The 57671-nt window shown below is 45.2% G+C and carries 48 protein-coding genes (2 of these 48 cut by a window edge); 38 read left to right on the top strand and 10 right to left on the bottom strand.

The annotated features are described in order from the left end of the window. The 7 genes from AB1598_03885 to AB1598_03855 form a co-directional block, all read left to right on the top strand. Positions 1–607 carry the 3' portion of a hypothetical protein gene (locus AB1598_03885; protein MEW6144143.1) on the top strand. It extends 512 nt beyond the left edge of the window, so the window shows 607 of its 1119 coding nt (coding positions 513–1119); the start codon falls outside the window, past its left edge; it ends in the stop codon at positions 605–607. 86 nt (positions 608–693) lie between these two features. Continuing rightward, positions 694–1191: a hypothetical protein gene (locus tag AB1598_03880; protein MEW6144142.1), complete on the top strand. Its 498-nt coding sequence runs from the start codon at positions 694–696 to the stop codon at positions 1189–1191. A gap of 11 nt (positions 1192–1202) precedes the next feature. After that, on the top strand, positions 1203–1646 hold the full coding sequence (locus tag AB1598_03875; GenBank protein ID MEW6144141.1) for a hypothetical protein: 444 nt from the start codon (positions 1203–1205) through the stop codon (positions 1644–1646). 28 nt (positions 1647–1674) lie between these two features. Beyond that, complete coding sequence (locus tag AB1598_03870; GenBank protein MEW6144140.1) at positions 1675–1917, top strand: SWIM zinc finger family protein; 243 nt, start codon at positions 1675–1677, stop codon at positions 1915–1917. 272 nt (positions 1918–2189) lie between these two features. Continuing rightward, positions 2190–2828 (top strand): hypothetical protein, encoded by a 639-nt coding sequence (locus AB1598_03865; protein ID MEW6144139.1) that lies wholly within the window; start codon positions 2190–2192, stop codon positions 2826–2828. 155 nt (positions 2829–2983) lie between these two features. After that, on the top strand, positions 2984–5071 hold the full coding sequence (locus tag AB1598_03860) for a sigma 54-interacting transcriptional regulator (GenBank protein ID MEW6144138.1): 2088 nt from the start codon (positions 2984–2986) through the stop codon (positions 5069–5071). A gap of 469 nt (positions 5072–5540) precedes the next feature. Beyond that, positions 5541–8201, top strand: coding sequence for an AAA family ATPase (locus AB1598_03855; protein MEW6144137.1), 2661 nt, complete (start codon positions 5541–5543; stop codon positions 8199–8201). Between the two features lie 76 nt (positions 8202–8277). Here the strand turns inward: AB1598_03855 and AB1598_03850 are convergent, their stop codons facing one another. Then, positions 8278–8523: a hypothetical protein gene (locus AB1598_03850; protein ID MEW6144136.1), complete on the bottom strand. Its 246-nt coding sequence runs from the start codon at positions 8521–8523 to the stop codon at positions 8278–8280. A gap of 108 nt (positions 8524–8631) precedes the next feature. Here AB1598_03850 and AB1598_03845 point away from each other — a divergent pair, with 108 nt between their 5' ends. Beyond that, a complete protein-coding gene (locus AB1598_03845; GenBank protein ID MEW6144135.1) occupies positions 8632–9456 on the top strand; it encodes a TIGR02391 family protein in 825 nt (274 codons plus the stop codon). Positions 9457–9502: 46 nt separating this feature from the next. Here AB1598_03845 and AB1598_03840 read toward each other — a convergent pair whose 3' ends face one another. The 3 genes from AB1598_03840 to AB1598_03830 all read right to left on the bottom strand — a co-directional run bounded on the left by AB1598_03840 (position 9503) and on the right by AB1598_03830 (position 13707). Next, positions 9503–11299 carry a UvrD-helicase domain-containing protein gene (locus tag AB1598_03840; protein ID MEW6144134.1) on the bottom strand — a complete coding sequence of 599 codons (1797 nt, stop codon included), beginning with the start codon at positions 11297–11299 and terminating at the stop codon, positions 9503–9505. A 184-nt stretch (positions 11300–11483) separates the two neighbouring features. Continuing rightward, entirely contained in the window at positions 11484–13322 is a 1839-nt protein-coding gene (locus AB1598_03835; protein MEW6144133.1) for a recombinase family protein, read from the bottom strand. A gap of 211 nt (positions 13323–13533) precedes the next feature. Beyond that, a complete protein-coding gene (locus AB1598_03830; protein ID MEW6144132.1) occupies positions 13534–13707 on the bottom strand; it encodes a hypothetical protein in 174 nt (57 codons plus the stop codon). 370 nt (positions 13708–14077) lie between these two features. Between AB1598_03830 and AB1598_03825 the strand changes: the two genes are divergently transcribed. The 4 genes from AB1598_03825 to AB1598_03810 are packed head-to-tail and all read left to right on the top strand — an operon-like array spanning position 14078 to position 17571. After that, the gene (locus tag AB1598_03825; GenBank protein MEW6144131.1) at positions 14078–14350 is read left to right on the top strand and encodes a helix-turn-helix transcriptional regulator; all 273 of its coding nucleotides are present in this window, start codon (positions 14078–14080) and stop codon (positions 14348–14350) included. Between the two features lie 22 nt (positions 14351–14372). Then, positions 14373–14930, top strand: coding sequence for a hypothetical protein (locus AB1598_03820; GenBank protein ID MEW6144130.1), 558 nt, complete (start codon positions 14373–14375; stop codon positions 14928–14930). Then, positions 14927–15238 (top strand): CHC2 zinc finger domain-containing protein, encoded by a 312-nt coding sequence (locus tag AB1598_03815; protein ID MEW6144129.1) that lies wholly within the window; start codon positions 14927–14929, stop codon positions 15236–15238. Before AB1598_03820 ends, AB1598_03815 begins: the two co-directional genes overlap by 4 nt. Continuing rightward, positions 15235–17571: a hypothetical protein gene (locus tag AB1598_03810; GenBank protein ID MEW6144128.1), complete on the top strand. Its 2337-nt coding sequence runs from the start codon at positions 15235–15237 to the stop codon at positions 17569–17571. The genes AB1598_03815 and AB1598_03810 overlap by 4 nt, the downstream gene beginning before the upstream one ends. A 459-nt stretch (positions 17572–18030) precedes the next feature. Here AB1598_03810 and AB1598_03805 read toward each other — a convergent pair whose 3' ends face one another. Beyond that, complete coding sequence (locus AB1598_03805; GenBank protein MEW6144127.1) at positions 18031–18354, bottom strand: helix-turn-helix transcriptional regulator; 324 nt, start codon at positions 18352–18354, stop codon at positions 18031–18033. 100 nt (positions 18355–18454) lie between these two features. Here AB1598_03805 and AB1598_03800 point away from each other — a divergent pair, with 100 nt between their 5' ends. The 19 genes from AB1598_03800 to AB1598_03710 all read left to right on the top strand — a co-directional run bounded on the left by AB1598_03800 (position 18455) and on the right by AB1598_03710 (position 39466). Next, a complete protein-coding gene (locus AB1598_03800) occupies positions 18455–18673 on the top strand; it encodes a hypothetical protein (GenBank protein MEW6144126.1) in 219 nt (72 codons plus the stop codon). Further along, positions 18660–19904, top strand: a complete 1245-nt coding sequence (locus tag AB1598_03795; GenBank protein ID MEW6144125.1) for a VCBS repeat-containing protein — start codon at positions 18660–18662, stop codon at positions 19902–19904. Before AB1598_03800 ends, AB1598_03795 begins: the two co-directional genes overlap by 14 nt. A 346-nt stretch (positions 19905–20250) precedes the next feature. Further along, positions 20251–20529, top strand: coding sequence for a hypothetical protein (locus AB1598_03790; protein MEW6144124.1), 279 nt, complete (start codon positions 20251–20253; stop codon positions 20527–20529). Between the two features lie 376 nt (positions 20530–20905). Continuing rightward, complete coding sequence (locus AB1598_03785; GenBank protein MEW6144123.1) at positions 20906–23443, top strand: type IV secretion system DNA-binding domain-containing protein; 2538 nt, start codon at positions 20906–20908, stop codon at positions 23441–23443. Positions 23444–23447: 4 nt separating this feature from the next. Further along, on the top strand, positions 23448–24311 hold the full coding sequence (locus AB1598_03780; GenBank protein ID MEW6144122.1) for a replication-relaxation family protein: 864 nt from the start codon (positions 23448–23450) through the stop codon (positions 24309–24311). 116 nt (positions 24312–24427) lie between these two features. Continuing rightward, positions 24428–25846, top strand: coding sequence for a metallophosphoesterase (locus AB1598_03775; GenBank protein MEW6144121.1), 1419 nt, complete (start codon positions 24428–24430; stop codon positions 25844–25846). 422 nt (positions 25847–26268) lie between these two features. After that, positions 26269–26478, top strand: a complete 210-nt coding sequence (locus AB1598_03770) for a helix-turn-helix domain-containing protein (protein MEW6144120.1) — start codon at positions 26269–26271, stop codon at positions 26476–26478. A gap of 309 nt (positions 26479–26787) precedes the next feature. Next, a complete protein-coding gene (locus AB1598_03765) occupies positions 26788–27237 on the top strand; it encodes a hypothetical protein (protein MEW6144119.1) in 450 nt (149 codons plus the stop codon). 114 nt (positions 27238–27351) lie between these two features. Next, positions 27352–28659 (top strand): TolC family protein, encoded by a 1308-nt coding sequence (locus AB1598_03760; GenBank protein MEW6144118.1) that lies wholly within the window; start codon positions 27352–27354, stop codon positions 28657–28659. After that, the gene (locus AB1598_03755) at positions 28659–29849 is read left to right on the top strand and encodes an efflux RND transporter periplasmic adaptor subunit (GenBank protein ID MEW6144117.1); all 1191 of its coding nucleotides are present in this window, start codon (positions 28659–28661) and stop codon (positions 29847–29849) included. The genes AB1598_03760 and AB1598_03755 overlap by 1 nt, the downstream gene beginning before the upstream one ends. Before the next feature lies 1 nt (position 29850). Next, positions 29851–33003, top strand: coding sequence for an efflux RND transporter permease subunit (locus AB1598_03750; GenBank protein MEW6144116.1), 3153 nt, complete (start codon positions 29851–29853; stop codon positions 33001–33003). Positions 33004–33020: 17 nt separating this feature from the next. Further along, positions 33021–33362: a P-II family nitrogen regulator gene (locus AB1598_03745; protein MEW6144115.1), complete on the top strand. Its 342-nt coding sequence runs from the start codon at positions 33021–33023 to the stop codon at positions 33360–33362. Positions 33363–33425: 63 nt separating this feature from the next. Further along, positions 33426–33914, top strand: coding sequence for a hypothetical protein (locus AB1598_03740; protein ID MEW6144114.1), 489 nt, complete (start codon positions 33426–33428; stop codon positions 33912–33914). Positions 33915–33999: 85 nt separating this feature from the next. After that, positions 34000–35898 (top strand): cation-translocating P-type ATPase, encoded by a 1899-nt coding sequence (locus AB1598_03735; protein ID MEW6144113.1) that lies wholly within the window; start codon positions 34000–34002, stop codon positions 35896–35898. A gap of 769 nt (positions 35899–36667) precedes the next feature. Further along, positions 36668–37033, top strand: coding sequence for a hypothetical protein (locus AB1598_03730; protein MEW6144112.1), 366 nt, complete (start codon positions 36668–36670; stop codon positions 37031–37033). Positions 37034–37197: 164 nt separating this feature from the next. Beyond that, positions 37198–37659: a DNA-binding protein gene (locus tag AB1598_03725; protein MEW6144111.1), complete on the top strand. Its 462-nt coding sequence runs from the start codon at positions 37198–37200 to the stop codon at positions 37657–37659. A gap of 69 nt (positions 37660–37728) precedes the next feature. Continuing rightward, positions 37729–38484: a prolipoprotein diacylglyceryl transferase gene (locus AB1598_03720; protein ID MEW6144110.1), complete on the top strand. Its 756-nt coding sequence runs from the start codon at positions 37729–37731 to the stop codon at positions 38482–38484. Positions 38485–38555: 71 nt separating this feature from the next. Beyond that, positions 38556–38792 (top strand): SHOCT domain-containing protein, encoded by a 237-nt coding sequence (locus AB1598_03715; protein MEW6144109.1) that lies wholly within the window; start codon positions 38556–38558, stop codon positions 38790–38792. Positions 38793–39142: 350 nt separating this feature from the next. Next, on the top strand, positions 39143–39466 hold the full coding sequence (locus tag AB1598_03710) for a hypothetical protein (GenBank protein ID MEW6144108.1): 324 nt from the start codon (positions 39143–39145) through the stop codon (positions 39464–39466). Between the two features lie 190 nt (positions 39467–39656). Here AB1598_03710 and AB1598_03705 read toward each other — a convergent pair whose 3' ends face one another. Beyond that, entirely contained in the window at positions 39657–40820 is a 1164-nt protein-coding gene (locus AB1598_03705) for a hypothetical protein (protein MEW6144107.1), read from the bottom strand. Between the two features lie 176 nt (positions 40821–40996). Beyond that, complete coding sequence (locus AB1598_03700) at positions 40997–42232, bottom strand: AAA family ATPase (protein ID MEW6144106.1); 1236 nt, start codon at positions 42230–42232, stop codon at positions 40997–40999. A 908-nt stretch (positions 42233–43140) separates the two neighbouring features. On the opposite strand from AB1598_03700, the gene AB1598_03695 reads away from it, so the two are divergent. Next, positions 43141–43539, top strand: coding sequence for a hypothetical protein (locus AB1598_03695; GenBank protein ID MEW6144105.1), 399 nt, complete (start codon positions 43141–43143; stop codon positions 43537–43539). A 230-nt stretch (positions 43540–43769) separates the two neighbouring features. Further along, entirely contained in the window at positions 43770–45542 is a 1773-nt protein-coding gene (locus AB1598_03690) for a S53 family peptidase (protein MEW6144104.1), read from the top strand. Positions 45543–45740: 198 nt separating this feature from the next. Here the strand turns inward: AB1598_03690 and AB1598_03685 are convergent, their stop codons facing one another. Further along, complete coding sequence (locus AB1598_03685; protein MEW6144103.1) at positions 45741–47300, bottom strand: hypothetical protein; 1560 nt, start codon at positions 47298–47300, stop codon at positions 45741–45743. A 340-nt stretch (positions 47301–47640) separates the two neighbouring features. On the opposite strand from AB1598_03685, the gene AB1598_03680 reads away from it, so the two are divergent. The 3 genes from AB1598_03680 to AB1598_03670 are packed head-to-tail and all read left to right on the top strand — an operon-like array spanning position 47641 to position 52491. Next, positions 47641–48642, top strand: a complete 1002-nt coding sequence (locus AB1598_03680) for an HlyD family efflux transporter periplasmic adaptor subunit (protein ID MEW6144102.1) — start codon at positions 47641–47643, stop codon at positions 48640–48642. After that, on the top strand, positions 48626–51367 hold the full coding sequence (gene rbbA / locus AB1598_03675; protein ID MEW6144101.1) for a ribosome-associated ATPase/putative transporter RbbA: 2742 nt from the start codon (positions 48626–48628) through the stop codon (positions 51365–51367). The genes AB1598_03680 and rbbA overlap by 17 nt, the downstream gene beginning before the upstream one ends. Then, positions 51367–52491: an ABC transporter permease gene (locus AB1598_03670; GenBank protein ID MEW6144100.1), complete on the top strand. Its 1125-nt coding sequence runs from the start codon at positions 51367–51369 to the stop codon at positions 52489–52491. Before rbbA ends, AB1598_03670 begins: the two co-directional genes overlap by 1 nt. 68 nt (positions 52492–52559) lie before the next feature. On the opposite strand, the gene AB1598_03665 is transcribed toward AB1598_03670, so the two are convergent. Together AB1598_03665 and AB1598_03660 are read right to left on the bottom strand one after the other, a co-directional pair. Further along, on the bottom strand, positions 52560–55043 hold the full coding sequence (locus AB1598_03665) for a PAS domain S-box protein (protein ID MEW6144099.1): 2484 nt from the start codon (positions 55041–55043) through the stop codon (positions 52560–52562). Positions 55044–55435: 392 nt separating this feature from the next. Continuing rightward, positions 55436–55918 carry a hypothetical protein gene (locus AB1598_03660; GenBank protein MEW6144098.1) on the bottom strand — a complete coding sequence of 161 codons (483 nt, stop codon included), beginning with the start codon at positions 55916–55918 and terminating at the stop codon, positions 55436–55438. A 436-nt stretch (positions 55919–56354) separates the two neighbouring features. Here AB1598_03660 and AB1598_03655 point away from each other — a divergent pair, with 436 nt between their 5' ends. Continuing rightward, positions 56355–56576: a DUF2934 domain-containing protein gene (locus AB1598_03655; protein MEW6144097.1), complete on the top strand. Its 222-nt coding sequence runs from the start codon at positions 56355–56357 to the stop codon at positions 56574–56576. A gap of 375 nt (positions 56577–56951) precedes the next feature. Then, positions 56952–57671: the start of a glucosidase gene (locus tag AB1598_03650; GenBank protein MEW6144096.1), read on the top strand. The gene runs 1959 nt beyond the window's last position; only the first 720 of its 2679 coding nucleotides appear in the window; its start codon is at positions 56952–56954; its stop codon lies beyond the right edge, outside the window.

The raw sequence follows: 57671 nt of genomic DNA, 5'->3' as shown, positions 1-57671 counted from the left end.
AATAGGATTCTCGGCTTCGAGTCTTGAGATGTATTCTCCTTCAATATCTGAGTCGCTTTTACGGCTTATCTGTACGAACATGACCTATGCCCCGGCTCACGGAGGCATGAGCTTCAAGAGCAGGAATTTGGAAAGGATTTTAAACGCGGTTGGATTGCTGTTGGACGATCCTGACCGCATCTCTCGCTATCCGGAAGCTCTATCTCTGTTGACCCAAAAGAAGCTTTCGTATTGGGAGCTTGAGAATTCATATTCCTATATAGCCCGCCTTAAAGACGAAGGCGGCGAAATGCTTGTTGCCGATCTTGAAAGAAGGATTCCGCTTGCGCTGGTTGCAAGGGCATACGGCTATGAGAATACTGATGCCATACCTTCCTCGCTTTCCTGGAAATCGTCCGCGAGGACTCCTGTGACTGCTTATCAGGTGTTCAATCACCTTACAGAAATCGGGTCCCATTACACCCATATCCCGGAAAAGGAAAGGCTTAATGTCCTGATTCATGCAGGCGAACTCATGTTCAAGAAGCACTGGGATCTGGATAACCTTGCTCCTCAGATTGACTTTTCGAACTGGGAAGCGTCTCAATTCCAGTACGCAATCCACTGACACCTTCCTGTTTTCTCCTGCCAGAGTTCTGGTCCTAGCGGGCCCACTGCGCTCTCGCCGGAATGAGTCCAGTCCATAGGGGATAGATGGCAGGGGTGTCTCCGGTAAGCAGGGAAGGAAGCGTACTCTCAGGGCGGGAGGTTCACCCCCCCCTCCCGCCTATAAATTTCATAAATAAGGAGGTCTGCATGAAGACAAAGACAGTTAGGGGTATTGTAGAAACAGTTAACGAAAAGGGAATCAATATAGGAGGTAATTGGTTCAATTTTTCCCAATATGATCCTGTAGAAGAACCCAAAGAAGGAGACGCGGTAGAAATCAAAGTAGACGGAAAGAACGGGAAGTGGATTAAGGAGTTGAGGTTCATAAGCCCGGAGGAAGCGGTCAAGGAAAACATTACTGCTAAGGATGTCCGAATCACGAGGCTATCCCTTATAAGCTCGGCAGTTGAGATGTTAAAGACCAACGGGAATATGATTAGCACAGCTGAAGTAGAAGCTGCGGCCAGGAAACTGGAGAAGTATGTGTATGAACCAATTCCCAAATCTGAAGATGAAGACATACAACAGGATATTCCCTTCTAACGGAGGATGCTATGTATAGAGAGCATATCATTTCTGAAGCGGTTGGGTTAAAGAATGAGCTGAAGGAGTTTATTGAATCTTTTCAGAGAAAGAAAATGGACTTCGTAATTCTCTTTGAAGAGAAACTGTTGATCATGGAGAAGATGAAGGAAATTGAATCTGACGTTGCATACGACGTTTCAACCGAATCCGACGGCAATGGAAAGAAAGCATATTCAAACGAAACTTTGAGAAATGCTGAACTGCAAAAAAGACTGAAAATTAATTCTGAATATTGGACACTCAAGGTGCAGTACAATCATCTTGAGAAACAGGAAAGATTTATGAGGGTTGAGGTCGAGCTCCTGGAAAAGAAACTTAGAGTTCTTGAGCAGATCGTAACGCTCGTGAGAATTGAGAGTTGTTTAGTCAACTCATCCGATGGCGAGGTGATACACCTTGAAAACAGAATGTGAGCTTATTCTCAAAGCGGAGGAAGCTCGTGTGGGAAGGGCACTGCAGGCCGTGATGGAAGGAAGGTATAAGATAAATATCCTTAAACGAGAGGCACACGAGACAAGGGCGTATGTTTTAAATGAGACGAAAGAGTATGCAGTAGGGATCAACGGCTCAGGGAAATATTTTTGCTCCTGCCCTGACAGGTTTGTGCACGAAAATATCTGCAAGCACATCCTGATGGTCATCTTGGCTGAGCTTTTGGGAATGTGGAAGAAGAGTACAGCTTAAGAAAGGATCTTTAACAACTAAATATACCTAAAAATAAAACTAAAGGACGGTAATTAATACCGTCCTGTTTTATACCTTAATTCTAAGATCCATATTCAGAAGATCGTATCCCTCTGTTATTATTGCATATATATGGTATATATGCTATATATAGGTAAGACGTTAAAAATCAATTTTATGAGGAGTCTGATGCCTACAGCATTTATGAGGGCATCGGATTCGTGCTCTCAAAATAGCTGTATTACAGCTTCCTCTTCATTAGAGGGCACAACATGACACAAAGAGAAGCCAGAGAAATAATGGGTAAAAATTTCATTGCAATAGACGATGTTGCCAGAATTTTATCGGTATCTATCTCTAGAAAAGCCCGATATGCACTTCAGCATATCCCTTACTCTGATGGTACGCTTCAAACATGTAAAAAGAGCCACATTCTTTTTCCTGGAGTACCCGAAGATAATTCTGGAAACCTTATTACTATTGCAAGTATACGGGAAACATTTGGTGTTGATTTTGATGAACAACCGTGCTTTTCCTATGTTGATTATTGGTATATTGATGAGAACTTCGCAAGTAAAAAGACTTGCTCGCTTCGTTGGTACTTGATTAGAAAATCTATATTACCGAATTCACGCACTAAATCTTATCATGAGCAGATACGCCTACTTAGAGGTGATGAAGAGCTACCTAGTGCAGTTGAAATTGTATATATGACTTTTCTCTATTACTTTGTAAGTGATGGGAAGCGACTTTTTGAATCTTCGGAAGTCCTTTGTAAGGATGCGGGCTGGGACGGAAGAATAGTGACGGCCGGTAGCTTTAACAATGTAGGCTTAGTCATCTCTCAAGTTAAACTGAACGATCGCAGTAAAGACTTAGGATTAGCACCGGTGTTAAGGAATGATTTTTGAAATCTGATAATACAACCCATTATACTTTACCCGAGTTGTTAACGCTATATTACCCCCTTGATTTGATAACCAATTCATGATTAAATATACAATTATATTGTTGTACCAACAATAAATTTACCCCTGATATGTTCAATCAGGGGATTATTTTTGTTATGGAACCCGGGGATAAAGAATTAGAGAAAGATAAAGACTTTCTAACGTTACTTGAACGGACAAGTAAACTTATAGATGATCCCGATTTCCAGAAAGAAGCTCAAGAATATTTGTACAAGAAGGATAGATATGCATATGAGAATTTGGTTAGAGAACGGATATACATGTTATTATCGCATAATAACTCTATTCAGATCATTCTAAAAGAAACAAAGCACCTTGCTTCGTCCTTTCAATACATAAGCCCAAATTTCGGGGACTATATGAGATGTAGATATCCAGAGGAAAACAACCCCTTTAAAGCTGGTCACCCTGATTTTAATTTGTCGGGAGTCGAAGAAGCAAATATAGAGAACTTGCGGACTGACCGCGTTGCCTTGCGTGAATTAAGCCTATTATATTGCGATGATCTTAGGGGTTCCCTCCAAGTTCATTTTGGCTCTGACAAAGGTAATAATAATTCTAAATCGATTTTCAATATTAGTCACAGCATCTGGAAAGGATTAGAAGCAAAGCTTCGCGGAGAATACAATAAGGAGAACTTCGTTGAAATTATAATTGGTAAAGATGCAGAAAAATTGGGCGAATTTGTTAAAGATTATAACAGTCTTCTTGAAGAATTTAGTAATCATTTGACAAATAATTCGTTGGTTACCAAAGAAAAGGAATTACGAAGGTTGAGGCTGGAAGATAAATCAATTTTATTAAGGGTTTTTCTGCTCACATATTGTTATTCTATAATGCGAAAAAAACAAGATGCTCATGAAAATCCTAAAGCGTTTTGTCATTTAATCATTCCTATAAATTTAACGAATTTCCCAACAAAGCGATTTTTAAACAAAATTTCAACTTATTGTGGGGCATTTGAGGAACCTGTAATTGATTATAATGTTCGACGTCTCGAATATATATTCCGACAAATATCAGCAAGACTGCTTGAACTAGAATGGGTCAGCATTAAAACACCACGCCGTATTAATATAGCCGTACTAGAAAATCTGATTCGTTTATGTTCGGAAATTCAAGAGGAACCTCCGATAGAGTTGAGTGAATGCAGAGACAATCTTGAAGATAAGCTAGAAAAACATATTAAAAAGGGAAGGAAATATATTGACAAAGAGATTAACGATATATATGAAAATTTCTGCACAGCTGATCCAGATATTTTAGATATATTAGTTCGAATTAAAAATGTAATTCCAAAGGACCAAGAACCGGGGATTATATTTTTCTATAGTAAGCCTGGAAGCGGGAAAGAGAAGCTTGCCAAAATATGTCACCTGATTAGTCCTCGTTCATGGAACGCAAAGGCGATTAATAAACAGATTAAAGATTCTAAGCTCCAAGTTCAAAAGGATTATCAGTCTTATCTTAGTTTTTATAATGAATGCGACATATTAAATCACGGTGATAAGATCAAATCGAGGGATTGGAATAAAAACAAATTACGGTTTAACTTCAGGACCTTGAACTGTGCACAAATAACTGAAGAAATTCTCTGGGGCGACGATACTAATCCAGGTGAATTTATGAAGGCGCACATGTTTTTTGGCACTCTTTTTCTAGATGAAATAGATAAGATTCAAAAAGAATTAGTTGATCAGTTGTTGCGCGTTCTTGAATCACCACGGGAAATATATCCTAAAAAAGGTCTAAGTCCTATAAAAGTTAATTTATTGTTAGTGTTTGCGAGCAATAAATCGCTTGATGAGCTAGAACGTGATGGATTCAGCAGCGCCTTTATTTCCAGAGTAGATCGTTTCTATTTCCCTATTCCTCCATTAAGAGAAAGAAAAGAAGATATTCCTCTTCTCATTAATCATTTCCTTAGAGAACATAACAAAAAGAAGAAAGTGGAAGCAAAGAAAAAAAAGGAATCCCCGAGAATAATTAGATATATCGATATCAAAGGTTTAAAGCTACTAATGAACCTGAGATGGGACTATAACATTAGAGCATTAGATAGTTTCATTAATGATCTCTGCAGATTGAAAGAACTAAAAGATAGTAAACAAGAATCGTATGAAAAAATTACCTACGAAGAAATACTTGATTGTCTTATAAACCGCGGACTTTTGAATGCTTAAACTTATAATTATAGGCCAAGTTCTATTTTTATGATTGTATATCTTCCAGAACAATCGCTTGTCTACTTTTTAGGGAGCTTATACAAAGGGACGTCGGTATAAACAGTTGCTTTGTAACCACTGCAGAAACAGAGGCGGAGCTCCTCAAAGCTAATTATTAGAACCCTCACATCAAGCGAAAAACTGCTCAAATTCTCAGAGCGATCATTGTTGTTAAGCCATTTTTCAGGGTTGTTTTCTCGTTTTTTTGAAAGACAACCGCCTCCTCGGTAAGAGTTGTGTTTATGGGCAAGTTTCACTGACTATGTAAAGAGTACTCGCGCTGAGCATTTGATTCATATTTGTAATGATCCCATGTAGTTAGGTGATATCTTACTAAAATATTAATCAAAATTGTGGTCTTTAAAATTACGTTAGTTTGTGGTAGTTATATCAATATCATTAACTATGTGGGATAGTGGAAAATATTATGACAAGTGATAAAGGCACGCCAATCGAAACTTTGGAAGCCTGGCTATCCAATAAGCCATACTGGGAACAATACGTTTGGAAGATCAATCTCGAAAAAGATTCATTGACCGATGAGGATATTGATCAGTGCTATCAGTACCTTTCTGAATACCTCGGCTTGATTGATTCTTTGCCGAATAAGCGCGATATATCCTTTAAGAATGAGATCGTTGTTGCTCCGGAAGTACCTGGCGGTATGAGAAAAATGAAAATATTAGAGGTTAAGGACTTTGTAGACGTCAATGCTCTTTCAAAAGATTGTTCAGTAAAGTTTGGACCCAACCTAACTCTTGTTTACGGGGGCAACGGTAGCGGTAAGAGTGGAGTTGGTCGTCTTTTATGTAATGCGTGTTTCTCGCGAGGAGAACGTGAGATATTACCGAACGTACGAACTACTTCCGTGTTAGATTCAGAAGCAAAAGCGACTTTCGTTGTGGATGATGGTTTGGGCAACGTAAACGAGATCGAATATTCACTTGGTGAAAATTATGACGACCTCAAACGCTTTTCTGTCTTTGACTCAGAAAGTGTTTTGATACACCTTGACCAATCAAACAATGTAAATTTCACTCCAGCCCAAATCAAGATATTCGATAAGGTTGCTGTTACTATTTCACAGCTAGAAGAAAAACTTAATAACGAAAAGAATGCAAAGAAAAAAGATAATCCATTTCAGTCAATGTTCCTTGATGACGCAACTTCTTCTACCGCAATATTCTGCCAGGCGATTGCCGGCCACACCAAAGAGGTTGATTTTCTATTGCATGCAAACTTCGATGCCAATGTTGATGGTCAAAAAATAACTGAACTCCAAGAGCTCATCGAGGCAAAGAAAAAACTAGATATTCCCAAAAAGAAATCGCAACTAGCTACTGATCGCCAAAATCTACAAGCATTTAAAGCGCTATTGAAAAACGTAACAGACCAATTTACTGAGGCAAAAAAGGAGGAAGCTAACCAACTTCTTAAAGAAATATTGGAAAAGAAAATGATAATAGAAGGTCTAAGTGTTAAGAGTTTTGACGATGGCATTGTGAAAACAATCGGAAGTGCTGAGTGGAAAGCATTGATTAGTGCAGCTAAAACTCTTTATGAAAAAGAGAAGGCAATAAATGAAAATAAAGAGCCGACTCATTGTATGTTATGTCATCAGAAACTTAAGAAAAATGCCAATGAACTCTTTCATAAATATTGGAAGTTCCTTGAAAGTAGAGCTGAGAGCGAACTATCCGAATTAACTCGAAACCAATCTGCCTTATTACAGAATTTGCAATATATAAAGATGATGTATCCAAAATTCCTTGCAACAGATGCAGGCGTTAAAGTAATTAGTGAAGACGATCCTAAATATTTAGCACAAATAAAAGATCAGTTCTCTACACTAGCGAATGTGTTGGATGACTGGACCTCTAAATTAGGTAACCTGCAGGAGATAAATCGTGACGATGTACCTGATGTTGACCTTACCAAAATCGATACTCTCGTCAATTCAAAAACAACCGAGGAGTCAAGACTTGTTGACCCAAGCGGTGAAATCGCAACGCTTATCGCTCAATTAAATGCCCTCAAGCATAAAAAACAGGTTACAGCTGTTAAGGATGCTGGATTAGAATATATTGCATTTCTACATTGGTTATCTAAAGCCAATGGAGTTAGTTTTGCCGGTATAAAGATGGCCACAACAAAAAAGAGAACCGAGTCATTTCTGGTGGGTGTAGCTCAAGATTACAAAGGCGTATTTAATCAGGAACTTGCAATGCTGGGATGTGATTTTAATCTGATTATGAATGCCAGTGGGGAGCATGGCACTACTGTAAAAGAATATAGGCTTGATTTCGCTGAGGACTACAATCCAAGCCAGATACTGAGTGAAGGTGAGCAAAATGCGTGTTCAATTGCGGACTTTTTGACAGAGGTTCAGCTTGATAAAAATAATTGCGGGATTATATTCGATGATCCGGTGACTTCATTAGATCATGAGCGGAAGGATAAGATAGCTCAAAGATTGGCAATTGAGGCTGGACATCGGCAGGTCGTAGTTCTTACACATGATATTGTCTTTATGAGTCAGTTGACTAAACATGCGGAGAAAAACAATATTCCTGTTGTTGCGCATTGGATGAGGCAAATAAATGGCATACCAGGATGTATGGAAGATAATACTAGCCCCAAAATATCCGACTTAAAGAGTTTGAAAGACGATTCTCAAGCAGCAGTAAAAGATTATGAATCTCTCGGTGCCAAAGATCAGGAACACGCACTAGATACAGCATTTAGTTATTTACGTAGTGCTTGTGAGGCATTGATTGAAGATGTACTTTTTGCAGGAACGGTTCAAAGATACGACGATCATATTAAAGTGCAGAATCTTGAAGAAGCGATATATGATCAGTCTTTGGCTCTTAGGATTGTAAATATGCATGGCAAACTATCGGAAATGATCATCGCTCATAATAGAAGTGACTTGCAGAGAGAAAGCCCTCCCAAATTAGACGACTTATCTGCACTACGGAACGAATTTGACGAATTGGAAAAGGAGCTTAGATCCTCTCAAAAGGCTGCCCGGAAAGAAAGGGAAGCTCGCAAGGATGCAAAGAAATCGGCAAGAGCTGGATGGTGACCGAACTGCTTGTGAGATTGTCAACACCATTAGTCTAGTATCCTTCATTGGGGATATAGTCTCTAAGTCACAAATGTCATTGGTAATAAGCCCTAAAGCTCCTATCTTCAGCTTTCTTGGCAATGAGCTTCCTTAGAGGTAAGTCTTTTGCTCCTCTATAATGCTTCGACCGTGTAGGGTTGGTTACCTCCCGGACCTCTTCAAAAGATATTAACGGCACCCTAACATCAAGCGAAAAACTACCTAAATCTTTACCCTCATTATTGTGGTTAAGCCGTTTTTCGTGGGTGTTATCCTGATTTTTGAAAGACTGCCGTTCCATCGGATAGAGTTGCCTAGATGGGCAAGTTTCCAATACTTTGCTCTATTGTGATAAGGTGTGGGTATGCTAATTCCTGATAACTACCACATCTGATTGGATAATTAGAATTTGTATATAATTAAGTGTATGGCAAGTATCCCAAAGTTAAGCGATAATGCTCTTCAGGCAATCTGTGATCTTTTTGGAGACACCGATTCTGGGCTTACTGGTACAGAGATTGGGAAGTTACTAAATTCTTCAGGTATTGAGGATATGGAGCCCACTATTACTAAAAGACATAGATTGTTTTCCGCGTTAAAGAATAAGCAAGAAAAAGATCGATGCTCAAATAATGTGTTTGCGTTTATTCAGAATGTGATGGACCCCGTTAGATATGTACATAATAGGGAATATTTTAATCGATCAAAGGACCAATTGAATGTCATCCTTGCTTTACAGGGATATGAGTTGAGAGCAGATGGGAAGATTGTACAAGCGACACTCGTTAGTACTTTAGATGATGCGCATCTGAGAGCTAATGCGCTTCAAAAGAAATTATCGGATAGAGGAGTTCATTATTACGTATTAAATTTCTGCCGTGCGGAGTTTTTACAAGAAAATTACTTTCATGCAGTGTTTGAGGCGACTAAGAGCATCGCTGATAGATTGAGAGAAATGTCTGGTCAAGATAAAGACGGGACCCAGTTGGTTGAAGCTACTTTGGTTGGGCAGAAGCCGGTACTAGCAATCAACAGTCTTCGCACAGAAACTGAAAAGATGGAGCAAGTTGGCTTTGCAAATCTATTAAAAGGCATATTCGGCATGTTTAGAAATACTACAGCGCATGCACCTAAGATAAAATGGAAAATCGAGGAACGTGACGCTTTAGAACTATTAACCATGGCTTCCTTTGCTCATAGAAAGCTTGATGGTGCCATAAGAACAGGCTATTGAGGGCAGGACTGTTCATTGTTGGACTAACACATTAAAAATTTGATAATTAGCCTTTTTCTACCAAGTTGCCTTTTTGAACTTTAAAATATTTATGTCTTAAGATATGGGCCGGTAACATCTCTATAAATCTAGAGGGTCTATCTACTGTCTTTCCAATTGTCTTGTCGAACACTTTGAATACGACTAGTGTGCATGAATTTTTTGCTCTTGTAAGTGCCACGAGAAACTTACATATTTCATCATCCGTTATTACATCTGGGTTCGCAGGAAAAGAATAATTGTTAAGATCGATAATAAAGGTATGCAGTGCTGATAACCCTTTTGAACCGTAAAAATTAGTAAGTCTTATTCGTATTTTGTTTGGCTCCGCTTCAGACTCTTCTGTTTTCACTGGTTTCTCTTGATTTTCAAATAAAGTACGTATTTCGTCTCCGTGTCTAGTAATATATTCTTGAGTTAGCATTTCTTCAATTGCAATATCGCTTTCATATGTCTTTGAAATTATGCTCTTTATATCCTCGGGCGGATCAAAGTGCATTACTATACGCCAACCTAAATTCGTATTTACTCCCTTGTGTAAGATTTTATATCCATGTTCAATTTCCAGTTGGTCCCTCTCTTCAGGGGTCTCTATTGAATATATTTCCTCATCTAGATTCTCTTGTAGATATTCGGCAACTTTCTTAATTCGGTATCCAGATTCCGCCCCCATTATTAGAAAGGGTATATCTTTACCCGCATAAGAAGTAAGATTTTCGCTCGCGGTTAAATCAACTATCCGATCTTTTATATACTTAAAGCTCGTTTCCGGGCGCGAACAGTGAGCGACTTCAATCTCTGGATATGCTTTGTGTTCGCGATGTTTGTCCGGCAAGTAACACTCAAACTCCCGAGGTATCCTTTTATCTAATAGTCCGAGACCCTGGGCTGCTTTAACAAAATAATTAGTCGCCTCTACAATTGCAGGTGTACAACGGCTACAAAACGGTAACTCAAGTATTTCGTATGTTGCATCGGAATAAAGTTGTCTAATATAATCTTTTGATGCGTGCCGAAAACCATAAAGTGCTTGATCGTCATCTCCCGCAATAAGAGCTTTGTTCCTATTCGTAAGTAATGATATAAACGAAGACTCAAGTCGGTTAAAATCTTGATATTCATCAGCAATCACTATTCCAAAAGAAGGGATGCGGTTTTGATTTCGCTCATAATACTTAAAAACTCGATAAACTGCATCATCATGGCTAGCAGAATTGTAGTAACTCGCTCTAGACAGATAAAATTCCTGAGCTGCATTTTGGTTTAGATTTGCAAAGCTCGCGTGAAAGTCTGGACGACCGAATTCAAAGTCTAGTATGAGTGCATCTTGTTCAATCAAAAAAGGAAGTAAGGGAAAGTATCTAAAATCTTTAGTTATGTCTTGTAGACCAATTTTTGAATGTAATAATTCTCTACAGAATCCGTGAAAAGTGGACACCTTAATTAAGTCGTTTTCTAAAGTAGATAAATCTTCTCTCAAATCATTTGCCAAGTTGTTTATCAAAGTGAATACAATAGCTTTCTGTCCCCTTGGGATAGTTTTTAATACTTCCTGAAAAGTATATGTTTTTCCTGTGCCAGGTCCGGCTACTATAAGTCTTTTGTCAGATTTGGAGGTAAGTACATTTTCTGAATAGGCTTTTCTTCTTTCAAAATAATCTCTGCAGGACTCACATACTAATATCTCTCCATTTTCTATATTGCTTATATTTTTCCTAAAAAGCTTTGCATTATAGGGAAAGTGCCGGTTAGCACTCTCCCCACAGTTCTGACATTCTGTTGTTTTCTGAGCTGTGCCTGTCATAAAGGCGTTATGATTAAAGTCTTACCCATATTAGCCGGAAGATGGGCCATAAGTCCCTATAATCATTAACTCCTCAATTCCAGCTTATATGAAAGTATATAAGCCCAATATTCCTATTATCAACCTTGCTTGAAACGATGAGTTGTGTTCTTGTTATTTTTATCTTATCAAAAATACTTATGTCTTATTGAAAATAAGCCCTTAATTCCTTATCCTCGGCTTTCTTGCGGGTTAGTTTTAAAAGCGGCATGTCTTTTTCACCCTTATAGTATCTGGAGTGTGAAGGAGTGGTGACCTTCTGGATCTCTTTAAAGGAAATAAGTGGGACCTGTACATCTAGGTAAAAGTTGCCGAAATCTTTAGTCTCATTGTTGTCGTTAAGCCATTTATCGGAGGTGATTTCCTCTTTTTTGAGAGACTGCCGTCCCAACAATTGTCCTTCAAAATTATGATGTACATCCATAGGAATATTGAATTTAACTAATGCTGCGCTCGTATCAAGATTCAAATCAATTCTATCTACAAATATGTGAAGTATTTTTGATTTCGTTTCATAAGACGCATGAGTAATTTTATATTTGATTTTTTGGTATAAGTTAGTAATAGTATCTACCCGTTTAATTCTTTCTTCTTCAGAAATGATGTAATCATTATATTTTCTTCTCTCATGCTCCAGTGTCACCTGCCTACTCTTGATAGATTTAATACGTTGCTTGTATTCATTTTCATCTATGGAGCAAATTTCTAGAAATGCTATATTTGTTCTTTCTTGTTCCTCATTCAATGATTTCAATTCCTTATCAATTAGAACGATTTTATTTAATAACCCATCTTTTTTGTTCTCTCCGGTGTATTTATCGAGTTTGTCATAAATTGTGTCCGGGCTCATTAGAATGTTTTCTAAAGTATTCCAAATTGGCATAAGTCTGGTTTCTGCTATAGCGCCGCAATAACGGCATCTGCGTGTGTTACCTACATGATTTTTCGGGACATAACCAACATAACAGCGCGAACCCTTGGCGGAGCGACTACTTGGGTTAGCATAGTTTCCCTTTAGCTTGAAGCCACATTTTGAACAATAAACAAGTCCGCTAAACATGTAGGAACGTATTTTCTTTCTTTTTGCGAATTCACTATTTTTTCTCAGTTGAACAATGGTTTTGTCGAAAAGATTCTTCGAGATAATTTGAGGAACTTCTATGGGTATCCATTCAGTTTTAGCCCTCATATAATCTTCATTCTCATACGTTTTCAAACCCTTATGATTTCTCTTGTATTTCCTAAAATACGCTTTTCCTGTATAAGTTTCGTTTGTGAGTATTCTGCCCAATGTCCTCGGCCACCATATTTTTGATGTCTTTCTCTTTGTCTTTATGCTTTGGGTCCAAGTAGGTACCCCAAAAGCGTTCGCACGTCGTGCGATTTCTTTAAGAGAGCACTTTTCGTTGACTAACCATTCGTAGAATTTTTTAACCCACTGCGCTTGTTCCTCATTTATATCAAGCTTTTTAGTCTTTCCGTTGTATTTATATCCATACGGGGGAGTGCCCATAACCCATTTCCCTGCTCTTACAGCCATTTCCCTACCTCGCCGCGTACGCTCCAATATTTTTCTTCTTTCTTCCGCAGCGACTGCGACCTGGATAGCTCGGGTAAATGGATCATCCAAGTTCTGTGTAGCAAACCTAAGTTGTATATTTAATTTCTCTAGCTCCTCTTCATTTTTATAAAAATGGCGTTCGCTGCGCATCATTCTATCCAGCTTCCAAAAGTAGATAACGTCTATTTCTCCCTGCTTTGCGGTCTCCATGAGCTTTTTCCAGCCCGGCCGGTCATCGCTTGATCCTGACTTGCTATCATCAAAAATATGCACACCTTTCAGTGTACAATCATCCCTTTCCACGGCGGCACGTCTACAGTCTTCGAGCTGGAATTCGGGACTGAAGCCTTTGAGTTGATCATCGGTTGACACTCTGATATATATGGCTGCTCTAAGTTTTTTAATTTGCTTATGAAGATCCATAATTGGGTTAAGTTATAACAAAAGAGGGGCAACAGTATTCGCTTCTTTGTCGGCAGACTAGAAGGCACTGTTACCCCACTTTTATAGGCAATTAATATAGATTATGCCTTCTAGTCTGCCTTTTCTCATATTAGCAAAACTGTATAAAGTGACAAATACGCTTTTAGAAAGCTAAACGATTAAGTTATCTTTCTTATCTGATTACAGCCGGTCATTCATAAAGCAAAATATCAAATACCCTAAATAAGAGCCCCTCTTTTTCTTCATCAGATAAATCTGAGGCCAGGAATCTAAGTTTTAGGGCATTTTCTATATTTTTATTATTGCTATTGCCTTTCCGCGGGTTCCTTTTTGTATTCTCGGTAGTTTCATTAGTTGATGTCATTGCCTACACAATGGCCTACAAGATGAAATATGGGTAGGGAGGGAAACTTGCCTATTGAAGCAAACTAGAATGTTATAACCCTCTGTTACTATTGACATAATATCTACTATGTGTTATTATAAGCTCAATTCTTTAGCCATATAATCAATCCAAAAACACTTAATTAACAATCCCATAAGAAGCTAAGAGTCGATCAAAAAGAGGAAGAAATTCCTCTTTATTTTTAACTTCGCTCAATAAAACAGACTGCTCTATGCAGTTTTTTTATATCCCCTCATAGTTGCCTGTTCAGGCAACTTTCCCAGACTCCCTGAATTCGCGGAGGCTGATATTCTTCACCCATACGTTTCTTTGGAGAGTGTTTCAAGTCATGGAGATTAGTTCGCTTAACCACATCTGGAAATACAGAAAACGGAAGAGGCTAGGACAAAAACGCATAGCCTATCTACTCGGACATACTTGTTCGACGCAGTTTTCAAAGTGGGAAAGCGGGAAGATTCTCCCCAGTCTCGAGAATGCCCTGAAGCTTGCCTACATACTCGATGTTCCGGTCGAGCACCTTTTTGGGAACTTGTACAGGGATCTCGGAAGGGATCTGGAAAAGAAGGAGAAAGCACTCTTCGGAGGAGCTAAAAGGTCGTAAGAATTTATAAGCAGTTTTTAGTATGTCCTCCGCTCCCAGACAAATTCGCATACTCGCGCTCGATCTTGGAACTAAAGAAATAGGCTATGCCCTGCTTGAAGACGATATGCTTATGCGTTACGGGGTGCGGAATTTTAAGAAGAGAACGGAAAAACAGAGGAAGCCAACAGTTCCGGGGATTGATCTCGTCAAAACCTATAAGCCCGATGTAGTAATCTTGGGAAAACTGTCTCACCCAGAAAGAATAGGAAATCCAATGCTTAAAAAACTTGCAAACCGCATTATCCAATTTGCCCGGAAACAAGGTACCGTGGTCCATGAAATTGAATCCTCAACCGCAAGAAAGTTTCTCGTTAAAGACAGAAGACCAACAAAAATGAACACCGCCGTCCTTGTTGCTGCAACATATCCCGAACTCTCTGCGCGCCTTCCCCACAAGGGAAGGATTCTCTGGACTCAAAAGGATAAATACTGGATGAACATGTTCGATGCGTTAACGCTTGCTCTCGCTTATCTTCAAAAAAGAAAGAGGAGAAAAGCTGCCGCTACCTACTTAAACTTTAATAACAAAACAATATGACGGGGTTTTCTGAAGAATACCAACCCAATAATCTGTTGCCTGCAATTATAGAAACTATTAAGACGAATTTATCACTGGAAGGAGCGGTGAATGAATATGCCCTCTTATTCGATTCAGGAAACGGGCTTATAGGGCAATGCCCCTTTATTGGATGCAACGGCTCTATAGTTGTGAACAGCATCAATTCTTACTTCCATTGCGATAGCTGTGAGAGGAATGGAGATGTGCTGGGATTCATCATGGACATCGAGAACCTAACCCTCAGAGAAACGATCAAAGTTATCCTTAGCCGCTACGCAGGGCTATGAGTAACCACTATACACGAGACCAACTCAGGAATATAACGGACAGATTTGAAAGGCTCTTCACAGGAAGAAGAGACGCCTGGGGCGCTGTACACGGAGAGTGTGTAAGAGAGCCGGTTTCGCAAAGGAGCTATTTTCTGCATTTGATCGGAAAGGTTTCCCTGGGCGTTTATCCGCTGCTCGATAACGGCACTTGCCGGTTCGGGGCCATAGACATTGATAGGGATGATTTGGAATTAGTCCATCATATCAGGGAAGAGCTGTGGAATGTTGGTCTTAAGCCAACATTCATCGAACGCTCCAAGTCAAAAGGGTATCATATCTGGGTTTTCTTCTCCGAGCCTGTTGAAGCTCGAAAAATCAGACACGTATTGAATTCCGTCCTGTTGAAGCTAAAGGTTGCCCTGGAAGTATTTCCTAAACAGGATTACCTGAAGGAACGAGAAATCGGAAACTATATAAACCTTCCATATTTCGGAGGTCTGAGGAATACCCCTGAGCGAAGGGTGATTCTTGACGGCAAGAGTCTCACGCCGATCCCGCTCTCCGAATTTCTGCGTCTGGGCAAGAGCTCGTTAATCACCCCTGATATCGTTGAAGCCGTACTTGAGGAGCTCCCCGAAATGCCGGTTGTATCGAGTGAAACTAACGGAGAGATACTGGTTGTAAACGTATACAGCTTAGGCATAAGCGAAAGGGTGAGAAAGCTGATAGCAGGAGACTTTTTTCGGGGACCGGATAACAGTTTGGAAGTAAAGGACCCCGGAACAGGAGAAGTCGTCTCCTATCGTTCCCGTTCCGAAGCTGACGAAGCCATAATTGCATCACTTTTGAGCAAAGGTTACGGGGAAGATGAAATTGTAGGTGTGTTTGAGAAGTATCCCACGACGGGAAAGTACAGAGAAAAGGGGAACAGAAAAAAGCAATATTTGATGAAATCCATAGAAAATGCAAGGAAGTTTGTCGGGAATGCGAAAAGGGTAACAACGCCTTCTTTCCAAAGCGAGGCTATATCCAAAGGGAAGGATTCTACGGTGTACATTCCCTCCGCAATCCTCGGAGACGGACGAATAGCCGAAATGGTGTACGATCCTTACAAGAAAGAAACCGGATTTGCGGTTTTTAACGAAGGCGAGATCAGCTACGAAAGCAGATTGTCGATGGGAAATAAACTTCATCTTTCTCCCTATTCTCCGCGAAACAATCTCATCAAAAACGAGGTGATTCTTTTCCCCTCCGGAGCGGATGAGTACGAATCCGAGGAAAAGCTCATTGAAGAGATTAGGGCATTTATTCACGATTATGTTGACCTCTCTCCATTGTTTGAAAACATCTCCTCATACTACGTTCTTTTCAGCTGGATATATGACGACTTCAAAGAGCTCCCATACCTGAGGGTCATAGGAGACGCGGGAAGTGGAAAGACAAGATTCCTATTAACACTAGGCTCTCTTTGCTATAAGCCGATATTTGCAAGCGGAGCTTCCACCGTCTCACCAATCTTTCGAATACTCAATATATTCAAAGGTACATTAATCATAGACGAGGGAGATTTCAGGATGAGCGATGAAAAGGCAGAGATAGTGAAAATTCTTAACAACGGAAACGCGAAGGGTTTCCCGGTCCTGCGGAGCGAATCCATAAATGGAAAGGAGTTCAGCCCGAAGGCTTACCAGGTATTCGGTCCCAAGATAGTGGCAACGAGAGGGTTTTTTGAGGACAGAGCCTTAGAGTCCCGCTGCATTACTGAAGAGATGGGCCAGAGGAGACTGAGAGAGGACATTCCTATTAACCTTACTGACGAGCATAAAGAGAGGGCGGAGCGTCTGCGAAATAAGCTCCTGATGTTTCGGTTTAGAAATCTGGGGAAAAGGAAAGTGAATCCGGAGCTCGTCGACAGGACTATCGAGCCGAGGCTGAACCAGGTATTTGTTCCGCTCTTGAGTGTTATTGAGGATGAAAAAACCCGGTTGGATTTGAAAAGCATTGCCAGGGACTACCATAAGCAGATCGTAACTGAGCGCGGGATGGAGATGGAAGCCCAGGTGCTTGAGTGTATTCGGAGCCTTAGTGAATCGGATGAAGAGCCTTCTATAAAGGACATAACAAGGGAGTTTATCGAAAAATACGCGGAAGATTACACAAGGCAGATAACCCCCAAGTGGATAGGCAGCGTTATACGAAAGAAGCTCAAGCTTAAAACCGAGAAAACAAGGGAAGGCTTTGTAATACCAAAATCGGAGGAGCCAAAGCTTATGAGATTATATGAAAAGTATGGCATTGCGGAAGAAACCAGAATGAAAGATACAACTATGTTCAGCGAGGCAGGATTTTAGACGAGAATCCGGTCTTAAAACCCACAGCCTACCTTGTTGTATGTTCACAATGTTCACAAGTTCACCGATGGCTTTAAATAAGGATTTTTGAGGGGTGGCAGGTTATTAGGCAAACCCTGAATATTGGCTTCAATGAAGGGTTTGTGAACATGTGAACGTTGTGAACTTTGCAGGGGCCCCCAAGGGGGTTCGCATGATGAAAAATGCTTTCCGGGAACCTCCCTCCCCATAAGCTCTGCCTGGAGCAGAGAATCATAGACGGCAAATAACAAATAATATTCCAGAGGCGCGGCCAGCTTCTGACAAACCCGGGTAATTGAATGACGTAACAAGCTCATTAACAAAAAAAGCCGTTTCTTATTATGGGGAGGGAGGTCTCCAGAATGCAACTATCATTTCATAAATATAATCGTAAAGTTAGAAATAAAACCGTAAAACTAAATTTTCATGGAATAGCTTTTAGGAACCCCTTTTCAATTTATGAATTAGAGCTTCAAATATTTTTTTGCTTTCATCAGGCATTTCTCGAAATGACTTTATTAATTCAGCCTCTTTATCGGTTAAAAGAATCTTCTCCGTTATGTATTTCTCTCCCTTTCCCTCTTCAATCCATTGTTTCCGCACCCCAAACCGATACTCCATTGCAAGGAGAAAAAGATTAGATGGAACTCTCCTTCCTCCTTCAATTTCCGCTATGTAGGTATGTGTAACACCAAGCTCTTTCGCAAATTCCTTTTGAGTCTTACCCACATCATTCCGTACAGAACGTATTCTATCTTTCATATCAACACAGTTGATAAATAAGTTTGACAACTACAACAGAGTTGTATATAATAATTCTGGAGATTCCAAATTAAATTTGGAAAACAAGGGGATACTACTTTTGATCGACCGGGTAGTCAAGAGCAAACTCGCGCTGCGTGGTATGACTGTTAAAGACCTTGCCGAAGCCATTGAGGAACATTACAACTCGGTATTCGATGTCCTGCACGGCAAATGGGGTAAACGGAGGGGAAAAGTAGCGGTCCGGATTCTCAATAAGATCTCCAATTACCTCGATATTCCGGAAATTCATAAGGAGGAAAGCGATGAGACTGTGTAGAGCAGCGTTGGTGCTGCTTTTTTTATTTATAGGCTGTATTGAAGGGGACGACGGAACGGATGTCCCGCTTCCGGACGAAAAGGATTTCTGGCCATACAGTTATGTCGATGACCTTTTCACAAGCGGTGAAAGCGGAGCTGACGGGGTTGATCTCGTCATTGATACAGACAGAACATATAATGTCGCAACAGCGTGGCAGGATAGCAATGCAATACGAGCGTGCCGTAGCACTGTTGACCTAGTACGCGATTATTGGGACTGTGTAACCGTTGGGGAGAACGAGAGCCCCGAATTTGCATTTTTTGCAAGCATTTTCAATGACGGTATTTTTGATGTTATTTCCTGCGGAAAGGGCGGGATTCATCTTCATGTCGCTCCGAGGAAAGAGGATTATTTAAACCCAGAGATGTGGCAAACACATGTTATCCCCATCTCAGTGGCAGACAGTATGCGCCAGGAATGGGATGACGCTGCTTATGTGGATGTTGATCTAGACGGCCGCCCGGACATTATCGCTGGTGGAGATAAAGGAATCTTCGGTTGGTTTAAATCACCGGAGGACCCCTTGAATCTCGATGCATGGACGTTTTCCCCGATAGTGGATAAGAAGGATATGCGCTGGGAGATGGGGGTTACCGTAAGAGATATGGAAGGCGACGGCGATTTCGATGTCATAGTTCCTGATCGCGGGACCCACTCGCATGCCGGAGTTTCGTGGTTTGAAAATCCGGGGCCAGGTAATACACAAGAACTCTGGCCCAGACATGACATCATCTTGCGAAAAGAAGTCCGAATGATTGATGTTCATGACATAGATGGTAACGGCATTGAGGACGTCGTCATAGCCGCAAAGAAGCCACCAGAAATCATTATTGCGCTCCGCTTAGACGAAAGTGGTCTGAATTGGGACATAATAAGGATTCCGGTTGGGAAGTTCGGTGGATTTCCAAAAGACGTTGCAGTTGGTGATATTGATCTTGATGGAAGGTTGGACATTGCAGCTACACCAGGAGACCAAAAGAATAGGGGGAAGGGGGTTTATTACTTAACACAAAGAGATACTGATATATATACGAGCGAATGGGATTATCACCCGATTAACCCATTAGGGGCGAAAGACGACAATATACTCCTATACGACTTTGATTTAGATGGCGATCTGGATTTGATGACGGCGACCGAGGTCCCGGATTTAGGGGTAATTATATTTTGGAATAAAACTATCCAATAAAAATGTAGAAACATCCGTTTCTACTTTGCGTGCCGTATACGGATTCCGCTATTTTTCTACCTTAGCTCCCTATCATTATCGCTACGCTTAAAATAAACCCATTGACATTTTCTGCGGAAAGGAGTAGAAAGATTTATTATTAATTAAGAGAGGGGGTAGTATTTTAAAGGGTGTTTATGATAACGACAGAGGAATGCACAAGCTAATACAAAATAACTAATAATGACAGAAAGTTAAGCAGAAAATATTATTCAGCACTCACCTTTTCTACTCCAATTATTTTTCTTTTTCTGCCTCAGCCACCCCTAAAACCCACTCTCCCAATTCCTATCTTTGGGAGGCAAGCATGGAAAAACCCGTTCAGATAAAAAGCCCTTTATTTGCCGCATTTATGTCCGCTTTAATCCCCGGACTCGGTCAGCTCTATAACGGTCAAACAGGGATGGGAATCCTCTATATTGCCCTAGGCCTGGTCTCAATCCCTCTCATATTCATTCTCGTAGGCTACTTCTTATACGCTATAGTCTGGGTCATCGCCGTCATTACAGCTTACACCGGGGCTCAAAGGATTAACCGGGTTTTCGCGACTCAAATGCAGCCTCAAAAGCCTGAGAAACTGGAATAGGGCGGCAGACGTCCTTGTCATGCATGGGAGGAATTAGTGGGTATCCGGGGTAAAAAAAGAGTTATTGCCTTTGGCTATATTCTCGGCTCGACCTTGCTCTTGATCATCATTGCCTCGGTAATTGGGAACGATGGCGCATGGGTATTCTTTGGCTTTCTTATTCTTATCAACCTGATAGCCTCTCGCTGGATCATCCGCTCCCTTCACAGGTCACTGATAGCCGTTGCCAAATGTTCTCACTGCGGGACCATGCTTGACCTTTATGGCAAATGGAAATGCACCTGCGGATATGTATCGCCCCGGCATGCGTTTGATACGTGCAAGAATTGCAAAGGGTCTTTCTGGTACATCCCATGCCCTAAGTGCGAGGTAGCAATTGACATCTGAGAACGATATAGACATACCAGGGAGAAAACTTGTAAAGCAAGAATACCTCCCTCTTAGAATTGGTGATGAGCTCTACACCCCGCCAAAAACGGTTGAGATAAAGACCGTCTCACAGGCAAAAGAATTAAAACTTGAAGCAGAGATGACCCGTGGAATGGGCGGCAGCATTATCTTCAACGATTTCGTGTCATTGGAGCCTCCGTTTTCAAAATATACGTATGGAGAGCTCACCCCAGCCGATCTCTACCTCATGGGAATTTCAAAGCCCTTTGAGCCAAGCCCGCTTTATAGATGGCTCAATCGAAATAGAGAGTATGTCAATCCTTTTGTTCCTGAGTATTACATCCCTGAGGGGGAGGAGAAATTCATACGGATTTTTCGCTCGAAAGATGAAGAAATAAGCCAGGGGATATCTATGCAATTCCTTCTTTCATTGCGGGAAGACTTTCATCCAACAAGCTTTGAGATTGTAGGATCTCATGAGAATATCTTGATGCAGTTCTATTGCAGGTCCCCGCACTTCAAGCATCTCATTGGTCAGCTCCTCACTCACTTCCCGCATACGAACTTCGTAGAATCAACCGATCTATTATCTGACATCTTCCCTGGATTCGCTTCTCCCCCAAAAGAAGACAAAAATGGATGCATGATAAGGGAATACATTCTTTCAAATACCCATTTCTGCTCTTTAAAGGTGCTCCAGAACTTTAACATAGACCCGCTTGGCGTGGTCATGGGGGCATTTGAAGAACTTGGTGAAGATGAATTCGGAGCCCTTCAGATCATTTTGGTTCCTGTAAGGCATAACTGGGCGCTTAATATTCTTACGGCTGCTCGGCACGAATTTAACCCGTCGCAGCCCTCAATAGCTGAGCCTAATATTCTCGAGATGGCAAAGCAGAAGACCAAATCCCCCTTGTTTGCAATCTGTTTGAATGTGATCGCGTCTAATGACCATATAGCCCAAAGGCTTGAAGGATTCTTAAACCAGTTCTCAACCACATTTCAGAGGTTTGAGAGATTCCCCGGGTATTTGCTCTACGATCCCGGTGAGCTTATTGATTGTGTTAGAAACCGCGCGAGCCGTAGGTTCGGCATGCTCCTCAACGCTGAAGAGCTTGTATCACTTGTTCATCTTCCATCGAGCGCCGTCCACTCAGAAAAGCTTGAAGAGGTAACAACCCGAACCAAAGCATGTCCTGATATTGCCCTCGGACACAAGCTCGTTCTTGGGGAGAATCTTCATCGGGGAGAGAAAAAGACCGTTACCTTGCATCCCGATCACAGAAGTAAACATATGTATGTGATAGGTGCGTCAGGAACGGGGAAAACCAATCTCATTCTCAATATGATAGTTCAAGATATTCAGAATGGTGAGGGTGTGGCAGTTCTTGACCCGCACGGAGACCTTATCGATCAGCAGATTCTTCCGCGAATACCGGAAGACAGGTTCAAAGACGTGATACTGTTTGACCCGTCTGACGAGGATTACCCTATCGGCTTTAACATACTCCATGCCCATACGGAACATGAAAAGACCCTCTTGGCTTCAGACCTCACTTCTATATTGCGAAGGTTTTCGTCGAGCTGGGGCGATCAGATGAACTCTGTCCTTTCAAATGCAATACTCGCGTTGATTGAGAGTCCTAAAGGAGGAACATTGCGAGACCTGAGGAGGTTTCTGGTGGATGAGGATTTCAGGGAGGAGTATCTTGATACGGTACAGGATGAAGAGATAGTGTTCTATTGGAGAAGAGAATTTCCCCTTCTTGCGGGGAGGCCGGAAGGCTCAGTTCTTACAAGGCTCGATACGTTCCTGAGACCCAAGATCATACGCAATATCGTATCTCAGAAAGCGAACAGGCTTGATTTCAGATCGATCATGGATGAAGGGAAGATACTCCTCTGCAGGCTTTCTCACGGGGGTATCGGGGAAGAGAACGCATACACCCTTGGGGCGCTCCTTGTCTCAAAGCTCCAGCATACCGTAATGACACGGCAGGAGGTGGAAGAAGCAGAGCGAAGAAATTTCTACCTCTATATCGATGAGTTTCAAAATTTCATCACTAAATCCATGGAATCCATCCTTTCAGGCGCACGGAAATACAGACTTGGTCTAATATTAGCCCATCAGGAGCTCATGCAAATCTGGGGAAAAGACAGGGAGGTGGCATCCTCTGTTATCTCAAACCCATTTACACGAGTGTGCTTCAGACTCGGGGACTCTGATGCACGAAAACTGTCTGAAGGATTTTCATCATTTGATGCGAAAGACCTTCAGAATTTAAGCATAGGGGAGGCGGTAGCCAGGATTGATAGGGCAGAATACGATTTTAACCTCTCTACATTTCCTCCCCCCGAGATGCCCTCGGATGACATTGCCAAGGCAAGAAAAGAAATCATACGTCAGATGTCACGGAATACATACGCTACAAAACGCGAGGATATAGAAAGAGAGCTCAAAGATCAACGGCAACAAGAATGGCATGTGCCCAAAGACATAGATGATTTTTACGAGAAGGAATAGGGGTATGAAGGAAAGGAGAAGAGCGTGGACTGAAAGAGTGCCGGAGGAAAGGCTTGAGCTGAGTCCAAGGGACTTAGAGATATTACGATCACTATACACCTATCGCTTTTTAACCTCGACACAGCTTGCAAAGATGTTTTTTTCTTCAAAGAGCTTTGCGGACAGGCGCTTACGGAAGCTATACGATCACGGGTTCCTGGATAGAATTCAGAGGCCCGTGACCGAAGGGAAAAGCGAGCTTCTCTACTCGCTCTGGACCGAAGGAGCACGGGTGCTCTCCAAAAAGCTCAATATGTCCAGGCAAGAGCTTGGATGGTCAAAGAGCAAAAACCGGGTACGTGGGGAGTTCCTCGAACATGAGCTCGAAGTAACACGATTCAGGTTAACGATAGAGGAGGCCTGCAAGAATAACGAAGGCTATTCGCTCATGGAATGGAGGAACAAGGAGGAGCTCAAATATAAAAAAGGAAACATCTCATATGGAGAAAAGGTCCGGGAAAGAGGAAAAAACATCATTCTCATTCCTGATGCTTATTTTGTGTTACAAACTCCAAAGGGAACCGCACACTTTTTCCTTGAGGTTGACAGGTATACGGAGACAGCATCTAAAGTATTTAAACGGAAGATGAAGGGTTATAAGATGTACCTTGAACGGGGGCTTTTTAGGGATAGGTTTAGTGGCAAAAATTTCAGAGTACTCATTGTAACTACAAATAATACGAGGCTGAAGTCTCTCATCAAAGTTACAGGCGAACTAGGGTTAGGGATAATGTATTGGTTTACTACTTCCAATTTGATTAGTCCCGAAAAGATCTTAGGAGAAGTATGGATAAGGGGTGATGCACCAGAAGAGCTAATGGCAATCTAATGCTTACATTGATTATGCTTTTAATCTAAAGTCCTTCGAGACTAGCGTGTCAAGCAAGAAATCTTTTTAAGCAGTTGATAGAGTCGATAAATATTTTCAAAGGGGGGGATGTTAAAATGAAGCAAGAAGTTATAAAACTTGTCCATTTATCTGATCTACACTTTGGCAGAGAAGATGAGGATAAAAAAGCAAGCATTTTAGAAGACCTACATGAGGAAAGCCCTGATATTATAGTAATTACTGGAGATATTCTTGACTTCCCTTATTCTAGTTTTTATAAGAGCGCACAAGATTTTTATAATAAGCTAGTGAGTATAACTGGGAATAATGTGTTTTGCGTTCCGGGTAATCATGATTTAACGAGAATACCTTTATTGAAAAGAAAGTTTAAAAGTAGCTTTGGTGAAGCCGGTACATTCGGTAGGTTTATAACGATTAATCATATGGATCTATTCATAGCAGGCATTGACACTTCTGATATTTGGAACTTTTTCACGACAAAGGGGAAAATAAGGAAAAGCGATTGGGAATCAGTTGAGAATATAATCAATATGGTAAAACAGGATAAAGGAGAATCTAGGTTTAATAGTAGCTATAAGATTTTTCTTTTACATCATCATCCGCTGCCTACAAAAGACGACAAATCTGAGGGAATTCTTTATCTGAAAGAATCAGGCAAATTTTTGGCCTTCTTAGTAGATGAGGGCTTTGACCTTGTTCTACATGGGCATAAACATGATCCAATTGAACAATTGCTTAGTTACAATGTTGGTGGTGAAGGAGAGGAGCTAGTTATTTTGTCTGCAGGTACGAGCATGAGGAAGGAAAACGATAGTAATGCATGGAGAATGGGTACCAAGTCAAGTTATTATGTTATAAGTCTTTATAAAGACTTTTACATAGTTGACAAAAAGAATTATTTCTATGATGTGAATAAATTTAAGAGAACAAAAGAGTTTGTAAGGAAGAGAGGCATCAACCCTTATAAAGTATATGATCTTGAACTGAAATACACAGTTGCTGCTAATGGGGATTTGCTTTGTGATGGAGAAGAAAAAATAGCAAGCAACCTTAACTGTGAAATAAATGAGCTACATGTATATATAGGAGTAACAGATAGATGTCCAACTATTAATGATGATTCTGAATTGGGACTCAGTGTTAAAAGAAAAAATGAGGAGTTAGAAACAACTAAAATTCATCAGTCAGATTTTACAAGAAGATTTGTGGCGAGGTTGGTAAAAGGTGAAGGTATTAAAGAAATGCCCGAATTGATAAAATTTCATTGGAAATGGCCTGGGGGGTGGAATGATTTAGTAAAAGACGGAGTTTCTAAATGCGGTTACAGAGATCCGCGTAGAGATATTGGTCGTCTTACAATTAAAATCAATCTCAATGAAAAATTTGGAAAGCTAAAGGATATTAAGGTGTTTCATCCAAAACCAGAGTCTCTTAATATAAATGGAAACATCGCTTCCTTTAGCTTCAACGAAGTTAAGAAAAACACAATTATTGATTACAAAGTATCAATTTAAACAGGTTCTATAGGACCCCTTGGTCCTTTTTTGTATGTAAACTTAACCATAAGTTTAATGGGGAAAATTGTTCTAAGATTGAAAAGCTAGATTCCCTTATAATTGAAAGAATCAATCAAAGCTAAATTCGACCTTTATGGTGCAAAACTTCCAAAATATTTGTTATCAGAACACTGGTTATTTGCTATCACACAGGTTCTATAGGCCCACTGGGACCACACATATATTATCACCATCCTTTATTTGTTATTATAATATTAGCACGTACTTAGAATTCGAGTCAAGTAGAGTTTTAAATACTATGAATTGAACTTTTCGAATAATTACGTAATATTTCTATAGGTTATTAAATTCATACGTAGGAGGTGACTAATTAAAAAAGTAATTCGCAATAAATTTGCGGGGAGGTGATATGGGATTTCATGCAAGAGCCGTTTGTTGATGTTGTTGACCTTGCGCAATTTTTAAAAGTGAAGAAACAAACCGCATATCACATTGTAGCCACCCTGAATATACCTCACTACAGGGTCGGCAGGCTGATTCGATTCAAGCTTAGTGAGATTGAAGAATGGATGAATAAGAATAAGGCCAAGTTGTTGAATGTGCCTTATGGCAAATTAGATAATATTTAAGAAGCATTTTCCCGAAGATTTATAATCCCAACAAACACGGGGCTACTTGGTAGCCCCTTTTATTATCAAGGAATAGCAAATAACCATCCGTAATTTTTCAAGATATGGTAATAATGCCCCGCCCATTAGTGTTCAGTACGGAATTGACATTTGCGGGCTAGTATGTATTTTGTAAACGAGCATACTCGAGAAAATGTAATGAAAAATAATAAGCTCAAGAAACAGGTAATGATATAATGTTCAAATTATACTGATGGTAATCAACAACGGAAACATCAGTTTCGATAGTAGGGTAAACTTTTGAATTTCATGAACCGCAAACGAGACTACGTACACTTGCGTCATTATTATAATATCCTAATCCCATTACTTTTATTATTCCAAATAACCCTTCCAGGGATCGTATTATGTTTTGGTGCTGATGGGCATATAGCCTTAGAGAATAAAAATGTGGGCTATTGCTGCGGATCTATTTCAATTTCTATGAATACTCAACAATCTGATTTAAAAACCATAGGCTACTCAGAATCCACTCACTGTGGCGATTGTACTGATATCCGCATTTCCGAAAATAGTTCAGGAAAAAAGGTTGTTTCTTCAAATGAGTTAGAATCACATATAGGCATATATGCTTTTGTGGTATATGTATTGTCGCTACCTATGTTTGAAGAAACTTCAATGAAAAAAACTCTAATTCAAGAATCTCCCAAAACTAATCCAAGTCTGGATTCACTCCAAACCACAATTCTTATCTGTTAAATCCTCACAAGTTTTTTACCTTTTCCCCAGCTCGGCAAGCGGGTCCGACAATTGTGCGCCCGATAAGCCGGCATATCCGGGTCTTAGTTCTTCAATTTGTCGAGGAGAAATCACATGTTGGCAGAAGCATTTGGGATGATTGTGCGTGAAGATTTATTGAGATCAAGCAAGAACGTCAAGACCATCACGTTAATCCTATATCATATTACAATCATAATAATTCTTTGGGGTTCTCATGCCATAGCTCAGGAGAACAAAGCTCAGAGAAAATACAGCATCGACGAATTAACGGAGATGGCGATTGATAAGAATCCGTCTTTATCCTCGGCTATCTCCAGTATCGATATCGCAAAGGGGGATCTTAGAGCCTCAAGGGCTTATCCAAACCCGGAGGTTGAATTCTTTTTAGATAGAGGCAGGTCTCGAGAGAACAATAATACGGACGCGGAGTACGGCATTGCAGTAACACAGCCCGTGGAATGGCCTCTCAAACGTCGCTACAGAGGAAAAGTCGCCGAGGAGGAAATAAAGGTCACCGAATTTGAAAAAGATGCAGTTCAGACTGAGCTTATTTTTACCACTAAAGAGCTTTTCTATTCGATTCTCCTTGCTAAAAAAGATGTTGAAATCTCAAAACAGAATCTGGATACGAGTAAGTCTCTACTTTCCATTATTGAGCGCAAAGTCGAGTTTGGCGAATCCAGAGAGTTAGATTTAATTAAAGCTAAAGTTGAGACCTTAAAATTCGAGAGAGAGCTAATTCGTGCAGAGTCGAACCTAGGTGCTGTAAAGGCAATTTTAATCAGATTTCTCGGAGGGTCCCTGGAAAAGAATTTTGATGTTGAGGGAGAGCTTTTGCCTCCTTCTACAATATACAGCATTGATGAGATAGCTGAGAAAGTTTCCACTTTTAATCCTCAACTAAAGGCCCAAGAAGCTGAAGTCAAGCGCGCGGGGTTTTCAATACTGGAGCAAAAACATATGATAGTCCCTGATATTTTCCTTCAGGGTTTTTACGATAAAGAAATCGACAAGACCGACCTGGGAGGGGGCATCGGGATAAGTATTCCGTTCTGGTACCAGAATCAGGGAGGGATACAAAGCGCAAAGGCCGAGGAACGAAAGGCGGCTTCAGACCTGAGACTTCTCGAGATTGAAACCGGAAACCTTATAGACGATGAATACAAGAATTATAAAATCGCTTTTGAGCAGTCAAAAATATTCTCGGAAGAGTTATTAAGCCAGGCAAAACGCTCGCTCGAGATAGCCGAGTTCAGCTACGAACAAGGCGAAACAGAACTCTTGGATGTTCTCGACGCTCTTAGAACATACCGCGATACACTCAGGGAATACTATCAGGTCCTCTACGAGTTTTATGTAACGGAAATCACATTAGAAAAGATTGCAGGGGGTAATCTGTAATGACTGTAACAACATTTCTAAAATCAAGAACTAAATATGCACTCTTGAGTGTTCTGTTTTCGTTTTTTTTGATTTACTTAGCCTCGTGCAACAAAGATGGTGAAACCGGCAACGGAAATGAAGCAAACGAAGAGACGCCCACAAATCTAATTCAACTCAAATCAATGGAAGAAGCGAATCTTGAGATTGAAGAGGTCTCTTTAAAGTCCCTTAAGAGCATCCTGCAATTGCCGGGGGAAGTTCAGTTCAATGAAAACAAGCTTGCCCATGTCGGCTCCCGCGTCCCTGGAAGAATCATCGAGGTCAGAGCCAATTTAGGAGACAAAGTGAACGAGGGCGACAGCCTAACCGTAATAGACAGCACAGAATTAGGAACGACCCAATCAGAGTATCTAAAAGCAAAGGCAAATCTCCAGGCGCAAGAGAAATCATACGCAAGAGCAAAAAAACTCCTAGAAGGTAAGGCTATATCCCTCGGCGAGTACCAAAAACGCGAAGCGGAATACATGACCGTGAGAGCGGAATTCAAAGCCGCGGAGGACACGCTTCATCTTTTAGGATTAAGTGAAGCCGAGGTAAAACAAATTGGGGGTGAGCACATAATCAATTCTCAAGTTGCAGTCAGGGCTCCCTTTTCCGGTACAGTTGTTGAAAGGCATGCAACCCTCGGTGAAGTTATCGAACCGGCAACAAAGCTATTTACAATCGCAGACCTGTCAACACTTTGGGTTATCGCTGACGTACCTGAAAAAGATATCTCCCGGGTTAAGATCGGGCTCCCCGTAGAAATAAAAGTTTCCCCGTATCCCGATGATGTATTTAAAGGAAATCTCACTTATGTAGGAGACCAGGTTGACCCTTCAACGCGCACCGTAAAGGCGAGAGCAGAGGTAGATAATTCTTTAGGAAAACTCAAGCCTGAAATGTTCGCCACGATTTTCATAACTACGGAAGTTGTTTCGGATGTCCTCGCGATTCCCGGAGAAGCGGTTCAAACGGATGGGAATAAAATAATCGTGTTTCTTGACAAGGGAAATGGTAGGTTTGAGAAAAGAGAGGTTTCTCTGGGAAGACAAATCGACGGCTTTTATCAAGTAATCGATGGTGTTACGACGGGTGAGAAGATAGTTACAAAAGGAAGTTTTCTGCTCAAATCCGAAGCCCAGAAGAGTGAATTGGTGGAAGAATAACATGATAGACAGAATTATAACGTTCGCCCTCCAGCAGAGGTTCCTCGTCATAGTTTTTACGATTCTTCTCATCGGTCTCGGGGTTTACTCGGCAAGGAAACTCCCTATCGATGCCTTCCCCGACGTTACAAATATTCAGGTACAGATAATAAGCCGAGCCGAGGGGATGGCCCCTACGGAGGTTGAAAAACTGGTGAGCTTTCCGATTGAAGTGACTATGACCGGACTTCCTAAAGTAACGGAGGTAAGGTCTCTGTCAAAGTTCGGGCTTTCCTTGGTTACCGTGGTCTTTGAAGATGATATGGATACCTATTTCGCACGTCAGCTCGTGTTTGAGAGGCTCCAGCAGGCTAAAGAGAACCTTCCTCCGGGGGTCGACGCCGAGATGGGGCCCATCTCTACCGGCCTTGGAGAGATTTATCAGTACGTGGTTGAAGGCGACGGCTTGAGCCCTATGGAACTCAGAACGATACAGGATTGGATTATAAGGCCGATTCTACGCACAGTTCCCGGAGCAACCGATGTCAACAGCTTCGGCGGATTCGTAAAGCAGTACCAGGTTTTCATTGATCCCGAAAAACTCATTAGCCATAACCTTACGCTCCGTGAAGTTTTTGAAGCTGTGGAAAGCAATAACGCAAACGCAGGAGGAAACTTCATTGAGCATAACTCCGAGCAATACATAGTTCGCGGACTGGGCCTGGTTAAGAGCCTAGATGATTTGGGAAATATCATCATTACCTCACACGATGGGACCCCTATATACGTAAGAGATGTAGCCGATGTAACTATAGGCCCTGAAATAAGACAGGGCGCCGTCTCCAAAGACGGCAAAGGAGAGGTTGTAACGGGAATTGTGCTGATGCTCAAAGGAGCGAGCGGCAGGGAAGTAGTGACCAACGTAAAAGAAAAAGTACGGGAGATTCAAAAAACACTTCCGACTGGTGTTACCATCGAGCCTTTCTACGACAGGACGGATTTAGTGCAAAGAGCCATACATACCGTTATTAAAGCGCTTGAAGAAGGGGCTGTTTTCATATTCCTGGTTCTCCTTATCTTTTTAGGAAATTTCCGTTCTGCGATCATTGTCGGAGCCGTCTTGCCCCTCTCCGCCCTTTTTACGTTCATCATGATGAGATCGTTTAATCTCTCCGCAAATCTCATGTCACTCGGGGGGCTCGCAATAGGCATCGGAATGCTCGTGGACGGTGCAATAGTGATGGTTGAAAATATATACCGACACCTGGAAGAAAACCCGGAATCGAGGAGAGACATACTCCGCACGGTGCTCGACGCTGCTAAAGAGGTGGGCAGACCCATAGTCTTTGGAGTTCTAATAATCATTGTGGTTTTTCTGCCGCTCTTCACGCTTCAAGGAATTGAGGGAAAGATGTTCTCTCCCATGGCCTTTACGGTAAGTTTCGCGCTTCTGGGGTCGCTCATCTTTTCTCTAACCGTGATACCGATATTATGCACGTTCTTATTCGGAGAAAAAAGCTCCCGATCCGATAATGCCTCTTTCCGCATATCGAGAGTCTCAGAATCCTTTAAAAAAGCGAGCAGCTTATTAGAATCATTATCGAACAGGATTATCGTTTCTCTTAAAAACTTTTACATCCCGATTCTAAAAAAAGCCCTACGACGTAGAAAGCTCGTAGTAGGAGGAGCGGTATCGGCGCTTGTTCTAAGCCTCGCTCTCTTTCCCTTTATAGGAACGGAGTTTTTACCGCAGCTAAATGAGGGGTCAATTGCCATCCAAGCGTTCCGCCTGCCGAGTATTTCACTTACGGAGTCCCTTGAGATTTCCGGGCAGATTGAAAGCACCCTCATGAAATTTCCGGAAGTCGAAGCTGTGGTTTCCAAGACCGGACGGGCTGAAATTGCTTCAGACCCGATGGGTGTGGACATAAGCGACATTATCGTAAACCTAACACCCCAAAGAAACTGGAAAACCGCAGAGACCAACGAAGAGCTGGTTGAGAAAATGAGAGAGAAGCTCTCTTTAATTCCGGGCGTAGCTTTCAGCTTCTCACAGCCTATAGCCCTTAGGGTAGACGAACTCATTTCAGGCGTAAAATCGCAGATCGCAATAAAGATCTTCGGCGAGGATATAGAAGTGCTGAAAAACAAAGCCGAGGAGGTCAGGAGGGTGGTATCAAAAATAAAAGGAGTCGAAGATTTAAATGTTGAGCGTGTATCCGGTCTTCAATACTTGCAGGTAGAGATAGACAGGTCCGAAATAGCAAGGTACGGCATCAACGTTTCAGACATCCAAGAGATAGTTGAGACCGCAATAGGCGGTAAAGTTGCAACCGAGGTGTTCGAGGGACAAAAGAGATTCGGAGTCCTCGTTAGGTTTCCGGGAGATGCGAGAAAAGACGTAAATACCATAAAAAATATCCTTGTAAGCGCTCCGGACGGCGCCCGGATTCCTCTTGAGCAGCTTGCCAGAGTCTATCTGGAGGAGGGACCTTCGCAGGTAAGCAGAGAGAACGGACAGCGAAGAATCGTTATTGAATGTAACGTCGAAGGAAGGGACGTAGGGGGATTTGTTGCTGAAGCTCAAAAGAAGATAGCTTCCCAGGTGGAACTGTCACCAGGGTATTTTATCGACTGGGGAGGACAATTCGAGAACCAGCAAAGGGCTATGGCGAGGCTCTACATCGTTGTGCCGCTGGTGATTCTACTCATATTCATCCTGCTCTTCAGCACATTTAATTCCTTAAAGAACGCCCTCCTGATCATCATGAACATCCCGTTCGCCGTTATAGGCGGGATACTCGCGCTTTTTATCTCCGGCCTCTATCTGAGCGTATCTGCCTCCGTCGGGTTCATAGCACTTTTCGGAGTAGCGGTACTAAACGGTATTGTTATGGTTTCCTACTTTAACCAGTTAAGACATGAAGGGACAGCTTTGGAAGAAGCTGTTATCCGAGGAGCAGAGCTGAGACTCAGACCCGTTCTTATGACGGCCCTGGTTGCGAGTCTCGGGCTGGTTCCTATGCTCCTGGCTACAGGTCCAGGTTCAGAGATACAAAAACCGCTTGCGACGGTTGTGATCGGGGGTCTCATTACATCGACATTGCTTACACTGTTAGTGCTTCCAGTAATATACAGCTGGATGGAAATAGAAAAAGCTGAAGTAGAAATTTAATTCAAGGAGGTTTGGCTATGAAAGAGATCAAAGCAATTATACAGCCATTCATGCTCTCGAAAGTCATCAACGCGTTGAAAGAGAGGGAGGATTTACCGGGTGTAACAGTCTCGGAGATAAAGGGTTTTGGTAAGGCGCGGGCAGAAGGGGCACAAAATATAATTGTTGAGGACTTGATAGGTTATGTCAAAAGAATCAAATTGGAAATCGTAGTACCGGATGCCATTGCAGATGAAGTAGTAAACATAATTTCCACACATGCGCGTACCGGGCGTGCTGGTGACGGAAAGATATTCGTGTATACGGTTGACGAAGTGGTAAAGATAAGGACGGGAGAAAGGGGAGAAAGGGCTATTTAGCATTACACCACTCAATAATAATTAAGAGGTAAGAAGGAAATATATCAAACGGAGGTATTAATTATGAGTAGATTAATTGTGTGTTTTGTGATCGTTGTGTCAATGATTTCTTATTCGTATGCCTATCCTGCAAGGCCACAGCAGGACGAAGCATTTCAAAATAGTACTAGCTCAAAAGAAAAGCAATCTGAATTAACTGGTGGAATGGCACCTAAGATGAGCAAGATTGTCGACGCTCTACTTATCAATGCTAACACTCTTCAACTTACGGAAAAGCAAAAAAAATCACTATCAATGATTCCAGATAAATATGTCTACCCATTGAGAAAGAAAGAAGCGGATTATGACATCGCTCGCATGAAGGTCAATAACCTGATGCAAGACCCAACTTTCGATCCCGCTCAAGCTAAGAAAGAAACGAAAATACTGGAAGAAACGGCTCTTGATATGGCTAATATATCGATAGACGCATTGGCGGAGATAAGAAGCGCTATCGGTCTAGAAAATTTTAAGACGATTTTATCTATGCTGGGTCAAAAAGAGAAGAATTAAATTCATAAGAAGACAGCTATTGAGATAAAATTACCTTAGAAATGAACAAACAAGTCAAAATGAGACTGATACGGGAGTAAATTTTGTGAATAAGAAAGAAATGTTTGAAGGTAATTGGTATGAACATCCTCCCTTGCGTAACGCCTTGATTGCAGGTCTGATAACCGGAATTGCATTTCTTATTTCTCATATTGATAGGATGATCCCTCCATCTTTTGAAATCTCAATCTACATTATTGCTATTATCTTAGGCGGCTACCACTGGGCAAGAGAAGGGATTGATGAATTATTGGAAGAAAGGGAAATTGGGATCGAGATTCTTATGATGGGAGCCGTTGTGGGATCAGCTATATTAGGAATGTGGGATGAAGCTGCTTTCCTCGTATTTCTCTACGGATCAGCTGAAGGAATTGAAGAGTATACCTTTGCGAAGGCGAGAAGTTCCATTAGAAAACTTCTTGATCTTGCACCAAAAGAGGCCAGAATTCTCAAAAATGGAGATGTATCTACAATAAGGGCAGAAGACTTAAAGATAGACGATGTCTTTCTTGTTCGTCCTGGTGAGTCTATTCCAACAGACGGTCTCATCGAAAAAGGACGATCAAGTATAAATGAAGCACCCGTGACGGGAGAGTCAATTCCTGTTGAAAAGAGAGAAGGAATGAAAGTATTTGCCGGTACAATTAATCAAGAAGGGGCACTACAAATTAAGGTAACTGCTTCTTTTGAAGATAATACTCTCTCAAAGATGATCCATCTTGTTGAGGAGGCTCAAGAAAAGAAAGGAAAAGCGCAGCTTTTTATTGAGAAATTCGGAAATAAATATAGCCCCTTGGTTCTATTGACTTCGTTGTTATTAATTGTAGTGCCTTTTTTTTTGGGATGGGATGTTTACAAATGGGCGATTCGCGCGGTCGTGCTTTTAGTTGCAGCAGCTCCATGTGCACTCGTTATGTCCACTCCTGTTGCAATTGCCGCAGGGATTGGGACAGCCGGAAGGCAGGGTGTGCTTATAAAGGGCGGTATGTATTTGGAAGCCCTCGGTAAAATCAAAGCTGTTGCATTTGATAAAACGGGAACATTAACAAAAGGGAAGCCCGTTGTAACGGATGTACTAGCACTTAACGGGGATCAGGACCACGTATTAAAAATGGCATATAGCATAGAAAGACTGTCTGAACATCCGTTAGCTCAAGCAATTGTAGGGGAAGCTGAAAAACGGAAATTAAAATCATTAGAGGTCACAAATTTTGAATCACTCACCGGTGCAGGAGTGAAAGCCAGTCTTAATAACGAAGTCTATTACATAGGGAAGCCAGCTCTTTTTGAGGAGCTCGGCTTCAACCTTGATAACGAAAGGAATGATGTTAAGAAACTGACGGAGGAGGGAAAAACCATTATACTGATAGGAGCTTTAGGCAAAATTTCTGGGATTATAGCTCTAAGAGACGAAATAAGACCTCAAGCAAAACAGATTATCAGAGATCTGCATAATATGGGAATTAAAATAATAATGCTCACCGGAGATAATCAAAACACCGCCGAGGCAATCGCAAAAGAACTCGGTATTGATGAACTCATGGCAAACCTCAAGCCCGAAGACAAGATTAAAGCTATAGAAGATATGGAAGAAAAATATGGCGCTGTGGCTATGATTGGTGACGGGATAAATGATGCTCCGGCTTTGGCGCACGCAACCGTTGGAATAGCCATGGGGACCGCAGGTACTGATGCTGCTATCGAAGCCGCTGACGTGGCGTTAATGGCTGATGACATAACAAAAGTTTCTTATGCAATACATCTCGGAAAGAGAGCAAAAAAGATAGGTCTTCAAAATATTGTGTTTTCTTTGTTGATACTAATTGTCCTTATACCTTCAGCACTTATAGGTATAATGACAGTTGCTATTGCAGTATTTTTTCATGAGATCTCTGAGCTTATAGCTGTAGCAAATGGACTGCGTGTTGCAAGTATCAGGGAGTAAATTCACGGGTTAGCCAAATGAAAATTAGCTATTGATGCCGCGGCGTTGCTGAACGCTCACGGCTCTATGCCGCTCCTACACAGAGATAAAAATATTTGCTATTCAACAAAGCTTAATTTAGAATTTTAAATGCAGATTTATAAAGTATTCGATGAAAGCGCGGTCCAGGTAATCATGAATTCACGTAATATGTGTGCACTGAGTTTGGCTATCGTTATCCTTCTGGTAATGCAATCAATACCGGGTGTCGCCTTCTGTCTAGATAAGGACGGGAAAGCCTCTGTGGAGAATTATTTCAAGGGTCTTTGTTGCGAGCTGGTTGCGGTACATAAACTTAATAAAAGCACGGTTCACATGCTTACCGAAAGTTGTTCCATGACGGGTGAGTGCGACTCGTGCCTCGATATCCATGCTTCCGTGATAGCTACTCAAGATGATGTCCTTTCTCAGAACAAAATGGATTTAGAGATCGGTAGGCACACATTCGCTGCATACATATTACCGGTATCCCTGTATCATTATACATTGAATAGAACAGCATTCATTAAAGAACTGCCGAAAATAAACTCTTCTCTCGAATCTTTACAAACCACAATACTTACCTGTTAAACCTCTGCCTATCCTACCTTTAGGGTCGGTCAGGTTAATATTATCCCGATCCGTAGAAAACTACCTTTGGCATATTTGTGCTTCAAAAAAGCGAATTGTCTGCATATAGAAAAATCGCTGAAAAATGTATAAGCCAGAATTAAAATAGGAGGCGATACTAATGAAAAAGTCAATGCTAATCTTAGCGGCTCTCATGATAAGCCTGCTCGTTCTTTCTCTCAATAGACAAGTTTCGACGAGCGCCACTGAGGAAGTGGATATTACCGAGTTGATTAAAACTGCAAAAACCCCGGAGGACCACATTAAGATCGCAGAATATTACGAAGAACAGAGGGCCATCATGGAAAAGCAGGCAAGTCTGCACGAGTCAATGGCTGAGGCTTACGAGGGAACAAAGATGACCGGCATGACCAACCACTGCGAGAATCTGTCAAAGGAATTTAAACAATCCGCTGAGCAATATAAAGCTATGGCGGAGGAGCACGAAAAGATGGCTCAGGAGATGCAGAGCCAACAGCCTCAGTAAAAGGAGAACTCTCCTGGAGTGAGAACTATCTCAGATCTTCAGTACCTGGGGATAGCAACAAAAATTGTTTTAAAGTGTTAAATGTTATACGAAGAGCTAACAATTTACGTATAGACAAATTAGCTGAAAATTGGGTGGGCTAATAAAAATAGGAGGGAACAAAAATGAAGAAAACCATAACCTTATTGGCGGTAGTTTCTATCCTTAGCTTTCTGACAACTGAGTCTTTTCCCCAACAAGGAATGATGTGGCAAGGGAGCGGTGGTTGGGGTATGGGTGGGCAATACTGTGGTATGTATAACACACAAACTATCGAGACAATCAGCGGTGAAGTTGTAAGTGTAGATAAATTTACACCAATGCCGGGGATGAGCAGCGGCATACGTATGATGATGAAAACGGATAAGGAGACATTATCCGTCCATCTGGGGCCCGCCTGGTACATTGAAAACCAAGACTTTAAAATTGAGCCAAATGATAAAGTCATAGTCAAAGGCTCAAGAATTACCTTTGGGGGACAACCTGCCATCATGGCGGCCCAAGTAAGAAATGGGGACAAGGTCCTTACACTCTGGAGCGCAAATGGTTATCCACTCTGGAGCGGAAGTGACTGTTGTGGATGGTAGTGGTTTGACTAAGATCCATACAACTTCAGCATAAGATTCTAAAAGGGCCAATATAAGGAGAACACTTATATGTATCCGACACTTCTCAAGATAGGCGATTTTACCATATCGTCCTGGGGTGTTATGGTAGCAATCGCATTTTTAACGGCTTACAAGATTTCTGATCTCGAGTTTAAAAGAAAGGGTATAAACAAGAATCTATTAGAGCCGTTATTGTTCGCCAGTTTAATAGGCGGGTTGGTAGGAGCAAAAATCCTTTTTTTAATGGAGAATGTATCTTTAATAGAATTCATACAACAACCCACATCATATCTAGCATCTGGTTTTACTTTTCTTGGCGGATTCTTGGGCGCCCTCTTAGTGGTTTTACTTTTTTTATGGTTGAAAAAAGTGAGTTTTTGGCTCATTGCCGATGCAATAATACCAGCCACTGCTATCGGCTACGGTATCGGAAGAATAGGCTGTTTTTTAGTGGGGGATGACTATGGAGTCCCATCTAATTTACCCTTCGCTATGGCATTTCCTGACGGCGTTCTTCCAACAACTGTCAAGGTACATCCCACTCAATTATATGAATCCTTTATCATGCTAGGAGTTTTTATAATACTCTGGAAACTACGTAAAGTTCCTGCTCCCATTGGCTGGTTGAGCTCGATTGGTTTTATCCTCATCGGGCTTGAGAGATTTTTTATCGAGTTTATCCGGGTTACAACTCCGAGCCCTATTTCAGGACTCAGCATTGCTCAATTTATGTCGCTGGCAATAATAGCCGCCGGTCTAATTAAGATAATCCAGATTAGAAAAGCTGTTTATAGTGTTCATTAAGGTCTAATCGAATAAGCGATGAGCTATGACCTAGTATTAAGTCAAGCACTATGATTTTATAGGAGATATTCATGACAGGAAATTGGGTTATGGATGGAGGAATGGGTATCTGGATGCTTTTCAATATGGTCTTCTGGATTCTCGTGATCATTGGCATTGTTCTGCTTGCGGTATGGATTGCCCGCACGGCAGGAAGTGGTGAGCGTGGGAAGGTTGAGGAATCGGCTCTAGATATCTTGAAAAAGCGCTATGCACGTGGAGAAATCAACAAAGTGGAATATGAAGAAAAGAAGCGAGATTTATCATAGTTAGAAGGGGGATAGTCATGGGCAGAATTCGCTTATTCATAATTTCTATTACTTTCATTTCAGTTTTAATCTCAGGCATTTTCATAACAACACAGATCGTGCATTCACAACAGCAATGTTGTGGAATGATGAATCAGAACCATATGGAGATGATGCAGGATATGATGGGTGGACGCCTGCCGCCTGGAATCGAGCCGGAGGATCTGCCCGCCCCCGAAAGCAGAGGAGCTAAACTGTTAGTACGTTACTGTACACAATGCCATAACCTTCCCAGTCCCGCTATGCACACATCGGGGGAATGGCCGGAAGTAGCACAGAGAATGTTCGCTCGGTTAAATATGATGTCAGGTATGAATGAGGAATGGATGGGTATGATGTGGATGAAAGCGCCAACCGTTGAAGAACAAGAAATTATAGTATCATACTTAAAGTCTAATTCTCTTAAACCGGTGGCTCCTGGCTTGTTACCCTCACCTGTATCATCGGGTGCAATCGCTTTTAAGAGTGTATGTTCCCAGTGTCACGCATTACCCGACCCCGAACTTCATAACGCTGAAGAATGGCCGGGAGTTGTTGAGCGCATGAGGGTCAACATGCAGGTGATGGGTAAGCCGGTAATAACGGAAGAGGAGAAGGGGGAAATAGTCAGCTACTTATCCAAATATGCAAAATAACAGAATCGAATAACAATAAAATTCGTTAATATGAAGTAACTAGTCAGTCAACTCAGAATGTAAATCTTTGAGCTTATGTATCGGGGAGAATTTATTTACTCTAACGAAGATCAAATTTTAGATATATGCGATCAAAGAATAGTCAAAGAATCATACGAAACAAATTATAGATCTTGAATGACGTTGGTGCTTACCAATATATGGCTACAAACTCTGAATCAAGAAAACGCTCCTCAGAAGTCAATGTGTGGGGGACTTTATGGGACGCCACCAGTGGCAGAGGTTGACCCGAGAAGTCAAGGCCCGCATCCGAAAGCGCAACTTGACGGTACTGTGCAATTATTAGTGGTTCTCTATCAAACTTAAAACGCTCAAGGAGGAATGTAGCCATGCCTTCAAACGCCTCACGTCGTTCTTTTTGGCTAACAAAGGAATTGCACTGCTTTTCCGAAGGTAGGTTTGATTCCCGCAAATCCTGTTCAGTAATGCTATGTCCATAGTGTTGAGCCAACAATATAGCATAACAAACTAATGCGTCGTGCATGAGCTTTCGCTTTCTGTCAATACTTTGATTAGTTTTGCTTGCTGTGACCATAGAAGCTAGTACACCCGATCCCGCTATATTAATTTGGCTCCCAAGACCTGGGATTACAGAATTAAGGACGTGACTTAGTTTTACCGGTGTCCAAGAGTCATGGAGACCATTTTGTGCTACCCTGCATAGAACCCGACAGCGTGCTTGAGTAAACAAGACTCGCCTAATATCTTTCCAGAAAAGAGACTTCTCAGCAACACCAACCACATACAATGGACGAACGAGGGGGAATTCAGCAATTTGCAACTGATTCAAAAGTCTACGGTGTACAATCAATTCCTTTCCATTAATATTCACAACCCCATAATCTGTAACATAACCACGTACCGGAACAAGACCAGCGAGCAATTTCGTAAGAATACGATTAATAGATTTCACCTGAATAAGTTTATCGTAGGGATCAAGTCCGAACAGGTTAGAGTCCTCCTCTACAATTTCTAGAACAGCAGAGACAACTTCGCTCACACGGAAAATATCCTCCGCTTCTAGTTGAACTTCTGCTTCTAGTAACTGGCCCCGGGTAAGCTTCTCAGGGTCCACAACCCAACCATCAGTTGTCAGCGTTTCCATCCCAGCTATAAGGTCATTTAGGTTATGTATATTAGGGAGTTTTACTTGTTCGTTGATGGGCCGTATTACTAACGACTCCATTTCTAGTTCGTAGAGTTCTTTAAAAGTGGTCTGTACGATTGATTTTCGCAACACTTGTGAACCTTGTTCCACGCTACCTCCAATGGTACTAGCTATATCGGCCTTCAAGGAAGCTGTCTCAGTCTCTGTGAACTCGGTAGCGATCGGGCCTAGTCGTGATGCTATCAAACTATATACGCTTACTTCGTCAAGATAGACAAATTCGCGGAGAGTCGCCTTTTGACTTTTTGATGCTTGTTTACGTCGCCATCGTCGAATCCATCTTCGAAAACGGGCAAATAATCTCAACTCGACTTACCCCCAGGTGGTACCCATCCTGCTCGACGCCTCTGAGCGGACACTTGCTCGAAACCTCCCATATAGTCCTCAGCTATAATTTCCGACCGTCCATCAGCCACCGCTAGCAATGCAGCCTCGCTCCATATTGCTGCCAGTTCTGCCGCTGACCACGATTCTGTATTCTCCGCTACCCATTCATGGGGAAGAGTTCCATTGGTTGATAAGCGCCTCGCCGATACTCGAAGGATCGACTCACGGTCACGGCGGTCAGGGAGGGAGAAACTGACCTCCCAATCAAATCGACCTGGCCTACGTAGGGCGGCATCAATATCTTGGGGACGGTTTGTAGCCGCGATGACAATAACATTATCACTTGAAGTAAAACCGTCCATGAGAGTAAGTAGTTGTGCAACCACACGACGTGATACCTCATGGGATTCATCAGCACGCTGAGTTGCTAGGCTGTCAATCTCATCAAAGAAGATGATCGCTTTCTCTTGTTTTGCTGCATCCTCGAACAACAAGCGAAGTATCTCCTCACTCTGACCATACCATTTACTAAACACTTCGGGGCCGCTAATTTCATAGAATACCGAGTCTGTGCTATTCGCAATGATCCTGGCCAACATAGTCTTACCCGTTCCCGGGGGACCAGTAAATAGAACCCCTTTGATGGGACGGGCCCCGATCTTCGATAAAGCCTCCTTATGCTTAAGCGGCACTTCAATGAGTTCTCGGGCGCGATCAATAACGTGTTGATATCCTCCAAAGTCGTCGAATGTTTCCTGTCTAGCACCTTTCTGCGATTTAAATTTGGCGATAACGCTGTCGTCTATAGCTGGAAAGTCGATGTGCCTTATGGGCTGTTCCGCAAGAACGCGAATCACGCCAATAGAATCTCTTGCTTCTACAGTATTCCCCTCTTGGTAATTTATATCATTGCGTGTCGGGATCATTTTCCAGTGTACACCGGAATCTACAATTGTCGTATCAGGTAGCTTCACACGAACTACGCCGACCCAAGATTCCTCTAACCATAGTTCGTCTGGTGCTGTCTCAATGCGGTTCTCTTCTGGCCAAACAAGAACTACAGAACCTTTGTCGAATTCTAAAGAGTAGTGGCTATCCACAGTGGCTATTTTCCCGTTGGGAAACTCCAAGTAGAGTTTGCGACCCTCATCTTCAATAGCTCGTACACGAGCCACAGTGCCTGATTGACTCATCTCTTCGAATGAATTCATAGTTCGAGGCTCCCGGCGTGTGCATTTAAATTTTGCTAATATTGAATAGAAATAAATGCTTGCAACTACATCCTCTTACCAAACCATTTGGCACACTGCTCTCATCCTTTAATAAATGTGTACAAAAGGTTATAGGAAATTTATCATTAACAATCAAATGCATCAAACTCGTTTAGTTGAAAGGAATAACTCATGGAATAAAATATGGTAGGGTTTATTGTCCCTCAGGTTGTTAAACTGCTTTAAGCAACACCTCTTTCTTTACCAAAGAATAGCCAAAGAACCATCCATAATTCTTGGCACCATACAGAATCAGTAGACCATATGGAATCAATGAAAACCCTTTTTTAGCGGCAACTTGCAATAATTCAAATCTTCGCAGAAAGTTACGAAAATCCCCCAATACGGATTCCTAATCCTGGGGTCGGAGGTTCGAATCCTCTCGGGGACGCATTAATTTCCCGTAGCTAATGACCATGCTGCCTTAGTTCGAGGGCGTCCGGTTCCTCCTGTTCGTCGCAACCGTTCTCTCGGGGACGCATTAATTTCCCAAAGAAAAGTGACCGTGTTGCACTTTACCATCGGTGACCAATTCCTCGCCCGCTCGGGATTGTTCTCTCGGGGACGCAACTTCTTCCAAAACACATTGACAATGTTGCACCTTGCCAAAGGCGTCCAATTGCTCACTCCTTCGCAATTGTTCTCTCGGGGACGCACACACAATGTGTGCTCATAGCTGATATCTCCGTGGCTCCGTTGCGTGCCGGCCAATCACAGCCGATACCCTGTGACCTGAGTAATGTCGAGGGACTGAACACTTTTCCCGAAGCAGGGTAAAGAATCACATTTGGATTAATCGATAAAATGAGAGTAAAATTTATATTATATGTAAACGGGGAGGGCTAAACATGTCAAAGGCAAAAAGGGTAAAACAGATTAGCTTTACCATACCGAACAAGAAAGGTCTGCTATCGGAGATTGCAACTGCAGTCGCGGGCACCAAGGCAAATATCAACGCTATATGCGCATACGAGCAAGACAAGTCCGCATATTTCCTGTTAAGCACGGACAGCAATGCAAGGGCAAAGAAGCTGCTCAACAAACTAAAAATCAAGACCAAAGAAGAAGACGTCGTCGTGGTGGAAATGCCGAACAAGATCGGTGAATTACAGAAGGTCTCGGAAAAGATCTCCGACGCAGGCATCAACATCAATTATATGTACGGAACGACCGGAACGGGCAGGTCTTCGGTCTGCGTGTTTAAAACATCGGATAACAGTAAGGCTGTCAGGGCGATAAACAAGTAACCCCGAAAAGGCAATAAGCCTGCGGTTAGTATTGCACTTTTCCAACTGCTAATGCGTGCTGATAAACGATTCCGATCAACCGCTCTATAAAGGGAAATTCTCATCATGTGCTTACCGCTGGTATGCCGGCGGATGCCGGCCGCTGCACGGAGCGAGGCGGGACATGCCGTTTATTTCTCTTACTTAAATATCGTCTTTCATACCCCAAAAAATATCATTATAATTCGGGGATGAAAAAACTCTTTATACCGCTAATCCTTGTCGTTCTTTTCTGCGTTTCATGCGATTCCTCCGACAACACGTTCAACGTATTCGGTGACGATGAGCCCGACCCATCGGCTGTCGCTGAAGGTCCGGTCGAAGACGGTACCGTATTGAATATTGTCCTAGGGCTCGAGCGTTCACAGGAATTTCTGGCTGAGAGAATAGATGAGATCCACGACCCCGACTCTCCGTACTACCACGATTTCAGGAACGTATCGGAAATCGCGGAAGAGTTCGGAGCGGACGAATCCGTCATTGAGAGGGTTCAGGATTATCTGCATGAACGAGGCATCTCACTGGAAGTCGATCATACGGGGGGATTCTTATTCGGCCAGGCAACGGTCAGGCAGCTGAACGAGCTCTTCGACACACAGCTTTATTATTACAAAATAGACAAAGACACTTTCATTGCTCCATTTACTCCACCCACGCTTCCGTCAGAGCTCAGAGGGCTCGTGACAGAGGTGCTGGGTCTGAGCACCGAACCGTCTCTATGGGAGGTCCCTGAACCCAACGATCCCGACGAGGCCATCAGCCCTTCCGTCGTCATAGATACGCCCGGCTCCCCGGTGGTCACAGGGACCCGCGAAGGCTGCGGGGATGCATTAAAACGGAAGGGCTTCACCCCCAACCAGCTTCGAACCGCCTACGGGATCGACGAGCTTCATCAGCAGGGCTACAGGGGAGAGGGAATCACTTTCGCTCTTGTAGAAGGCACAAGATTCGAGCAATCGAATATCGATGAGTTCGCATCCTGTTTCGGAATTTCCGATCCCGTCGTTCCGACAGTCGTCCAGCTCGGAAGCGACGAGCTCAAACCCGACGGAGAACCGTTTCTCGATATCGAGATAGTTCTTATGATCGCCCCCAAGCTCTCGGGGCTTTACGTTTTTCAAAAGAAGCTCAATTCCCTGGCCGACTGGGTCACGCTCTTCTCCGCGCCGCTCAACACAAAGCACACGGCGGGGGTTCCCGTGCAGATTATGTCGGGGAGCCTCGGCAACTGCGAGGTTAAATGGGGATTCGCTGCAATAAGCATGATGGAATACGTATTCATGAACGCGGCCGCTTCGGGGGTTCACGTATTTATCTCCGCGGGCGACAGCGGTTCTTCCACATGCTACCACCACGATAAGAAGACCAAGACCAAGTCCGCCGAGTATCCCGCGTCGTCGCAATACGTCACAGGCGTCGGCGGGACGAACCTTGCGCTCAACGAGGACAACACGATCAAGGGAGAGGGCGTATGGAACGACCGGGATTTCCCCGCTCCCTACAACAAAAAGTTTGGAGCCGGCGGTGGCGGCAAAAGCAGGTTCCTATCGAGACCTCTCTGGCAGAAGGGAACGAAAATCAAGGGCTTCAGGAGGACGACGCCCGACGTCGCATTCTTCGCCGATCCTTTTCCCGGCTACGTCATCAACGACTCGCTGAGAGGCTGGTTCGATAACGGGGGCACGAGCGCGGCGACGCCCTTCTTCGCCGCATCCATGGCCCTAGTGCTCCAGGCCGCGGAGGAAAACGGCACAACCCTCGACCTCACTTACGAGATTATCTACAAACTCGCGAACAGCAATGCCTACGACGGTGTTTTTCAGGACGTTGTGATCGGGAACAACGACATCTTTGACGTCGGCTGCTGCACCGCGGGGCCCCGCTACGACATGGCGAGCGGGTGGGGTTCGCTCAATATCAATTCCCTGGCCGAAGTCCTGATCCCGTCTTCGGGAAACCGATAGCTTCAACAGAATTCAACTCCCGGCGCGTAACTGTTTGCCCGATCAAGAAGCTACACACGGCGGGAAATAAAACCCCCTTCCCTCACTCATATGCAAATCAGAACTTTAAAACCAACAAAGGAGATAAGGGAAGGGGAATATTTTATTACACAGGGGAGGGACGGCGTTTTGCCGCCCGCTGCCCCGGTGTATTGCTTACTATTTAAAGAACTGGTCGATGAAGATCATCAGCCTGCCCTGCACTGTAAAAGGCGTTTCATTGTAACGCACGCCGTCCGACTCAATCTGGTTGGCCGCGAGAGTATTGGCCGCCTGCGCCTCGAGGAGCGTATCCAAGCTGCTTCCCGGGAACACTATGCCGCCGATGAGGTCGAGGTTGACCCCAGGGTACATGTGCCAGGTAAGCGTACCTTCGACTTCCGTAGCCATGTAGGCATCGAGGCTCTCAACACCCGGGTAGGGGTTATCCGTTTCTTCGTTGAAAGCCACTACCACCTGGGGAGTGAAGGAGAGCTCGTCGATGAGCTTCACAGTTCCCCATGCTCTCGCGTAGTACGCGTTGAAAACGCTGCTCTCAACCTGGTAGATGTTCGGGATCATGTTCTTGAAGAGAAGGTTGTCGAGGTTGTAGGCGGGGTTGAAGTATACTATGCCTCCCTCGATCGAGCCCGTGCTCAGGTCGTCTCCCTTCGCCCATCCGAATTCGGCCGCTACTATCTTCATCGGCCAGCCCGGATATACTTCCGCGCGCGCCGCGAACACGATGTTGGAAGCGTCTATGTCGATATCTCCGACTCCGTCCACATGGAGCGTTCCCCAGACCGCGTCCATCTCGCCGACAAGTCTCCAGAGGTCGGACTTGTAGTCGATAAGACCCGAATAAAGTACAAGCTGGTCGAGGTTAACACCGCTGGTCGATGCGCCTGCGTTAGGCGGAACCCCCGGGTCCGTACCGCTCGTCGGGAAAGTGCCGACCGAGTCCTGGTGGATGTAAGGGAATACGAAACCTGCGACTGTCAGGTTGCCGCCCGCGACGTTCGGATTGTTGAATATAAGGGCCGCTGCCCCGATGTCGTAGCCGTTTCCGTTTCCCGTAACAACGCTGTTGCCTCCGGAAAGTATGTCGGAGACGAATACGAAGGTTATGGACGAAGAACCCGCCGCGAAGGACTTAAGATAGAGGAACCTGTCGAATATGGTTCCCAGGTCCGAATAAGGGTCCCACCCGCCGTTCAGATACATGCCGATACCCCAGTCGAACGGCTGGCGTCCGACTCTGACGAATCCGAGGTTATGAGGGAGGACTATATCCGCCATAAGGAACCTCACGTCGAAAAACCCGGGGTCGTCTATAGCTAAAGGACCGGTCAGGATAGCGCCCCTGAACCTGTCGCTGAACGATAGGTTCGAATTGACGACAGTGTTGCGTCCGCCCAGAAGCTCTGTCGTGGAACCGCCCCAAATGTTGTTGTCAAACACGTTCAGCTGTGCCCTGATGACGACGGAATCGCTGAGAACGAGTTGAGGGGTTAGGCGCAGAGTAGTATCCGCGAAAAATATATTGTCATCATTATTGTTGAAACCGAGGTCTATCGCGTTCTGTCTGCTCAACGCAGATATAAAGGTTGCGTTACCGATGTAACGCGCTCTCGTACGCATGTAACTCGGAAAGCCGCCCAAACTAAAATTGACTGCGAACGAAGGTGCGGCCGTAAAAAGAGCCAGCACGAACAGAATGAGCCATTTGGCCTTATTCATCTCTCCCTACCTCCTTGGATTTAGTTTTCGGATATTTACAACTTCGATTTTCCACCGCTAATAAGCTTGAAAGTAATATGCCAATTATCCCCGCGCCGTGATCATTGCCTTTTTGAAACGCTTAGGTGTCGAATGTCAGAAATTAGTACAGGAACCCGGATCGTCTCCTGCATAATATTTAAAAACAGGGACGAGAGCCCGGCATTCTTTTATCATCCTCATTCACTGCTCGAGATATTATTCGGAGTGGGGGTGCAGACTTTTGCGGAAATTTAATTCTGCGCCGATTGGCATATAATGTGACATATACCGGACGCCTGTTAGAATACTTATCTCGAATATGAGCAAGCCGAAGAGAATCACCCCGATCGTGATTTTGGTCCTCCTGATCGCAGCCGGGTTTGCCGTGTGGTGGTTCTATCTCCGGCCCAAGCCATTGACCGGTTTCGCATCGGGGAACGGGCGCATCGAAGCTACCGATGTGGATATCGCCACAAAATTTTACGGGCGAATATCGGAAATATACGTCGACGAAGGGGACATGGTCGAAGCGGGGCAGACCGTAGCCCGTATGGACACGAAGTCTCTCGAAGCCCAGCTGAGACAGGCCGAGGCTAACATAATCGGAGCAAACAAGCAGAGAAACGTCGCCATAGCCATGGTAGCCCAGCGAAAGAGCGATCTCAATTTAGCGAAAAGAAATTTAGCGCGCTCCGAAAGACTCTACGAAAACGACAACATTCCCCTCGAAAAACTGGATAGCGACAGGGCGGCTTACGACGCGGCGCATGCCATGCTCGATGCCGCAGAGGCCGACGTGGCCAATGCAGAAGCGGCGATCGATGCAGCGGTAGCGGATAGAGACAGGCTTATGACGGATATGGAGGACAGCTCACTCAAGACCCCGATCAGCGGGAGGGTCCAGTACCGTTTGGCCGAGCCGGGCGAAGTCCTCCCCGCAGGCGGGAAAGTTTTGACCGTTATCGACCTCACCGACGTTTACATGACCGTTTTCCTTTCCACCGAAGAAGCGGGGAGCCTGGGCATAGGAGCCGATGCGCGCATTGTCGTTGACGCTGCGCCTCAGTACGCGGTCCCCGCAAAGGTGACTTACGTCGCGTCGAAAGCCCAGTTCACGCCCAAAGAGGTGGAAACCACGGACGAGCGGCAGAAACTCGCCTTCCGCGTAAAGGTCCAGATCGATCCGGAAATCCTGAAGGAATACGAGCCATGGGTAAAAGCAGGACTGCCCGGTGTAGCCTACGTCCGGATCGACCCGGCCGCCGTATGGCCCGAATATCTAGACCGCTTCCCCGAGATGCCGCATGAATATTCAAAATGACAACTCCGGCGCAATCGCAAGACTCGAAAACGTAAGTCATAGATACGGTAAGACCATAGCCCTCGACAATGTCACGCTCGACATCCCCGCCGGATGCAAGGCGGGCCTCATCGGTCCCGACGGCGTCGGCAAGTCGACAATGCTCGCCCTTATCGCGGGCGTGCGAAAGATACAGTCAGGCAAAGTAGAGGTCCTCGGCGGAGACATGTCGGCCGCCTCCGCCAGAAACGCCGTCTGCCCGCTCATCGCATATATGCCGCAGGGACTCGGGAAAAACCTTTACCCTACCCTTTCGGTATACGAGAACATCGACTTCTTCGGGAGGCTTTTCGGGCAGCCCCGAAAAGAGAGGGAGTGGAGGATCGAAGAGCTGCTGACGGGCACGGGCCTCGCCCCTTTCTACGACCGCCCCGCAGGCAAGCTCTCGGGCGGCATGAAGCAGAAGCTCGGTCTCTGCTGCTCGCTCATCCACGACCCGGACTTCCTCATACTGGACGAACCCACGACCGGCGTTGACCCGCTCTCGCGGAGACAGTTCTGGGAGCTCATAGACCGCATCAGGTCACGGCGTAAGGGCATGAGCATTTTGATAGCCACCGCATACATGGAGGAGGCGGAGGGCTTCGACTGGCTCGTGGCCATGGACGCGGGCAGGATACTCGCTTCAGGCACTCCGGAAGAGCTTATAACCCGAAACGGTTTCAGGAGCCTGGAAGAAGCGTTCATAGGAATGCTGCCTGAGGAAGTGCGGAAGAGCCACCGGGAACTCGTCATCCCTCCACATGAGACGCGGGACGGGATGACCGCCATCGAGGCAAACGGTCTCACGAAGCGCTTCGGCGATTTCACGGCGGTCGACCACGTGAGCTTCCGCATCCGGCAGGGCGAGATATTCGGCTTCCTCGGCTCGAACGGATGCGGCAAGACGACGACAATGAAGATGCTGACCGGACTCCTGCCGCCATCCGAAGGGAAAGCGTCCCTTTTCGGAAAGCCCGTCAATTCGGGCGACTTGGCGACCAGGATGCGCGTCGGGTACATGTCTCAATCCTTCTCTCTATACAACGAGCTGACAGTGGGACAGAACCTCGTTCTCCACGCGAGGATTTTCAGCATCGGGAGGGACGATATTCGTGGGCGCGTTGCGGAGATGATAGAGAGATTCGGACTCGAAGGCGTGGAGAACGTCTTGACAGAAAAACTGCCGCTCGGTATCAGGCAGCGGCTGTCGCTTGCTGTCGCGGTTATACACGGCCCGGAGATACTCATTCTGGACGAGCCTACGTCGGGAGTCGATCCGGTCGCAAGAGACGGGTTCTGGGAGCTCCTGATAGAGCTTTCGCGGAAGGAAGGCGTGACGATATTCATCTCAACCCACTTTATGAGCGAAGGGGAGCGCTGTGACCGCATATCCCTCATGCACGCGGGTGAGGTGCTTGCGCAGGGAGCGCCGGCGGAGCTGATACGTAATAGAGGCTGCGGCAACCTTGAGGAAACCTTTATTTCCTACCTAAAGGAGGTGAGCGCGGGATCCGAAGAAACGGCGGAGCCCGGGATAAGCGGTAACGATAACCGCACGAGGGCCCGTGACGACCGCCTGTTCAGCCCGAGGCGCATGTGGGCGTACGCGCGCCGCGAGACCATGGAGATAAAACGCGATTACATACGGCTCGCATTCGCCATTCTGGGACCGATTATACTGATGATCGTTTTCGGGTACGGCATTTCGTTCGATGTCGAGAATCTCAATTACGCAGCGCTCGACCTCGACCGCACCCCGGAGAGCAGGGAGTATCTCGATAACTTCTCCTCGTCCCGTTACTTCAGAGAAGAGACCCCGATCTATGACCCCGCGGAGCTCGAGAACAGGCTCAGGAGCGGCGAGCTGAGGCTCGCAATAGAGATTCCGCCCGGTTTCGGAAAGGACATGAAGCAAGGCGCGAGCCCTGAAGTCGGGGTGTGGCTCGACGGGGCGATGCCGTTCCGGGCCGAGACCAGCCGCGGCTACGTCGAGGGCGTGCACAGGAGATACCTTGAAGAGCTGGCCGGAGGGAGCCCCGGCATGACGCCGATGCATCTGCCCGTGAACATAGAGACGAGATTCAGGTACAACCAGGACTTCGAGAGCGTGTTCGCAATGGTGCCCGGGATTATCATGATGCTCCTGGTATTCATACCCGCTATGATGACAGCGGTGGGCGTAGTACGCGAGAAGGAGCTGGGCTCGATAAGCAACTTCTACGCGACTCCCGTGACGAGGCTCGAATTCCTGCTCGGGAAGCAGTCTCCCTATGTGCTTATCGGCCTGATTAATTTCGGAACGCTGGTCCTCCTCTCCCTGTTACTGTTCAAGGTCCCGGTCAAGGGCAGCTTTACGGCGCTCGCCTTCGGCGCCCTTCTGTACGTGATATCGACCACCGGATTCGGAATGGTCATATCGACGTTCGTGAAGACCCAGATCACGGCCATATTCGCAACGGCGATCATCACGACCGTGCCCGCCATAAACTTCTCGGGCCTCCTGACCCCGGTTTCCTCGCTATCGGGCGGGGCTAACATAATGGGTCTCCTCTTTCCGTACGGTTATTTCCAGAAAATCAGCGCCGGAATAATCTCGAAGGCGCTCGCGTTCTCCGACCTGACGATCGACTATGCGGCACTGTCGGTGTTCGTGCTAGTGTATACCGTCCTCGGATTTTTACTGCTTAAGACACAGGAGAGCTGATGATCAAAAGACTCGACAACATCTACAGGCTCGGGATTAAGGAGCTCTACAGTTTTCGCTACGACCTCTTTCTTGTGTTCCTCATCGTGTACGCCTTTACGTTCGCTGTCTACGAGGCTACGGAGAGCGGCGGCACCGACGTCGAGAACGCGTCGATTGCGATCGCCGATGAGGACAGTTCCACGCTCTCCGGACGCTTTAGAGACGCCCTCCTCGATCCATACTTCAAGCCCCCGGTCATGATCACGGTCGGGGAGATCGACGCAGGCATGGATTCGGGGAAATACGCTTTTGTAATAGACATACCTCCTGACTTCCAGAAGGACCTGCTGTCAGGCAAAACACCCGACATACAGCTTAACGTGGACGCAACCGCCATGAGCATTGCCGGGAGGGGCGCCGCCTACATCCAGAACATCATATTCGAAGAGACGCAGGAGTTTCTCAAAGGAGAGAGTTACGAGACCCCCGTCGACATAGTCATCAGGTCGAAATTCAATCCCAATCTCGAATCCAGGTGGTTTCAGAGCGTGATGGAGATAATCAACAATATCACGATGATGGCCATAATACTCACCGGAGCCGCGCTGATAAGGGAGCGGGAGCACGGTACGATCGAGCACCTGCTGGTCATGCCCTTAAGCCCGTTCGATATAATGCTCGCCAAGATCTGGTCGAACGGACTAATAATAGTGGCCGCTTCCACAATGTCCCTGTATTTAGTCGTCCAGTGGCTGTTAGGCGTCCCGATAGCCGGTTCGATTCCGTTGTTCGTGGCCGGGACTATAGCCTATCTCTTTTCCGTGACATCGCTCGGAATATTCCTTGCGACAATAGCCCGCTCGATGCCGCAGTTCGGGCTCCTCGCGATTCCGGTCTTCCTCGTCATGTCGCTGCTCTCGGGCGCATATACCCCCCGTGACAGCATGCCTGTTCCGCTCCAGCTATTCATGCAGCTTTCCCCCTCGACACACTTCGTCGGATTCGCGCAGGCCGTGCTCTTTCGCGACGCGGGTATAAGCGCAGTCTGGCGCGACTTCGGAGCCGTGGTCGTTCTTGGAGTATTATTTTTGATTTCCGCCCTGATCCGCTTCCGCAAGGTGATGTCGGCAGCGCAGACATGACCCGGGAGAACGAGGACATGAACACGGGATGAAAGGCGCCCTCCCGCGGCGGAAAACGCAGGCGGGACTCAATCCTGACCGGTGTTCAGCAATTCGCACACGCGCGACCTGAATTGCTCGACCTTGAACGGTTTTGTTATATACTCGTTCCCAGTCGTCTTCAGGAAGTCCATCGTCTCGCTGCTCGGGTCGCCCGTTATGAAAATGATCTTCTTCGCGAGCGGCGGGTTCAATATCCTGATCCTGTTGTAATACGCGATCCCGCCCATCCCCGGCATCTTGATGTCGCAGACTATCAGATCGTATTCGCGGGAAACGGTCTTGGCGAGCGCTTCCTCGCCGTCCCTGGCGATATCTATGGCGATGTCGTCATTCTCCAGTACGCCTTTTATCAGATCGACGACAAGCTCTTCGTCCTCGACTATGAGCATCCTCTTGTCATGGGCACCCACGGAACTCCTCCGTACGCGCTCCTCGCTGCGCACGACCGGCACTTCAGCCTCTCCCAACACCGGCAGGCTGACTACGAAAACCGCACCCTGCCCCGGAGCGCTTTCCGCGCGGATCTCCCCGCCGTGCTCGTTAATTATCCCGTATGCAACGGCGAGACCGAGGCCCGTGCCCTTGCCGGGCTCCTTGGTGGTGAAGAACGGGTCGAAAATCTTTCCGATCACGTCTTTAGGTATTCCGGGGCCGTTGTCCTCGAACGTGATTTCTATGACGCTCCCGTTCCTGAGCCTGGTCACGGCTCTCAGGCGCCCCCTGATGTCCCCTCCGCTCATCGCCTGCTCGGCGTTGAGAATGATGTTCGTAAATACCTGCCGCATCTGGGCGGAATCCACCATTGTCTTGGGTATCCCCTCATCGAGGTCGGTGACCGTTTCTATGTTCCCGAGCTTCAGCTGGTAGTCCCTGAAATCCACGCACTCCCTCACGAGCGCGTTTATGTCCTCATACGTCCTCTGCGGTGTGTAATTCCTCGAGAACGAAAGCAGCTTCTCGATTATCTTCGCGACCCTCTGGGCCGAGACGTTTATGATTTCGAGCGATTTCTTCTCGTTATCGTCGAGACCGGGCATCGCCAGCAGCCTCTGCGAATAACCGACGACCGGGGTGAGGGGGTTGTTTATTTCATGCGCGATGCTCGATATCATCTGCCCGAGGGAGGCGAGCTTCTCCGACTGGACGAGCTTTTCCTGGGCCGACTTGATCTCCTCGAGCATCTTCGCCTTCGCTATCGCTATCCCGATCTGGTCCCCCATCGCCGAGAGGAGGCGGACTTCATGCTCGCTGAACTTCCGCTCCTTGTAGCCGAGGAACCATATTACGCCTATAACTTCGTTTTCAAGGAATATCGGTATGCCCAGCAGGCTGTGGTGCCCGAGCTCCCTTCCCGCAGGCCCGATCTCCCCGTCCTTCTGCGCGTCCTCGATGTTCACGACCGCGCCTGAGTTTATGACCTTCCAGGTGAGCCCCCTCGGGCTGGGTATCCTCCCCGCCCTCTCCAGATAATGTTCGGGGAAGTTCCTGCTCGCCTGCACGACGGCCTCCTTCCTCTCCCCGTCCACGAGATATATTATGGCCATGTCCATGTTTTCCATATTCATTATCACGTCGAGCGCGACGTCGTAGACCTCGCGGAGATCGAGGAACCTGTGCACGGCTTTCATCAGTGTATTGAGCGCAAGGAGCTCCTCTTCCCTCGCCTTCCGCTCGGAAACGTCCCTCGTGATAATGACGCCGCGTATCTCCCCCGCGGCCGTAAGGAACGGTTTGCCCACGCACTCGAGCCACCGGTATTCCCCCGATTTGTGGAGCGCCCTGAACGTAGCCTTCTCCGTGGTGAGGTTAGACACGGCGCGCATGAAGACGGCGAGCGCAGCCGGCATGTCGTCCGGATGCATGAAATCGAAGGCGTTTTTCCCGAGGAGCTCCGACTGCGTGTATCCGGTAAGCTCGAGGCAGATCGGGTTCACGTAGAGTATGTTCCCCCCGGAATCCACCTCGTATATTAGATCGTAGCTGTTCTCGATGATGGTGCGGTATTTCTTCTCGCTCTCTATCAGTCCCCGTTCCGTTTCCCTGAGCCTCGTTATATCGCGGAACACCACGACCACTCCCCTGAAGTCGGTTTCCTCGTAACTTACAGGGGCGAAGCTCGCCGAGACGAAACGGGATGACCCGTCGCGCGTGACGAGAACCGTATCTCTCGGCAGACCGAGCTTCTCGCCCGTTTCCAGAACCCGGTTCGCGAGATCTATAGGGTTTTCCCTGTCGTTATCATTATAGAGACGCAGGACCTCCCCGAGCGGCTTCCCTGCAGCTTCTCCCGGGGTGAAGCCGGTGAGCTCCTCAGCCTTACTGTTGATAAGCATTATGCAGCCGTCCGTCCCGGCGACGATCACGCCGTCACCGATGCTCCGGATACATACGGAGAGCTCCTCCACACGGCGGGCGAGCTCTTTCTCGTTCTCTCGGTAACGGGCCGATTCGAGACGGAGCCCTTCGATCTCGGTCAGGAGCTGCTTCTTTGTCTTATTGTCCTCTTTCATTTCCGACCTTCGGACTTTTCACGGAATCTCACCGTGCTTTTTACCGTTCGACCGGCAGCGCCGGGAATGGACTTTCGGAAATTAACAGGCAACTCGGGTAGTTAACAGGCTTTGTCGTCGACTCCGGCCAAATTCTGTTCAAAGTCCTCACGTCTAAATTAATAGTGCACTTGGGGTGAGTTGTAAATAGAGATGGCCAGCGGCGACCGATATTAAAGAAAATGGAATAACGACGCAACCCGATCCGGGGCATACCGCATTCACGTTCAGCCTCCCCGTTCGATTCGCGCTCCACCGCTCAGAAACGCCGCGTATCTGATTTCCGGTCCGATGTCACGTGAACGGCAATGACACGCCCGGGCTGGTCTCGGGCCGCCTGGCACAAGCCTGTATCACTGCGCCCTGAAAAAGTACTGCGTGCCCGGGAGCGAGCCGTCGGGCGGCATCAGTCTCAGCGTCTCCTTCCCCCCGAGGGTATTGTCTATGCTTATCACCACCAGGTATTTCTTCGAAGTCGGCACAAGGGCGTCCGTACCGGCTTCACTTACCTGATATTCGAGGATGAGCATGTTCGCCTCGTCAAAAATCGCTTTTAGCCCTTTCTCTGCGGTCTCGAGACGCCAGCTGCCCGTTACCGTCCTGTTGCCGGACGATCCCGGCATCCCCGGCTGCGCCACAGTCCATGTGAACGTGCCGTCGCCGCTGAACGAGTACGAGGTCACTGTGCGGCTGATCCCCTCTCCTTCTTCCCACACCCAGGAGCCAATCAGCTTCGCCCTCGTTTCGCCGCCCGACAAATCCCCCAGAGCCGCCGTCGTGAAGAGCCCCGAAACCGCGGCCATAACAACGATCAGAGTGTATATTCCAGTTTTCATTTTTCCGACTCCTCCTCGCTATCTCCGGTTTTCTTGATTCGATCCCGCCGTCCGTTACGTGAATCATACGAACGAGCCGCTGATAAGATGTAGAACGTCCACCCTTCCCGCCGGTGAAGCGTTGCCTCATCAGACGCACACCGAATACCTGACCGATATGAACGTAAGCACAACGACGGGAGACGCGACAGCGCGTGGACGAGCTGCCCTCTCAAATATTAAGCTAGGCTCAAACAATGTGTCAAGTAAGCGGGTGTGCCGGCGCCGACGATCCGGGTATATACGGGAGTAGCGAGTAGCCGCACACAACCGGGCTGTCTTAATATGAATTTCGTGTTAATCTGAAAATTCGGAGATGACACCGGACGGATATTGATATATCATTGTATGAAAATAATATTTATGTTCATATATTACGGGTAAAGGAGAGCCCAAGATGGCGACTAAAAAAGAAGCAGCACCGAAAAGGACTGCAAGCAAAAAGGCGGCCAACCCCAAGACCGCGGGCAAAAAATCCTCTTCGTCCAAAGAGTCCGTTCACGACAAGATCGCGAGAGTCGCATACGAGCTTTACGAGAAGAGCGGATGCGTCCACGGAAAAGACGTCGAGCACTGGCTCGAGGCCGAGACTATTGTCTTCGGAAAGAAGAAAAAGTAGAAACCGCTTCACCCCCCCGGGGTCACGGGTCGATCACCGAAATTAATTTTACGGTATTTTTTATATCGAAACACCGTTCTGTCACGTTAGACCTCATAAACAATAAACCCTTCTATCCTCAAGATCGCCACCGCCCGGTGAAACCCGGCTCAGAGTTATCAGCACTCGGCTCTAATTAATATGAGACTATTCATACCGGGCCGTCTCCGCTGTAAAATAATACACACAGTGTGCGGTTCCCGTCCGTATCCGGGCACGCAGGGAATAACGACACACGAAGATCGGAGAGGAGGATAAAAGGGCTTTTACCTGCGGACGTTCCGGGACAGAAGAACGCACGTAGCTGTAACACGTATCAGACGAGCCCCTACCATCATGAATACCGGAATCAAGCTCACGGCTGAAGAGAAGAGACTGAGAGAGGACCGAGAAAGAAAGACATACTGGAAGAAGTGGGGGCCATACCTGAGCGAGAGGCAGTGGGGGACGGTGAGGGAGGACTACAGCCCCGGTGGTACGGCTTGGGAATACCTGCCCCACGACCACGCACGCTCGCGCGCCTACAGGTGGGGCGAGGACGGCATCGCGGGCATCTCCGACAACCACGCAAGACTCTGCTTTTCAGTCGCGCTCTGGAACGGACACGACCCGATTCTGAAGGAGAGGCTCTTCGGGCTCACCGGCGACGAGGGCAACCACGGGGAGGATGTAAAGGAATATTACTACTACCTCGATAACACGCCGTCCCACGCCTACATGAAGTGCCTCTACAAATACCCTCAGAAGGCCTATCCGTATGACGACCTCGTGGAGGTGAACAAGAAGAGGAGCCGCCATGAATCCGAGTACGAGCTGATTGACACGGGCGTGTTCGACGAGGACCGCTATTTCGACGTATTCGTCGAGTACGCGAAGAAGACCCCCGACGATATACTCGTCCTTGTTACGGTCGCCAACAGGGGGCCTGCGGAAGCGGTCCTTCACCTTCTCCCGACGCTCTGGTTCAGGAACACCTGGTCATGGAAAGGAGGGGACAAGCCCTCTCTCCGCTATGCTGAATCGGAAGAGAAGCTGAAAGTGATCGAGGCCTCGCAC

Source organism: Thermodesulfobacteriota bacterium (genome assembly GCA_040754335.1).
In the GTDB taxonomy this organism is placed as follows: Bacteria; Desulfobacterota_D; UBA1144; order Nemesobacterales; family UBA2774; genus 2-12-FULL-53-21.
This window is presented reverse-complemented; position numbering and strand designations above follow the sequence as displayed.

Bases quoted from the DNA above. Each gene is read 5' to 3' on its own strand.
- AB1598_03880 (MEW6144142.1), top strand. From the start codon at position 694: ATGGCAGGGGTGTCTCCGGTAAGCAGGGAAGGAAGCGTACTCTCAGGG.
- AB1598_03875 (MEW6144141.1), top strand. From the start codon at position 1,203: ATGTATAGAGAGCATATCATTTCTGAAGCGGTTGGGTTAAAGAATGAG.
- AB1598_03865 (MEW6144139.1), top strand. From the start codon at position 2,190: ATGACACAAAGAGAAGCCAGAGAAATAATGGGTAAAAATTTCATTGCA.
- AB1598_03860 (MEW6144138.1), top strand. From the start codon at position 2,984: ATGGAACCCGGGGATAAAGAATTAGAGAAAGATAAAGACTTTCTAACG.
- AB1598_03855 (MEW6144137.1), top strand. From the start codon at position 5,541: ATGACAAGTGATAAAGGCACGCCAATCGAAACTTTGGAAGCCTGGCTA.
- AB1598_03850 (MEW6144136.1), bottom strand. From the start codon at position 8,523: ATGGAACGGCAGTCTTTCAAAAATCAGGATAACACCCACGAAAAACGG.
- AB1598_03840 (MEW6144134.1), bottom strand. From the start codon at position 11,299: ATGACAGGCACAGCTCAGAAAACAACAGAATGTCAGAACTGTGGGGAG.
- AB1598_03835 (MEW6144133.1), bottom strand. From the start codon at position 13,322: ATGGATCTTCATAAGCAAATTAAAAAACTTAGAGCAGCCATATATATC.
- AB1598_03830 (MEW6144132.1), bottom strand. From the start codon at position 13,707: ATGACATCAACTAATGAAACTACCGAGAATACAAAAAGGAACCCGCGG.
- AB1598_03825 (MEW6144131.1), top strand. From the start codon at position 14,078: ATGGAGATTAGTTCGCTTAACCACATCTGGAAATACAGAAAACGGAAG.
- AB1598_03820 (MEW6144130.1), top strand. From the start codon at position 14,373: ATGTCCTCCGCTCCCAGACAAATTCGCATACTCGCGCTCGATCTTGGA.
- AB1598_03815 (MEW6144129.1), top strand. From the start codon at position 14,927: ATGACGGGGTTTTCTGAAGAATACCAACCCAATAATCTGTTGCCTGCA.
- AB1598_03810 (MEW6144128.1), top strand. From the start codon at position 15,235: ATGAGTAACCACTATACACGAGACCAACTCAGGAATATAACGGACAGA.
- AB1598_03805 (MEW6144127.1), bottom strand. From the start codon at position 18,354: ATGAAAGATAGAATACGTTCTGTACGGAATGATGTGGGTAAGACTCAA.
- AB1598_03795 (MEW6144125.1), top strand. From the start codon at position 18,660: ATGAGACTGTGTAGAGCAGCGTTGGTGCTGCTTTTTTTATTTATAGGC.
- AB1598_03790 (MEW6144124.1), top strand. From the start codon at position 20,251: ATGGAAAAACCCGTTCAGATAAAAAGCCCTTTATTTGCCGCATTTATG.
- AB1598_03780 (MEW6144122.1), top strand. From the start codon at position 23,448: ATGAAGGAAAGGAGAAGAGCGTGGACTGAAAGAGTGCCGGAGGAAAGG.
- AB1598_03775 (MEW6144121.1), top strand. From the start codon at position 24,428: ATGAAGCAAGAAGTTATAAAACTTGTCCATTTATCTGATCTACACTTT.
- AB1598_03770 (MEW6144120.1), top strand. From the start codon at position 26,269: ATGCAAGAGCCGTTTGTTGATGTTGTTGACCTTGCGCAATTTTTAAAA.
- AB1598_03765 (MEW6144119.1), top strand. From the start codon at position 26,788: ATGAACCGCAAACGAGACTACGTACACTTGCGTCATTATTATAATATC.
- AB1598_03760 (MEW6144118.1), top strand. From the start codon at position 27,352: ATGTTGGCAGAAGCATTTGGGATGATTGTGCGTGAAGATTTATTGAGA.
- AB1598_03755 (MEW6144117.1), top strand. From the start codon at position 28,659: ATGACTGTAACAACATTTCTAAAATCAAGAACTAAATATGCACTCTTG.
- AB1598_03750 (MEW6144116.1), top strand. From the start codon at position 29,851: ATGATAGACAGAATTATAACGTTCGCCCTCCAGCAGAGGTTCCTCGTC.
- AB1598_03745 (MEW6144115.1), top strand. From the start codon at position 33,021: ATGAAAGAGATCAAAGCAATTATACAGCCATTCATGCTCTCGAAAGTC.
- AB1598_03740 (MEW6144114.1), top strand. From the start codon at position 33,426: ATGAGTAGATTAATTGTGTGTTTTGTGATCGTTGTGTCAATGATTTCT.
- AB1598_03730 (MEW6144112.1), top strand. From the start codon at position 36,668: ATGAAAAAGTCAATGCTAATCTTAGCGGCTCTCATGATAAGCCTGCTC.
- AB1598_03725 (MEW6144111.1), top strand. From the start codon at position 37,198: ATGAAGAAAACCATAACCTTATTGGCGGTAGTTTCTATCCTTAGCTTT.
- AB1598_03720 (MEW6144110.1), top strand. From the start codon at position 37,729: ATGTATCCGACACTTCTCAAGATAGGCGATTTTACCATATCGTCCTGG.
- AB1598_03715 (MEW6144109.1), top strand. From the start codon at position 38,556: ATGACAGGAAATTGGGTTATGGATGGAGGAATGGGTATCTGGATGCTT.
- AB1598_03710 (MEW6144108.1), top strand. From the start codon at position 39,143: ATGAATGAGGAATGGATGGGTATGATGTGGATGAAAGCGCCAACCGTT.
- AB1598_03700 (MEW6144106.1), bottom strand. From the start codon at position 42,232: ATGAATTCATTCGAAGAGATGAGTCAATCAGGCACTGTGGCTCGTGTA.
- AB1598_03695 (MEW6144105.1), top strand. From the start codon at position 43,141: ATGTCAAAGGCAAAAAGGGTAAAACAGATTAGCTTTACCATACCGAAC.
- AB1598_03690 (MEW6144104.1), top strand. From the start codon at position 43,770: ATGAAAAAACTCTTTATACCGCTAATCCTTGTCGTTCTTTTCTGCGTT.
- AB1598_03685 (MEW6144103.1), bottom strand. From the start codon at position 47,300: ATGAATAAGGCCAAATGGCTCATTCTGTTCGTGCTGGCTCTTTTTACG.
- AB1598_03680 (MEW6144102.1), top strand. From the start codon at position 47,641: ATGAGCAAGCCGAAGAGAATCACCCCGATCGTGATTTTGGTCCTCCTG.
- rbbA (MEW6144101.1), top strand. From the start codon at position 48,626: ATGAATATTCAAAATGACAACTCCGGCGCAATCGCAAGACTCGAAAAC.
- AB1598_03670 (MEW6144100.1), top strand. From the start codon at position 51,367: ATGATCAAAAGACTCGACAACATCTACAGGCTCGGGATTAAGGAGCTC.
- AB1598_03665 (MEW6144099.1), bottom strand. From the start codon at position 55,043: ATGAAAGAGGACAATAAGACAAAGAAGCAGCTCCTGACCGAGATCGAA.
- AB1598_03660 (MEW6144098.1), bottom strand. From the start codon at position 55,918: ATGAAAACTGGAATATACACTCTGATCGTTGTTATGGCCGCGGTTTCG.
- AB1598_03655 (MEW6144097.1), top strand. From the start codon at position 56,355: ATGGCGACTAAAAAAGAAGCAGCACCGAAAAGGACTGCAAGCAAAAAG.